Below are 56401 nucleotides of genomic sequence, written 5' to 3' on the forward strand. Positions count from 1 at the left end.
TGCATTTCGGGCCCGACATTTTCGGTCTCGAATCGGAAGTGTCGGCCAATGGTCGCCTGTCGCTTGCCGATGGCTCGCTGGATTCCAGTTTCGATATCAAGCGCCTCGACGGTCCGGGCGGCACTTTCGCTCTTCGCGCCGCCTATGCCAATGCCGACCAGAAGGTCGATCTCGACCTGAAAGTCTCGGAACCGGCCAATGGCATCGTCGCCAACCTGCTGAACATCGATGGCCGTCCCCCGGTCGATCTCACCTTGACGGGCGCCGGTCCGCTCGACGGGTTGAAGGTCGATCTGGCGCTCGATACCAATGGCAGCCGCACGCTGACGGGCCAGTTCACGCTCGACCGGCAAGGTCAGGCGCCCGATGGCGGTCGTGTTTTCTCCGCCCGTTTCAACGGTCCGATCGCGGTTCTGGTGCCGCCGGTATTCCGCGATTTCTTCGGTGCTGAAACGGTGCTCTCCGCCGATGGCTTCCTCAAGGATGCAGGCGGTTTCCGTCTCGACGATCTGGCGCTGAACAGCGCGGCCCTGAAACTCAAGGCTTCCGCCGAAACCGGCAATGACCGCTTCCTGAACAAGCTGCACATCGATGCTTCCATTGCCGATGAAGGCAAGGGCCGCGTTCTCCTGCCGGTCAAGGGCGCTGAAACCTATATCGACAATGCGAAATTCCAGGTCGCCTTTGGTGATCGCCCGACCAATGACTGGACGGGAACGCTTGCCATTGCCGGTCTCAGGAACGCCACGATTTCCGCTGAAAGCATCGCGCTCGACATGGGCGGTGTTGCCGAAAACCTGAATGACCCCACCAATCGCCATATCACCTTCAAGGTCAATGGCGGGGTGGACGGCATTTCGGCGGAACGCGCCGAAATCGCCGAGGCGCTCGGCAACCGGATCGCGCTCGCCGTCGACGGCGCATGGCGTGCCGGTTCGCCGGTCGAGCTGGCCCAGGCCAACATCTCCGGCAACGGTCTCAGCCTTGATCTCAAGGGCAATATCGACGACTTCGCCTTCAATGGCGATATCGCCGCCAAGGTGGCAAGCCTTGCGCCTTTCGGCGCTCTGGCTGATCGTGACCTGGCGGGCAGCATCGATGTCAACGCCAGGGGCATCGTCCGCCCGATCAGCGGCGCTTTCCAGCTCGACCTCAACGGCACGGCGCAGAACATGCGCACCGGCACGCAAGCCGTCGACCGCATTCTCGATGGCGCGGTTACGCTGGGCGGCGCTCTTGGCCGCAGCGCGGAAGGTTTTTCGGCGCGCGATTTCCGCATCGGCAACGAGTTGAGCGAAATTACCGCCAACGGCTCCTTTGCCTCCGACAAGGCCAATTTCGATTTCGGCGTCATGCTGTCCGATCTCAAGCTTCTTTCCGATCAGGCGTCGGGCCGGATGACGGTCAAGGGCAGCGCGCGCGGCGACGACAAGCTGATCGCGCTCGCGTTGCGCGCCGATGCGCCGCAAGGCACTCTGGCCGGGCGCAAGCTTTCCGAAGGCGGCCTCGATTTCAACGCCATGCTCGACGGCAACGCCACGACGGGTGCCGCCTTGTCCGGCAAGCTTGCGGGCAGCGCCTTCCTCAACGGCCAGCGCGTCGATCTGGGGACGCTGATCGATATCGTCAATGACGAAAAGCGCCTGACCGATCTCGTCTTCAACGCGGGCGGCGCGCATCTTTCCGGCAATGTGACCCAGAACGCGAAAGGCCTCCTGACCGGCGCGCTGAAGCTCGACGCCCCGGATATTTCCACGGCCGCAGCCCTGGCGCTTGCCGAAGCGACCGGCGCCGCCAATGCCGACATTACGCTTGACGCCAGTGACGGTCGCCAGAATGCATCCGTCACCGCAAACGCCAAGGGCATCAAGGTCAATGGCAACCGCATCACCTCGGCTGATATTGCGCTGACGGCGCGGGACCTGTTCGGTGTGCCGGTGGTCGATGGCAATGCCGCGGCGCGCGACATCATGGTCGGCACCTTCGGCATCGACAGCTTTGACGCCAAGGCCAATGCGACCGGGTCGAAAACCGATTTCACTGCCAATACCAGACTGAAGATCGGCACGGTTGCCAGCGCCGCCGGTTCGCTTGAGCCGAAGGATGGCGGTTTCGAACTGGGGCTCGCCTCGGCCAATGTGAAGCAGGGCACGCTCAGCGCCAATCTGGCCGCGCCCGCCACCATTTCCATGAAGGGCGAGGAAATCTCCTTCGGGGATATCATCATCAATACGGGCGCGGATGCTAGCGCCGGTCAGGTCAAGGTCAACGGCGTCGTCGATGGCCGTCTCGATCTTTCGGTGGCGCTTTCCAATCTTCCGCTGGCGCTCGCCAATACGTTCAAGCCGGAACTGGGGCTTGGCGGCACGGTCAACGGCACGGCCCGCATCACCGGCACCAAGGAAGCGCCAAATGTCGCCTTCGACATGGCGGCGCGCGGCGTGACGGCAGCCGAACTCAAAAAGCAGGGCATCGCCGCTCTCAATGCCGACGCCAAGGGCACCTCCGCCAATAACCGGCTCAATGTCGATGCGCATGTCACCGGAGGCGGCGGCATCGATGTGCGCGCCACTGGCGGCGTGCCGCTTGGAAAAGGCGATCTCGCTCTCGACGTCAATCTCGCCAATCTTCCGCTGACGGCGCTGAACGGTGCGGTCAAGGGACAGGATCTCGCGGGCAATGTCACCGGCACGGCGCGGGTCACCGGCCCGCTCACCAACCCTGCGGCGACCTTCAACCTGCGCGGCACCGGCCTTGCGGCCCGGCCGCTGCGCGAAAACGGACTTGCGCCCCTCACCTTGCAGGCTGCGGGCAGCTATGCGGCCATGGCCATCGACTTTTCGTCGGTCACCGTCGACGGTCCGCGCGGCCTCAACGTCACCGCCAGCGGCAAGGTGCCGTTCTCGGGGCAGGGGCTTGGCGTCAATGTCAATGGCAGCGTTCCGCTGGCGCTCGCCAACCGCTTCCTCGCAGATCGCGGCGCACAGGCAAACGGCACGCTAACGCTGACGGCCAGCGTTTCGGGCGGCTTCAACCGTCCGCAATTGCGCGGTATGTTCTCCACCAATGGCGCGACGTTCATCGATCCCGATACCAATGTCCGCCTCAACAATATCAATGTCATGGGCAGCATGGATGGCGAAACCATCACGCTGCGCCAGGTCAATGCCGCGCTTGGCAGCGGCGGATCGGTTTCCGCAAGCGGCACGATCTCGACCAACGCCGAAGCAAACTTCCCGGCCAATATCGAGATCAAGCTCGATCGCGCCCGCTATGCCGACGGCAAGCTGGTCGTGGCGACCGTCAATGGCGGGATTACGATCAATGGGCCGCTGATGCGCGATCCGCTGATTTCAGGCCGCATCGACGTCGACCGGGCTGAAATCTCCGTGCCGGAAAATCTCGGCGGCGGCGCGGCCTATGTCCCGGTCCGCCACAAGAACACGCCGAAGAATGTTCAGGTGACGCTCGACCGCGCCCGGGTTGAAACACGCCGCAGCCGGGTGCCGACCCCGACAGCACGCCCGACCGTGCCGCGCCTCGACGTTCTCATCAATGCGCCGAACCAGATTTTCGTGCGCGGTCGCGGTCTCGATACGGAACTGGGCGGACGCCTTCGCCTGACCGGGCCGGTGACCGATATCAAGCCGGTCGGCTCTTTCGACATGATCCGCGGGCGCATCGGCATTCTCGGCCAGCGCATCACCTTCGACGAAGGCCATGTCACGCTGGTGGGCGATCTCAATCCGCAGCTCAACTTCGTGGCCCGCTCGGAAGGCAATGAAATCACGGCAATCGTGACGGTGACGGGTACGGTCGACAATCTCGACATCAAGTTCTCATCCACGCCGGAACTGCCGCAGGACGAAGTGCTGGCGCAGCTGATCTTCAAGCGCTCCATCGGCGAATTGTCGGCGTTCCAGATCGCACAGCTTGCCGCTGCCGCAGCCGAACTTGCAGGCGGTTCCAACAACTCGCTGATGAACAAGCTGCGCGCCGGGACAGGTCTCGACGATCTCGACGTGGTGACGGATGAGAAGGGCCAGACGGCGGTTCGCGCCGGACGTTATATCCGCGACAACATCTATCTCGGCGTCGAAGCAGGCTCGGGCGGCTCGACCAAGGGCACGATCAATCTCGACATCACCCGCAACCTCAAGGCCAAGGGCGCACTGGGTGCGGAAGGCGATTCCAGCGGCGGCATCTTCTACGAAAAAGATTATTGATCGCCGCACACAATGGTTTCATGGGCCGGGTTTTGCGACCCGGCTTTTTGCCATCCGGACACAACTCGAAATAGCGAAAAGGCGCGAAAGCCATAATTTCGCCATCAAAAAACCATTTCCAACACACCTTCGCCGTATTTGCCTTGATATTTAAATCGATTGAATAGCGGTGATCGCTGCAATTTAAGCTTTAAACTGCAATTTTCAGACACGTTTGCGCGAGTTGTTTAACCGTTCTTCAACCATAAGAACGCAAATTGCTGTTCAGTATGGCGGTCGCGTTGCGGCTGTTTTTCAACCGTCGTTTCATCCCTTGTTTCAGGGTCAGTTGCATGTCGAAGTCGCGTGATGATCTAAGCCGCCGCCATTTCCTTTTCGGCACCGGAGCCATCCTCCTCACCGGTGCTGCCGGCTGTTCGCAGACGATGGATATGTCGGCCTTCCAGATGAATGTCGACCCGATGTCGACGGGCGGGATCACGCCGATGCGCCCGCAGATCAGCGTCGACAGGGCCATCACCACGCCGGACGTCATGTATGCGTCGGTGAAGGAAGGGCCCTACGATCTCCCGGCCATTCCTTATGACAAGGTGCCGAAGCAGTTCCGCCGCCAGATCGTGCCGGACCCGACCGGGCAGGCGCCGGGCACCATTGTTGTCAGCCTCAAGGACCACTATCTCTACTACGTCCTGCCGGGCGGCGAGGCGCTGCGCTATGGCGTCGGCATCGGCAAGGCCGGTTTCGAGTGGCAGGGCACCGCCAATGTCCAGTACAAGAAGCAATGGCCGCGCTGGACGCCGCCGCCGGAAATGATCCAGCGCAAGCCGGAACTGGAAAAGTACCGCAATGGACAGGAACCCGGCCCGCAAAACCCGCTCGGCGCCCGCGCGCTCTATATCTATCAGAACGGCCGCGACACCGGCTATCGCATCCACGGCTCGCCGGAATGGTGGTCGATCGGCCAGTCCATGTCCTCGGGCTGTATCCGCCTGATGAATCAGGACATCATCGATCTCTATAATCGCGTGCAGGGCAAGGCGCCGATCATCGTCGGCTAGAGTGGCTCCTGTTCCAACGCATCGAAGCGGGATAAGAGATCAGTCCAGTGAACTGATTTCCCCGCATAGACGTTTCACACTTTTACTGGAAATGCTCCAGGGCCGGACGTCGCTGGAGTGAAACCGACCGTTTCGGGTCAAACAAAAAGGCCGCGCCATCTCAGGCGCGGCCTTTTTCATTTCAGTTTGAAAAGCTTATTCGAAGCGCACCGACTTCGGCATGGCTTCGCCAAGCCTGACGAAATGGCGCAGTTCGGCGCGCAGGTTTTCCGCCGAAGCCATATGGATATGGCTCTGCGGCGCGACCTGGTTCTGCACGACCTGGGTGGATACGCCGGGCATGACAAACGCTCCTGCGGTCAGGACGAGGGCGGCGGCAATGCCGAGGCGTCGTTCGGTTCTGGCCTGCATTTCTATCTCCTTGCGCCGATGGACGGCGGCTTAAAATATCGAATCACGTTCATTCGCAGACGCTGGGACTTTTCAGTCGGGAGCCCGTCAGGGGCCGTTCAGTGAAAAGTCGCGCGCGGCGTAAAATTCAAGGCGCTGTCGATGGCATGGATCGGTATTGGCAACAAAGTCTGGCCGAAATCAGCCAGCGTGTCGGCAAAATTGCGCGCAGCCCCTGCCACATCGTCGCAGCGGCGATGACAGGCAATGGCTTCAAGGCAGGTATCGAGCAACAGCGCGTCCTGGTTCTGGATGCCGGAAATCAGCCCCAGCGTCAGGCATTCCTCGCGGCAGACATGGTGCGAATCGAAGGGGAAGGCCCGCAACGGACAGCTGGCGCAATGACGCAGAACGCGGATGAAATGCGACAGCTCGCCCACCGCGCGCCTGGCCTCGCTCGCCCCAAGCACTTCCGAATAGAGGCCCCAGGTCATTTCCCACGGGATGATCGAGCCCGTCTCGAAACCCGCGGTCCAGCGGCGATAGCCTTCCAGCACCAGCTTTTCCGGCAGGCGGTCGAAATAGCCTGTGGTGTTGGCGCCGTTCAGTTGGGATATGCGCATATTCATGTCCGCCTCCCGAAGAAGGAGCGGAACGAACACGAGGCTGCGGCTGCGGAGCCATGCCCGCCCGTCCGGAAACGTTCCGTTTCCCCTCGCACATTGCAATATCCGGTCGGCAGGAGACGAAGCTGCCAGGGCAGGCCGTCGACATTTGCGGACCGGCATTCGCCGAGACCAATCATAGGGTCCTCCAATCGAAAGGGTTCAAGGCCCAGACATCAAAGGTTGTGAATTTGCACCATCCATAAAAGCCCGAAATTCCATCTGGAGTCAATTACTCAAGTTTAAAATCTTGTTGGATTTCAATTGTTTGGAATTATTCTAGACTCTAATAGTCATGTTTACAGCATTCAGGAAGGAACGCAACCGCTGCGGGGGTTCAGCGGTTGCGGCAAACGGGCGCATAATGCGCGAGGGAGAGACGACGCGGATCATCCGCCCCTTTGCTCACCACAGTCGCATGCTCCGGGACGCCGGGCTGCGAAGAGCAATCGGTCTGCGCATCCTGCTCGCGTCGCTTCCTCCGCCGCATGATCCTTTGCGAAAAGCCTGCGGCCTTTCGGGATCATGTCCGGAAATACGCTCCGCGCGGTACGCGAAAATCACTCTTCCGCCACGGCCTGACGATTATGCGACCGCAGTGCCGGGGGCATCCCGAACCTTGAAACGGTTTCGGGATGCGCATCAGAGCTTTTCGACCTGTATGGATCAGCCCAGCGCTCTGACTTCTTCAAGCATGATCTTGATCGATCCTCGTTTCACTCCGGCCGGATTGCGCTCTGGAGACGCGCCGGCCGGGTTTCACTCGGGTCGAACCATGCTCTAGTGACCCGAATGGTCTTCGTCCTTCTGGCCGCTTTTCGCGGTGACGGGGAAATCGATCGTCACCTTGCCGGCCTTTTCGAATTCCAGCGTGACGGAAACGGTCTCGCCTTCCTTGTAGGGCTTCTCCGGCTGGATGAACATGAGGTGGTAACCGCCGGATTTCAGCTCGACCTTCCCGCCTGCCGGAATCTCCAGGCCGCCTTCAAGCTGGCGCATCTTCATCACGTCGTTCTGCATCGACATTTCGTGGATTTCGACGCGCTTGACGTCTTTGGTGGTCACCGAAACCAGCTTGTCGGCCTCCTTGCCGTCATTGGCGATGGTGAGAAAACCGCCAGCAACCTTGGCGCCGGGAACCATGGCCCGCACCGAAGGAGCCGTGATTTCCAGTTCGCCGAGCCTGGTCGGGGCCGCCGCCTGCATGGAGGCATGGTCCATCTTGCTCATTTGACCATGATCGCCGTGACCGCCGCCATGTTCGCCGTGTCCGTCATCGGCACCGGCGACCTTCACCAGAAGCTGCGGCGCGGGATGTTCGAGATCGTGCGGGTTTTGGCCGTCCTTGGGAATTTCCGTCCAGGCAACCGACGCGGCGCTTCCGCAAAGCTGCGTCACGGGGAAGGAGAGGGTGGTGTCCTTGTCGAACTTGGCAAGCTGGCCGACGACGGTGAATTCGTCATAGAAATCGCCCGGCAGGCTGCCATCGGTGAAACGCACTTCGCGAACGCCGGAGGTCACGTCCTTGCCGTGCACCTTGTAGCTCCGGGCATAGTCGCCCTTGGCGGTCTCGATCTTCCAGCCGGCCTTGGCCTGCGGCTGGGCGGAAACGAAGCCCTCGGGAAGCTCGATCTTCACTTCGGTCGTAGCCATGCCGTCGCAGCCATGCGGCACGCGGAAGGTCGCCTTGTAGAAGCTGCCCGCCTTGGCTTCGCCCTGGTCGAGCGAGGAATGGGCCTGTGCCAGACCTGCGGAAGCGCACAGCGCGGCAAGCGAGATTGCGGAGGCGAAAAGACGATGGTTCTTCATTGTTTCAAACCTGAATAATCATTGGTAGGCACGCCGAACCAGGGTTCGGGCGCGTTCAATTCCGAATGCGGGGGCATTCGTTCAAAAGATCATATTCAGGCGAGAGGCGGCGCTTGCGGCGGTGCCGATGGCGGGTAGGTGCTGTGCCGCAGGATGGGCTGCGGCGGCACGATGCCGTCGGCCATGGCGATGTGCGGGGCGGCGCCGGTGGAACCGGCTGGCGCGGGGCACAGGAAGGCGGAGGAAATCCGGCAGGCTTCGCAACCATTGTTGCTGAAGTGCTTGTCATGGCCCTTCTGGTCCGGATCGGAGCCATGATCGCCGATGCAGAGCACCGGATAGCTGCCATCCGGCAACTGGTATTGGGCCAGCAGGTAGCTGTCGGGCGCATTGAGGTCGACGGGCTTGTGCGCAAAGGCGACGAACATCAGGGCGAATACGCTGAGGATGCGTATCGCCAGAGACATCCGATATTGGCCGATGCTCATCTTCAACTCAAAGCTTCTCCATGCAAGCCGAGATTACGTATCCCATGCAGGCCGTCTTTGCCAAGCATCAAACAGAAACGGCGCGAATTGGTCGCGCCGTTTCTGCCTTGCAGCGGTCGGGGGGGAGGATAGGCCGGGCGTCAGGGGCGGATGCGCCCGGTTCGCGCTTCCGCCCTTTTTCAGGCTTTTGCCGGAAATGCTCTAGATCGCCCGCTTCTTCATCTGTTCGGCAATGTAATCCGCCTGACGGATTGCGAGCGCCACGATGGTCAGGGTCGGATTTTCCGCCCCGCCGGTGGTGAACTGGCTGCCGTCGGAAACGAACAGGTTCTTGATGTCATGCGTCTGACCGTGCTTGTTCACCACGCCATCCTGCGGCTTTTCGCTCATCCGGTTGGTGCCCAGATTATGCGTTGACGGATAGGGCGGCGTCGGGAAGGTGCGGATCGCGCCGACGGCCTCGTAAAGCGCCTTGCCCTGCGCATAGGCATGGTTGCGCATGGCAATGTCGTTCGGATGGTCGTCATAATAGACATCGGGAACCGGCAGGCCGTGTTCGTCCTTCACATCCTTGCTGAGCGTGATGCGGTTTTTCTCCTGCGGCATGTCTTCGCCGACGATCCACAGGCCCGCCATGTTGACATAATCGTCAAGCGCCGAGGTGAAGCCGCGTCCCCAGCCGCCCGGATTGAGGAAGGCCGCCATGAAGGGCAGGCCGAGCGAGATGGTTTCCATCTCATAGCCGCCGACGAAACCGCGTTTCGGATTATGCGCAGCCTCGTCGCGGATGATGCCCGCCATGGTCGTGCCGCGATACATGTGCACCGGCTTTTCGAATGAGGCATAGACCGAGCCGGTGGTATGCCGCATATAGTTGCGCCCCACCTGTCCCGAGGAATTGGCAAGGCCGTCCGGGAATTTCGATGAGGCCGAGTTCAGCAGGAGGCGGGGGCTTTCGATCGAATTGCCGGCCACGCAGACGACGCGCGCTTTCTGGAAATGCTGCTTGCCGTCCTTGTCGGCATAGAGCACGCCCGTCACTTTGCCTGCCGCATTGTGCTCGATCTTGAGCGCCGTGCATTCCGGGCGAACTTCCAGCCTGCCGGTTTCCTCGCCCTTCGGGATTTCCGTATAGAGCGTCGACCATTTCGCGCCCCATTTGCAGCCCTGGAAGCAGAAGCCGGTCTGCTGGCAGCCCATGCGGTCGTCGCGCGGCGCGGAGTTGATCGCCATGCGGCCCGTATGGCATTCCTTGTAGCCGAGCTTGTCGGCGCCCGCCTTCAAAACCTTGAAATTATTGTTGCCCGGCAGGCCCTCGATCCCGTTGGTGCGGGTGACGCCCATCTTGTCCTCTGCCTTGACGTAATAGGGCTCCAGTTCGGCGAGCGTTATCGGCCAGTCGAGCAGGTTCGCCCCTTCGACCTTGCCGTAATGGGTAAGCGTCTGGAACTCGTAATCCTGAAAGCGCAGCGATGCGCCCGCCCAGTGCGTGGTGGTGCCGCCGACGGCCTTCACGATCCATGCGGGCAGGTTCGGGAAATCGTGCGACACGCGCCAGCTGCCCGATGTGGTGCGCTTGTCGAGCCAGGCGAGCTGGTCGAAACTGTCCCATTCGTCATTGATGAAGTCTTCGAATTCGTGGCGTTTTCCCGCTTCCAGAATGACGACGTCGATGCCTTTCTGGGCCAGTTCGTTACCGAGCGTGCCGCCGCCTGCGCCCGAGCCGATGATGACGACGACCTTGTCGTTCTTGAGATCATATGGAGCAGCCATTGTTTCCTCCCAATGCTCTCCCGTTTCCGCAGGCAAGGCGCTTGCAGGACGGGGATGCCGCTTTGAAATTGGTGTGTTCCGGCGCCGGAGCGCTTACAGCCATTCGATATCGTCGAAGCCGCGCTGGATATAGCCGCCCTTGGAATAGGCCTCGCCCTCGTAGCCGAAGAGCGGCCAGATTTCCTTCTGGTTGTAGAGGCCGGTCACAAGCCCGCTGCGCACCTTCTGGAAGAAAGGGCTTTTCTCGATATCGCGCAGGATCGCGACGCGCTCTTCCTCCCAGCCCACACCGAGATAGCCTCCGGCTCCGGCCCGCTTGTCCAGATCGGCGACACCGTCCTCGATCAGCTTCTTCAGCGTCTCGTCCTTGGCGGAATCCGCGTCATAGGGCTTGACGGCGATGGCGTAGAAACGGTCAGGCAGCTTGTCGTGCGGGTAGATGTCGCGTGCGAGCTGGATCAGGGTCGCCATGGTCTCGGGCTTGAGCGTGGCGGTCTCGAGCGCCCATGCGAATTGCGGGCAGATAACGGCGTTGCCGCTGACGACCAGCATGGCCCCGAGGCTGAGGCCCGCGCCGCGCTTGAGAATGTCGCGGCGCGACAGGGTCCTTTTCTCCCGGGTGGAAAGACCGTCGAAAACGGTTGTCATTCGGTTCTCCTCCATTGCTTGCCCGTCCGGGATGGGCGGGCTGGCTGTGCGTTCCCGGAGATTTCCACCACCGGGAGCGCTGGCATTCGCATCCTTCAGGGCCGCTCCTCCCGGCCGTGAGGGACGATGGGCGGGCCTACTGGTAACGGCCCCCGCGTTGCAGAACTTCGATCTTGTAGCCGTCCGGGTCTTCCGCGAAGAAGAAGTGGGCAAGCTGCACGCCATTGTTCTTGAAATCGACGAGCTTGCCGACCTTGAAGCCAAGTTCGCTGAAGCGGGCATGTTCGGCATCGACATCATCGACCACGACGGCGAGATGGCCGTAGCCGTCGCCCAGGTTGTAAGGCTCGGTGCGGCCCTTGTTGACCGTCAGTTCGACTTCGAAATCGGCTTCGGCATTGCGCAGATAGATCAGCGTGAAGGTTTCGAAATCGATGCGCTCGGCAATATCGAGGCCAAAAGCCTGTTTGTAGAAGGAAACGGATTTTTCCTCGTCGAGAACACGGATCATCGAATGAATGGCTTTGGCCACATGCTACTCCTGTTTCTTTCGCCGCTTCGTCAAATGCGGCTTGCGATTGTCTTGCTGGTTGTCGATTATGGAAGAAAAAACCACGGCGTGGTGGCAATCGGCTACCACAGCCAGTTTCGTGCTCTTAATGAATGGAGGAACCCATGTGCAAGGTTTTCGCCGAGCAGGACCCGGAAGGCTACCGGCAGATCAACCGCTCCGTGCGCATAGGCGGCCATTCCACCAGCATTCAGCTGGAGGCCACCTTCTGGCGCCTGCTGGACGAGATCGCGGCCAGCCAGAACCTGACCACGCCCCGCTTCATATCGACGCTTTACGATGAAGCGCTGGAGGCCAATGGCGCGATCCCCAACTTCGCCTCCATGCTGCGCACGACCTGCGCGCTTTATCTCATGGGCCACCGCCCCGAGGCTGCCGTTTGTGAGGAAGCGGCCTGAATGAATATTGGCCTCTTGGTGAAATGGGAATAGGGGAGTAGGGGAGTATGGGAACAGGCAATAAGGCAATATGTTCTCAAACATACTCCCTTACTCCCCTATTCCCTTACTGCCTTCGTTAAAGGAATCGAAATGGCAAGCGTAACACGCGAACAGGTTCAGGAGCGGCTGCGGGCCGTGACGGGACCGGATTTCGAAAGCGATGTCGTGTCGCTCGGTCTGGTGTCGGATATCTTTATTGCCGACGGCAAGGTCTTCTTCTCCATCACGGTTCCTGCCGAGCGCGCCGACGCGCTGGAACCGATGCGGCTTGCCGCCGAGAAGGCGGTGAAGGAAATTCCGGGCGTCACCGGCGCGCTGGTCACGCTCACCGCCGAAAAGAAGGGCGGACGCACCAGCGACGACGCACCGCCGCCGCCAAAACCCCAAGCTAGACCAGCAGCCGCCCCGGCGCAGCACCGCCATCCCGCGCCGCCGCAGCGCGCGGCGACGAAGCCGGGCATTCCAGGCGTCGGCGCGATCATCGCGGTTGCATCGGGCAAGGGCGGCGTCGGCAAATCCACCACGGCGGTCAATCTGGCGCTCGGCCTTGCCGCCAACGGGCTGAAGGTCGGCATTCTCGACGCCGATATTTACGGGCCGTCCATGCCGCGCCTGCTCGGCCTTTCCGGTCGCCCGGAAACGGTCGAGGGCCGCATTCTGAAGCCGATGGAAAATTACGGCATCAAGGTCATGTCCATGGGCTTCATGGTCGATGAGGAAACGCCGATGATCTGGCGCGGGCCCATGGTCATGTCGGCGCTGACGCAGATGCTGCGCGAAGTGGCCTGGGGCGAGCTCGATGTGCTGGTGGTCGACATGCCGCCCGGCACCGGCGACGCGCAGCTCACCATGGCGCAGCAGGTGCCGCTTGCGGGTGCCGTGGTCGTTTCGACACCGCAGGACCTGGCGCTGATCGATGCGCGCAAGGGCTTGAACATGTTCCGCAAGGTGGATGTCCCGCTTCTCGGCATCGTGGAGAACATGAGCTACTTCATCGCGCCCGACACCGGCGCGCGCTACGATATTTTCGGCAATGGCGGCGCACGCAGGGAGGCCGAACGCCTCGACGTGCCGTTCCTCGGCGAAGTGCCGCTGCATATGGACGTGCGGGCCTATTCGGACGCCGGAACCCCGATCACGGTCAAGGAGCCGGAGAGCGAACACGCGAAAATCTATCGCGATATCGCGGCCAAGGTCTGGGACAACATGAAGGGCGGCAAGGGGGCTGGAAAGCCAGCGCCGGCGATTGTGTTCGATTAAGGGGTTAAGGCAGTAGGGCAGTAAGGCAGTATGTTAAGGGAATAGGGGAGTAAGGGAGTAGGGGAATATGTTTGGTTGCGGACGACCGCAACGCACATATCCTTCTCTGCCCTACTGCCCTACTGCCCTACTGCCCTACTGCCCTACTGCCCTACTGCCCTACTGCCCTACTGCCCTACTGCCCTACTGCCCTACTGCCCTAATCATGTAACCACCGACGGCTCCGCCCGTCCGCTGCGCTTCTTCACTTCCGCGATCTGTTCTGCCGCTTCGATGTAGGGAGCCAGCGTTTCCTGCGTGTCGAGATTGTGCCGGGCGGTATCGGCCTCATAGCGCTCGACATAGATGCGGATGGTGGCGCCCGACGTGCCGGTGCCGGACAGGCGCAGCACCACGCGGCCACCCTCCGGGAAATAGATGCGGATGCCCTGATGTTCGCTGATCGAGCCATCGACCGGATCGCGATAGGCGAAGTCGTCGGCCTTCTCGATCGTGAGGCCGTTGACCGTCGTGCCGGGCAGGGAGGCAAGCTTGCCGCGCAGGTCGGCCACCAACTGTCTGGCGATGTCGGAATCGACCGCTTCATAGTCGTGGCGGGTGTAATAATTGCGTCCGAAACGCGCCCAGTGTTCCTCGACGATTTCCTTCACGCTCTGCTTGCGCACCGCCAGAATATTGAGCCACAGCAGCACCGCCCACAGGCCATCCTTCTCGCGCACATGGTCGGAGCCGGTGCCGGAGCTTTCCTCGCCGCAAATCGTCACCTTGCCGTTGTCGAGCAGATTGCCGAAGAACTTCCAGCCGGTCGGCGTTTCAAACATGCCGAGCCCGAGCTTTTCCGCCACGCGGTCGGCGGCGGCGCTGGTCGGCATGGACCGCGCAATGCCCTTGATGCCGTCCTTGTAGCCGGGCGCCAGATGCGCATTGGCGGCAAGCATGGCAAGCGAATCGGACGGGGTGACGAAGATGCCGCGCCCGATAATGAGATTGCGGTCGCCGTCGCCATCGGAAGCCGCGCCGAAATCCGGCGCGTGATCGGACATCAGAAGATCGTAGAGATCTTTTGCGTAGACGAGGTTCGGGTCCGGATGATGGCCGCCGAAATCCGGCAGCGGCACGAAATTGACGACGCTGCCCTTTGGTGCGCCAAGGCGCTTCTCGAAGATTTCCGTGGCGTAGGGGCCGGTCACCGCGTGCATTGCGTCGAACTTCATGCGGAATCCGCCCTTGATCATGGCGCGGATGGCGTCGAAGTCGAACAGGCTCTCCATCAGTTCGGCATAATCGGCAACGGGATCGAAGATGACGACCTCGGTGTCGCCGATCCGTGTGGTGCCGATCGTGTCGATATCGACATCGGCCACATCGGCTATCCTGTACTGGTCGATCACCTTGGAGCGGGCGAAGATCGCCTCGGTGATCTTTTCCGGCGCCGGTCCGCCATTGCCGATATTGTACTTGATGCCGAAATCTTCATTCGGCCCGCCGGGATTGTGGCTGGCCGAAAGCACCATGCCGCCGAAAGCCTTGTATTTGCGGATCATGTTGGAGGCGGCAGGCGTCGAAAGAATGCCGCCCTGACCCACCATGATGCGGCCAAAACCGTTGGCGGCGGCAATCTTGATCAGCTTCTGGATCACTTCGCGATTGTAATAGCGACCGTCGCCGCCGACCACGAGCGTCTTGCCGGCAAAACCTTCCAGCACATCGAAGACCGACTGGATGAAGTTTTCAGCGTAGTTCTGCTGCTGGAACACCGGAACCTTCTTGCGCAGGCCCGAAGTGCCCGGCTGCTGGTCCTGGTAGGGGGTGGTCGCGATTGTCGTTACGGTCATGTTTTTCCCGGTTGATTCAATCAGTTGGTACGATACACCTTGTCGGCATTTGCGGTCATTGCAAGACAACATAGATCAAACTTATTGATTGAAAATAACAAAGCGTGTGTTTGTCGCTGGCCATGCTACAAATTCCGTCATGACGGACAATGCTCGCCCCATCGCTGGCCCGCGCGATCAGATGCGCCTGAAACGCGACGATGCCACCGGCCTCGAAGCCGTGGCGGCGCGCTTTCACAGCCACGCCTATGACATGCATTTTCACGACGAATGGCTTGTCGGGGTGACACATGCGGGCGTTCAGGATTTTTTCTGCCGGGGCAGGCGGCGGCAAAGCACGCCGGGGCGGGTGATTCTCATCGAGCCCGGCGAACGCCACGACGGGCAGGCGGTGGCGGCGGACGGCTTTGCCTATAATATGCTCTATATGCCGCAGGCGCTGATCCGCGATGCCATGGGCGGCAATGATGCGCATATCGGCTTTCGCCAGACGCTGGCCGATGACAAGGAACTCTTCCATGCGGTCGCCCGCGCCTGCGAGGCAATCTTTTTGGAAGCGCCGCGCCTGATGATCGAGGATTGCCGCGACCGGGTGACGAACCATCTTTTCCGGCATCTTTCCCCGCATATGGGCCACGACGCGGCTGAAAAAGCGGCGGCTCCGCATCCGGTCGCAGCCCGCACGATGGATTATCTGCGCGCGCGTTTCGATGAGGAATTCGGCCTCGATGAACTGGCGGAAGCGGTGGGAGCCGCCGACCGTTTCCAGCTTTCACGCGGGTTCCGGCGCGCCTACGGCACCTCGCCGCATGCCTGTCTGGTGCAGTTGCGCCTTGCCGAAGCCCGCCGCCTGCTGCGCGAAAAAGTGCCGCCGGCGGAGGCCGCGGCACTCAGCGGCTTTGCCGACCAGAGCCATATGGGGCGCTGGTTCCGCCGCGCCTATGGCATGACGCCTGCCGCCTATCGCCGGGGGCGCACAAACGTTCCAGAAATTGCAGCCGCAAAGGGCTAGTTCTTTCCTCGAACAGAGGAAGACCCGATGATTTTTGAAACCAAAGTAGCCATTCTTGTCCTGCACGATCTGCCCGTCTGGCAGAAGTTGAACGTGACCGCCTTCATCGCGACCGGCATATCCGGCGCGGTTCCGCAGGCGATGGGCGACCCTTATGAGGATGCGGCAGGCCGCAGGCATACGCCTCTGCTCGGCCAGCCGATGCTGATCTTCTCGGCAACGCCGGATGTGCTGCAACGGGCATGGCAGCAATCGATCCAGCGCGATCTCATCCGTGCGCCCTATGTGCGCGCCATGTTCGAGACCGGGCATGATGTCGCCAACCGTGCTGCATTCAAGGCCGAAAATGCCGATGCCCCCGATCTGGTCGGCCTTGCGCTTTATGGTCCAAAGAAGGATATCGACAAGGCCATAAAGGGAGCTAGCTTGCATCCTTGAACAGGACGCTCTGGTCGAACAAATAGCGGTTGGAAAGCGGCAGGCTTGCCGCGCCCATCGCCTTGGCATGGACGCCAACCTTGCCCTCGATGATCTCCGGCGCCCGCAGGCCCTGCAAATCGAGACATGAAAGCTCGACGCGGGTCGCTTCCACGATGCGGTGGCGCACATTGCCCGGCAGCCAGCCATCGATGACGGCGGCGGGAAAGTCGATGACGGAGGCGGCGGCCACCGCCGCATGCGCCAGCCCGCGTGCGGCAAGCGCCACCCATTCGTCGAGCGGCGTACCGAAATTGCGCCAGTTTTCCGGCGAAAGCCACAGATCGTCGGAGGGCAGGTGCCGCTCCTGCAACATGCGTTCGAGGACGAACAGCGAGGCCGTGTCGATAAGCTGCAAGGTTTCGCCGCGTTCCCACGTGCCGCGCATGCGCATCGGCATGGAGCCGAGCGCGCCCGCATTGCCGGTGCGCCCGGGATAGAGCGTGTTGTTCAGCACCACGCCGCCGCCGATGAACGACCCGATGAAGAAATAGACGAAATCGGTGAATTCTGGTCCGCGGCCAAAAGTCAGTTCCGCGCCGCAGGCCGCCGTTCCGTCATTCTGGATGAAGACTGGAAACGAGAAAGCATGGGCGAAATCGCTGACCAGATCGGCGCCAAGCCATGCATCAAGATCTTCGGCTGGCGCACCCACTTCCTCGACCCAGTTCCAGAGTTCAAAGGGGAGGGCAATGCCAAGCCCGGCGATGCGGTCGCGCCTGGCCGGTTCGAGCGCGGCTGTGAAGGCGTTGACGCTGTCGATGGTGAAGCTGCGGATTTCGTCCGGCACCGGCCAGCGATAGGTGATGTGCCGCCGCTCGCGAATCGCGCCCAGAAAATCCATCAGGATGATTTCCGCGCTGCGCCGCCCGATCTTGAGGCCGAAGGAGAAAACCCCGTCGGCGGCAAGGCGCATCGGCATGGAAGGCTGGCCGACACGGCCGCGCACCCGTTCGCCCTGCGTGATGAGGCCGTCTTTTTCCAGCGCGCGGATGATGACGGAAACCGTCTGCGCCGAAAGCCCGGTCAGGCGGGCGATGTCGGCGCGGGCAAGCGCGCCGTGCCTGCGCACCAGCGCCAGAACCAGCCGCTCATTATAGGCGCGCACGCCGATCTGGTTTGAACCGCGATTGACGTTCGCGCCGGGCCCGGCGAATTGCTGCATGGCGGGACCCGGAGTTCCTGAAAGCGTTCGCGAAATTATGCCGGAAGGCGTTGCGGGAACGCTTTCGGCTGATCCGCTGTCCGGCTCGCGTTCAACTTTATGCCTGACCATAGCCTCTCCCAGATTCCGGCCCATGGGATGCAATCGGAATGCGGCCATGGCGTGCGGGAATTCCTAAACCAAACATCGAAGGAGAAAAACCCCTGACGTGCGGGACATCAAATAAAACAATGGCTTAAGATAGGCGCGGGTGAAGCTGGCAGCCTGTCGCCCGCTCGTTTCGCGCTTTCTCCTCCGTCAGTCAGAGTGACACAGCACATTAATAAATCAAGTGGATTTATTAATTGACTCTGTTTTAAAGCCGTGTTTTGCTTCTCCGGTGCCGGGAAGAGGAACCGGCTTCAATCTGGGAGGAGTCCATGAAGAAGACAGTTCTGTCGGCAGCCTTTGCTGCCTTCGCGCTTGGCGCTGCCGCCATTCCATTGAGTTCGGCCAACGCCGCCGATGCCGGCGCGTGCCTCATCACCAAGACCGACACCAATCCGTTCTTCGTCAAGATGAAGGAGGGCGCTGTCGCCAAGGCCAAGGAGCTTGGCGTCAATCTCAAGACCTATGCGGGCAAGATCGACGGCGATTCCGAAAGCCAAGTCGCGGCCATCGAGACCTGCATCGCCGATGGCGCCAAGGGCATTCTGATCACCGCTTCCGACACCAAGGGCATCGTGCCGTCGCTGCAGAAGGCGCGCGAGGCGGGCATGCTCATCATCGCGCTCGATACGCCGCTTGAGCCCGCCGACGCGGCGGATGCAACCTTCGCCACCGACAATTTCCTCGCCGGTGAACTGGTCGGCAAATGGGCGGCGGCGACGCTTGGCGACAAGGCCAAGGACGCGCATGTGGCGTTCCTCAACCTCACCGCATCGCAGCCAAGCGTCGACGTGCTGCGCGATCAGGGTTTTGCCACCGGTTTCGGCATCGATCCGAAGGACAAGACCAAGCTCGGCGACGAGGACGATCCGCGCATTGCCGGTCGCGACCTGACCGACGGCAACGAGGAAGGCGGACGCCGCGCGATGGAGAATCTTCTCCAGAAGGACCCGAACATCAATGTCGTCCACACCATCAACGAACCTGCCGCCGCCGGTGCCTATGAGGCGCTGAAGGCCGTCGGACGCGAAAAGGATGTGCTGATCGTTTCAATCGATGGCGGCTGCCCCGGTGTGAAGAATGTCGAGGCTGGCGTGATCGGCGCGACCTCGCAGCAATATCCGCTGCAGATGGCGGCGCTCGGCATCGAGGCGATCAAGAAGTTTGCCGATACGGGCGAAAAGCCGAAGCCGACCGAAGGCAAGGATTTTGTCGATACGGGCGTGTCGCTCGTCACCGACAAGCCGGTCGAAGGCGTTCTGTCGATCGATACCAAGACCGCGCTCGGCAAGTGCTGGGGCTGACAGGCTCTTTGGGTTCTGGTTCGGCGGATCGGAAGGTCTGCCGGGCCAGGGTGAAGGCAGGAGACAGAGATGAGTGAGCCACAGGCGGCTTCCGCTGCACAAAAACCGTCCATGCAGGACTATGAAAAGACGCTTTCGCAGAGCGCGGCCGAAGTCGCCTCCTTCGATGCGGGCGACCGGTCGCTGCTTTATCGGATGCGGAGTTTCCTGCATCACAATCCCGCTGCCGTGCCGTTGATCGTGCTCGTTCTGTCGTTGCTGATCTTCGGCGTCACGCTCGGCGGCAAGTTCTTCTCCGCCTTCTCGCTGACGCTTATCCTGCAGCAGGTCGCCATCACCGGCATTGTCGCGGCGGCGCAGACGCTCGTGATCCTCACCGCCGGCATCGACCTTTCGGTCGGCGCCATCATGGTGCTGTCCTCGGTGGTGATGGGCCAGTTCACCTTCCGCTACGGTCTGCCCGCCGAGCTTGCCGTTCTCTGCGGCTTTGCCACGGGCGCGCTCTGCGGCTTCATCAACGGCTTTCTGGTCGCCTATGTGCGCCTGCCGCCCTTCATCGTGACGCTCGGCATGTGGCAGGTGACCCTCGCCACCAACTTCCTTTATTCGGCCAACGAGACCATCCGCGCGCAGGAAATCACGGCGGAAGCGCCGATCCTGCAATTCTTCGGCGAGAGCGTGCGCATCGGCGGCGCGGTCTTCACCTATGGCGTCATCGCCATGGTGCTGCTGGTGCTGCTGCTCTGGTATGTGCTGAACCACACCGCATGGGGACGGCACGTCTATGCCATCGGCGACGATCCCGAGGCGGCGCAGCTTTCCGGCGTCTCGGTCAAGCCCATCCTCATGTCGGTCTATGTGCTGGCCGGTATCATCTGCGCGCTGGCAGGCTGGGCGATGATCGGCCGTCTCGGCTCCGTTTCACCCACAGCGGGCCAGTTCGCCAATATCGAATCCATCACCGCCGTGGTGATCGGCGGCATATCGCTCTTCGGCGGGCGCGGCTCCATCCTCGGCACCATGTTCGGCGCTTTGATCGTCGGCGTGTTCTCGCTGGGCCTGCGCCTGTGGGGCACCGATCCGCAATGGACCTATCTCCTGATCGGCGTTCTCATCATTGCCGCCGTCGCCATCGACCAGTGGATCAGAAAGGCTGCCGCATGAAAACGAACACCACGCCTGTTCTTTCCCGCCCGGGGGCTGGTCAAGCGCTATGGTCGCGTCACGGCGCTCGACCATGCCGATTTCGACCTCTATCCCGGCGAAATCCTCGCGGTCATCGGCGATAATGGCGCGGGCAAGTCCTCGCTCATCAAGGCACTGTCCGGCGCGATCAAGCCGGACGAGGGCGAAATCCTGCTCGACGGCAGGCCGGTCAGCTTTCATTCGCCGATGGAGGCGCGGCAGGCGGGCATCGAGACGGTTTATCAGAACCTTGCCTTGTCGCCCGCGCTTTCCATCGCCGATAACCTGTTTCTCGGCCGCGAAATCCGTCGCAAGGGGCCGCTCGGCTCGCTATTCCGCATGCTGGATCGCGGGGCGATGGAAAAGATCGCCCGCGAAAAACTCTCCGAACTGGGCCTGATGACCATCCAGAACATCGGCCAGGCGGTGGAAACCCTTTCGGGCGGCCAGCGTCAGGGCGTTGCGGTGGCGCGTGCTGCCGCCTTCGGCTCCAAGGTGGTCATCATGGACGAGCCGACTGCGGCGCTCGGCGTCAAGGAGTCGCGCCGCGTGCTGGAACTCATTCAGGACGTGAAGCGGCGCGGCATGCCCATCGTGCTCATCTCGCACAACATGCCGCATGTGTTCGAGGTCGCCGACCGCATCCACATTCACCGGCTGGGACGCCGCCTGACGGTCATCGACCCCAAGGAATATTCCATGTCGGATGCGGTAGCGCTGATGACCGGCGCGATGAGGCCGAAGGAAGCGGCTTGAGCTTCTGATATGCTGGCAGGACGAATCACGGAAACCGGACATGACGCCTATCGAGCGCGAAGCCCTGCCTTCGGAAATTCTTGCGCGGCTGGCGGAAACTGACGGACGCCTGATCGTGGCCGTTGCAGGCCCGCCGGGAGCCGGAAAATCCACCATGTCCGATTATCTGCTCCATGCCATCAACAAGGGCGGCGATGCGCCGTCCATCGTCGTGCCCATGGACGGATTTCACCTCGATGACGCCATTCTCGACAGGCGCGGATTGTTGAGCCGCAAGGGTTCGCCGCCAACCTTCGACTGCGCCGGGTTTGCGGTGCTGCTGCAACGGCTGAAACAGGCGGACGGCGAAGTCTTCATCCCGGTATTCGACCGCTCGCTGGAGCTTTCCCGCGCCGCCGCATCCGTGGTCGGGCCGGAGCATCGCGTGCTTCTGGTGGAAGGCAATTACCTGCTGCTCGATCAGCAGCCATGGGCGCAGCTTGCGCCCTTCTTCGATCTGACGGTCTATCTGGACGTGCCTTTCGACGAACTGGAGCGCCGCCTGACCGATCGCTGGCTCGGCTTCGGCTTCGATGCCGAAACCGCCCGGAACCGCGCCCTTTCCAACGATATTCCCAATGCCGAACTCGTGGTCGCGCAATCGCGCAAGGCGGATTTTGTCGTGGTCTCGGACGGGCGATAACAGGGAATTGCGTCTTTCAAGGGTTGCGGCGACGCGCTTGCGTCTGCATGATGGCAGAAATCGCTTCATCAGTTTCCGACCGGAATAGTTCCCCATGACGACATATGTTTTTGCGCCGCCCCCGCAGCCGTTTCTGCCGGTGAAGGGAACGGACGCGCTCTTTCCCGTGCATCGCATCTATTGCGTCGGCCAGAACTATGCCGATCACGCCATCGAAATGGGCGGCGATCCGACCCGCAACCCGCCGTTTTTCTTCCAGAAGAACCCGGACAGCCTGGTGATCGGGGGCGGCGACTTCCCCTATCCGCCGAAGACCGAGGACGTGCATCACGAGATCGAACTCGTGGTGGCGCTGAAGACCGGCGGCACCGACATTTCCGTCGAAAAGGCGCTGGACCATGTTTATGGCTATGCCGTCGGCATCGACATGACGCGCCGCGACCTGCAGGCCGTGGCCAAGAAGGCGGGCCGCCCGTGGGAAGTGGCGAAGGCTTTCGAGCACTCCGCGCCCTGTTCTGCCCTCGTGCCGGTGTCGGAAATCGGCCACCCGGAAAAGGCGGCGATTTCCCTTTCCATCAATGGCGAGACGCGCCAGTCGGGCGACCTCAACCAGATGATCTGGAAGGTGGCGGAAACCATTTCCTACCTGTCGTCGCTCTTTGAGCTGCGCCCCGGCGATCTTATCTTTACGGGTACGCCTGCGGGCGTTGGCCCGGTCAAGCGCGGCGACCGTCTGGAAGGCAAGGTGGATGGTGTGGGGGAACTGTCCGTAACCGTAGTGTGAAGATATGCGGAGGAGCATGAATGAGCACCTATCTTCCCGATGACGTGCACGACGCTCTGGAGCGCTTCATCGCCGAAAGGCATCCCGGTCTCAACCAGACCGAGGCGATGACGCTTATCCTGCGCAAATGGCTGGTGCGCGAGGGCTATCTGTCGGCGGAGCCCGAACACGGCACCCCGCCGGAGGAACTGAACGCGACCAATGACGATTGAACAAGGCAGCAAGTGACTATGGCCAAACAGCCGCCGGAAGGAGCGGGCCGCAAGGCCGCGCTCGGGCGACGCCTTTTGATTCTGACAATTCTGGCAATTCTGCTCGTGATCGCGCTCGTCTGGACGAGCATTTATCTGTTCGATCCCCATGGCGGTCTGGACTTTGATGATCTTGCTATTTTTGCGTTTAATTTCAATGCGGTAGATATGGTGCTGCACCGCCTTGCGTGAGCGCGTTAATATTTTTGTTACCATTTGAAATATTCATTTTGGCCGCGCCCTGACGTTTAGCGCTTCCGTTTGCCGCCTTTTGCATGGTACACGACTGTCATCGACCGAAAGAATATTGACTGAAACGGGTGTCCCGCGATGCCCGCAAAGCCAAGAGGATCTGGATGGCATTCGAGGACATCAAGGCGGAAATTGCGCTGCTTTTCGAGCAAATGGTGAATCAGCCGCAAGACGCTCATGAAATCCGCGAAACGGTTCGCGAGAAGCTCAATGCGCTGCGCGCAAGCGGCTTGCCTCTGCCGGCCGATCTGGTCGAGCTTGAAAAACGCATCGAACAAGATTTCGATTCCTGAGAACGGGTCCGGTCATGCGTCTCCAGCTTTCTTCTTCTTCCGCTGATATGGTCCGCAAGGGCATTCTGCTTCTGGGTTGCGCCGTGGCGCTCAGCGCCTGCAACACCACCGATGGCGGCAAGCCGGTGAAAACCGCGCTGATCACGCAGACCGATACATCCGGCACGACCGTTGCCGCCGCAGGCAGCGCCGCCGGTGCCACGGCAGATGCCGCAGGCACGGCGACAGCCGATGCGGGCGCTGCTGCCGCTGCTGCTGGAACGCAGACCGTCGCGGCGGTGACCGATCCTTCCGATCCCGTCCTGCCCGCCGTCGTTCCCATTCCCGGCATTCGCGGCCAGTCCGAACCGATGATGGCCTATGCCGGTGCGCAGGCCGCCGCTTCCCCGGCATCCGTTGCCGCCAACATGGCTTTCGAGACGCCGGATCATGCACCGGAAGAACTCGATGCGCTGATTACCAAATATTCCGTCGCCTATGACGTACCGGAACGCCTTGTGCGCCGGGTCGTGCATCGCGAAAGCCGGTTCAATCCGGGTGCGCGCAACGGACCTTATTGGGGCCTGATGCAGATCAGCCATCCGACCGCGCGCGGCATGGGATATACGGGCGCGGCCAAGGGCCTGCTCGATGCGGAAACCAATCTGAAATATGCGGTCCGCTATCTGTCCGGCGCCTACAAGGTTGCGGGCGGCGACGAAAGCCAGGCGGTCCGCTATTATGCGCGCGGCTATTATTACGATGCCAAGCGCAAGGGGCTGTTGCAGGAAACGGGCCTTGACGGCAGCTGGAAGCGCAGCGGCCCGACCCGTGAGGCAGCGGCTTCCATCCAGCCCGCATCATTGCCGGAAGGTGCCGCCGCACCGCTTCCGGGCGTGGCTCCCATCCAGGCTTCCTACACACCGGCGGCTCAATAGAGCGCACCCGAAAAGTGGAATCCGGTTTTCGGGATAAGGTGCGCGTCAAAAGAAATGCTCGTTGAGCTAACTGTCATCTTGACGCTGCAATCTAATGGCAGTTTCCTGTTGAGAGCGCATTTCGATCTGATCTGATCGGACCGGCGCTCTATCTCCATGTTTCAAGCGCGTCTTTTCCGAAAACCGTTCCACACTTTCGCGATGCGCTCTGGAACCGACGACAGGAAGACCGCATGAATGTGAGATTGCCGCACCCCATCAAGTGGAAATATGACCGGGCCGAATTGTGGGCCGATGGCGTCATCCATGTTCTGGGTGTGGGGCTGGCGCTTGTCGGCGCGGTTGCCATGCTGGTCCATTTCCTGCCGAACATGCCGGCAGTGACCTCGATCTCGTCGGGTGTCTACCTGCTGAGCCTTCTGGCGGCGCTCGGAATTTCGGCTGTCTACAATATCTGGCCGGTTTCCCCGACCAAATGGTTCCTGCGCCGTTTCGACCATTCGGCGATCTACCTGCTGATTGCCGGAACCTACACGCCCTTTGCCATGCATATGGGCGACCGCGCGTTGCCGCTGCTGCTCTTCGTCTGGAGCGTAGCTTCGGTCGGCATCACGCTGAAACTGTTCATGCCGGGGCGTTTCGACCGGCTGTCGATCCTGCTTTATCTGGCGCTCGGCTGGAGCGGTGTCATGGTCTATGACACCATGGTGCAGTCGCTGCCGCCAGCGGTCTTCTGGCTGATTGCAGCCGGCGGCATGGTCTATTCGCTGGGCGTGATCTTCCATGTCTGGGAGCGGCTGCGGTTTCAGAATGCCATCTGGCATGGCTTTGTCGTGGTGGGCGCGGCGCTGCATTATTGTGCGGTGTTCGTTGTCGGTATATGGAACTGAAGCCCGGTCTATTTCGGCTCTGACGGCCTGCAAATGGCACACTTCTGCGCTTCCGGTGCTCATGTGCTTTTCGTTGGCGCGTGGAACTAGAGCATTTCCAGCAAAAGTGTGAAACGGTTTTGCGTTGGATAATGCGATAAAACAAATAGTTAGAGCGGTTCCGGCGATTCTGTTAGAACGGAACCGCTCTAAAGTACACTCCGCTCCGGTTCTCGAATTGCACCATTTTCGTCGCGTCATAGCCAAAATAGCCAACGGGCTTCGAGCGCGTGATTGCTCAATGAAAGTCGCGTGAGTTCGGCATGATCCGCACATTTCGCGGATGATGCGCCATCTGGGATGGGGCGACGAGACGCTGCGCTTCGCGTCCGCTCATCTCGATCAGCGCTGCCGAACGGTCCTGCAATTTCGCCGCCACCAGATGCACCACCCCTTCGGGGCTGCGCTGGATGCGGCCTTCGATATGGATCAGCCGCGCCCCCATCACTTCGCGGCGAAACGCCTTCATGATCTTCGGCCAGACGACGATATTGGCGATGCCGGTTTCATCCTCGATGGTGAGGAATACCACGCCCTTGGCGCTGCCGGGGCGCTGGCGCACGGTGACGACGCCCGCCACTTTCATGCGGCGTCCGTCGGCGCCTTCCTGCACGGCGCGGCAGGTGGAAACGCCTTCCGCCGCAAGCCCCTCGCGCAGATATTGCAGCGGATGCCCTTTCAGCGAAAGCCGCGTTGTCTCGTAATCGGCAATCACATGCTCGGATGCCGCCATTTCGGGAAGTTTTGTGCGTGGTTCCTCCGCCAGTTCGCTGGTCGCGGCGGCGCGGAATAGCGGCAGCGTTTCGTCATTGGGCAGGCGGCGCACGGCCCACAATGCGGCGCGGCGGTCGATATCGAGCGAGCCGAAGGCGTCGGCATCGGCCAGAAGCGTGAAGGCGCGCCGGTCGAGCCGCAGCCGCCGGTGCATGTCCTCGATAGTGCGGTAGGGCTCCTGCCGGTCGGCAATCAGGAGTTCGGTGTCCCGTTTGGAAAACCCGTCGATCTGGCGGAAGCCGAGCCGCAGCGCCAGGCGAATATCGGGCGTTTCCTCCAGAATATTATCCCATTGGCTGAAATTCACGTCGACGGGCAGCACCGTCACGCCATGCTCGCGGGCATCGCGCACGATCTGGGCGGGCGCGTAAAAACCCATGGGCTGGGAATTGAGAAGGGCGGCGGCGAACACTTCCGGATGGTGGCATTTGAGCCATGCGGAAATATAGACCAGATGCGCAAAGCTCGCCGCATGGCTTTCAGGAAAGCCATATTCGCCGAAGCCCTTGATCTGGTTGAAGCAGTTTTCGGCAAAGGTCCGGTCGTAGCCGCGCCTGACCATGCCTTCGATCATCTTTTGCTCCATCGTATGGATGGTGCCCATCTTGCGGAAGGTGGCCATGGCGCGGCGCAGCTGGTTGGCCTCATCGGGGGTGAATTTTGCAGCCTCCATGGCAATGCGCATCGCCTGTTCCTGAAAAAGCGGGACGCCCTTCGTCTTGCCGAGAATCTGCCGCAATTCGTCCGGCGGGCCGTGCTCCGGCGCGGGCGATGGCAAGGTGGAGGGCTCCTCTTTGTTTCGCCGGCGCAGGTAAGGATGCACCATGTCGCCCTGAATGGGGCCGGGGCGCACAATGGCGACCTCGATGACGAGATCGTAGAACTCACGCGGTTTCAGGCGCGGCAGCATGTTCATCTGGGCGCGGCTTTCCACCTGAAACACGCCGAGCGAATCGCCCGTGCACAGCATGTCGTAGACGCGCTTGTCTTCGCGCGGCAGATTGGCCAGCGTCAGCTTTTCGCCGCCATAAAGCTGCGGCTTGTGCTGGTGAATGAGGTCCAATGCCTTGCGGATGCAGGTGAGCATGCCGAGCGACAGCACATCGACCTTCATCAGCCCCACCTCGTCGATATCGTCCTTGTCCCATTCGATGAAGGAGCGGTCCTTCATTGCCGCCGGGCCGATGGGCACGGTCTCGTCCAACCGGTCGCGGGTGAGCACGAAACCGCCGACATGCTGCGACAGATGACGCGGAAAGCCGATCAGCGTGATGGCGAGTTCCACCGCGCGCCGGATGATGGGGTTCTCGGGGTCAAGGCCCGCCTGCCTTATATGCTGCTTGTCGATGCCGCCGCCCGATATGCCCCACACCGTATTGGCGAGCGCCGCCGTCACGTCTTCGGTCAGGCCCAGCGCCTTGCCGACATCGCGGATGGCGCTGCGGGACCGATAGCTGATGACGGTCGCAACAATGGCGGCGCGGTCCCTTGAGTAGCGGTCATAGACATATTGCATCACCTCTTCGCGGCGCTCATGCTCGAAATCGACATCGATATCCGGCGGTTCCTGCCGCTCGGCGGAGATGAAGCGCTCGAAGAGGAGGTCCACTTCCGTCGGGTTCACGCCGGTAATGCCGAGGCAGAAACAGACCACGGAATTGGCCGCCGAGCCGCGCCCCTGGCAGAGAATGCCTTCTCCGCGGGCATAGTTCACAATGTCATAGACGGTGAGGAAATAGGGCTCGTATTGAAGCTGGGCGATCAGCGCCAGCTCCTTGTTGATCAGCGCCTGCACCTTGGGCGGGATCGTGTCCGCGCCGTAATGGCGGGCAGCGCCTTCCCAGGTGAGATCGTGGAGATGCTGCCGTGCCGTCTTGCCGGGCGGAATGGGTTCATCGGGATAGGCATATTTCAGCTCGTCAAGCCGGAAGGTGATGGGCGCCGCGAAATCGGCACTCGCCGCGACGGCTTCCGGATAATCGCGGAACAGCCGCAGCATTTCCCTGGGCGGTTTCAGATGACGTTCGGCATTCTTTTCCAGAAGCTGCCCGGCAGCGAAGACTGTCGTGTAGTGGCGGGTTGCCGTCAGCACGTCCTGAAGCGCGCGGCGGTCGGGATGATGATAGAGCACGTCATTGGTGGCGATCAGCGGCACATTGGCTTCGGCGGCGAAACGGGCGATGCGTTCCGCGCGGCGTCCGTCCTGCCCCTGATGCGGCATGGCGAGCGCCAGCCAGACGGAGCCGGGGGCGGCCTTGGCGATATCCGCAAGGCGGTCGGCAAAGTCCGGCCTGTCGTCCTCGGGCGGAAAGACCGCGATCTGGAATTGCCGGGCGCGAAACAGCAGGTCGCTCCATTCGAGATGGCATTCGCCCTTGGTGGCGGCGCGGGTCTTGCCTTCGGTCAGCAGGCGGCACAATTGCCCATAGGCTGCGCGATCACGCGGATAGACGACCATGTCCGGCGTTCCGTCGGTGAAGGACAGGCGGCAGCCGATGAACAGCCGGAAATCGCTCTTGTCGCGAAATTCCTTCCATGCCGCATGGGCGCGCACCACACCGGCCAGCGTGTTGCGGTCGGCGATGCCTATGCCGGACAGGCCAAGCGCATGGGCCTGCAAAACCAGTTCCTGCGGATGCGATGCGCCGCAAAGGAAGGAAAAATTGCTGGCAGCAGCCATTTCAAAAAATCGTGCCATCACGCAAACAACCCATGCAGAAACCAGCGCGGATGATTGAGGCCGTCATAAAGCCCCTCGCGAAAAATCCAGAAACGCTGGCCGTTTTCGTCCTCCACCCGGTAATAATCGCGCAGTTCCGGCACGTTCTGGCCGATTGCACGCCACCATTCCGGCTCGATCCGTTCCGGCCCTTCGGCAAGGCGCACCTGATGGCGCACCCGCCGCCACAGGAAGAAGGAAGGCGGACTGTCAGGCACTTCCGCCACGCTTTCGATCAATTGCGGCGGGCGAAACAGTTTTATGGGGCGCGCGGGCGGATCGCCGGGAAGCCCTGGGGGAGGCCCTGGGGGAAGCGCCGGGGGAAGCCCTGAGGGAAGCATTGGAGCGCTTTCATGACCGGCTTCGCCCTTGCCGTCCGCATGGAGGGCGGGACGCAGGCCGAAGGCGCGTTCGGGAATATGGGTGTTGCGCGAAAAGGAAACGAGAACGCGGTCCTGTCCAAGCCGCGCCGAAAGCCGATCGACAAGCTGGCTGAAACCCGCTTCATCCTCCTCATGCTGGTCGAGCCCCGTCTGGCGCTGGGCGACGGGTGCGCAGCGCAACGCCGCCAGCCGGATCATGTCGAAGCCGAAACCGGCGTCGAGGGGAGAGGTCAAGGCGTTGAGCCTTTCGCGGGCAAGGCGCAGGAAAACCCTGTCGTCGCGCAAGGGCTGGCCGGTTTCGATATGGATATGGCGCACGTCGCCATCGACACGGAAGAAGGAGGCCTCGATCAGCAGCCCGCCCTTGCCCTCCGGTTCAAGCTGCGCAAAAAGCGCCTGCGCCAGTTCCTGCAATATGTGTTCGACCAGCTCCATCCCCGTGACAGGTTCCGACAGGCGGCGTTCGGCGGTGCGGAGCGGCAGGATGCGCAAGGGGGAAATCGGCGCGCGCTCGCGCCGCGCCAGCCGGTCGAGCCGGGTCGCAAGATCGGTGCCGAAGCGGGCGGTGAGCGCGGCGCGCGGAAGCCCCATCACATCGCCGATGCGTTTCAGCCCGGCGCGCTTGAGCCCGGTTTCGGCAGCTTGCGTCAGTTCCAGCGCGGAAAGCGGCAGGCGGGGAAGCTGCCGGTCGGCCTCCGCCCTGCTGAAGACGTCGCCCTTTGTTCCGCGTGCCAGAAGGCGTGCGGCAAAACTGTTGTCGGCAATCGCTGCCTGCACCTTCAGCCCGGCGCGTTCGATGCGGCCGATGGCGTCGGCGCGCATGGCGGCGAGCCCGCCGAACAGATGTGCGCAGCCGGTTATGTCGAGCATCAGCCCATGCGGCTCATCGTAGGCGACGAGCGGCGTGTAGCGCTCGCACCAATGAGCAAGGCGCTTGAGCAAGGCCGCATCCTGTTCTGGTGCTGCGGCCGCCACTTCCAGTCTTTCCACGCGGGCGCGGGCATCCGTCAGCGCCATGCCGGGGAAAAGATCGAGCCTTGCCGCCGCCGCATCCACCGCCGTCAGGCGCAGCGCATTGGCCGTGCGCTCGGTCACCACCAGGGGCGGGCGCTCCCTGCCGTCATGCGGAACGGCGCGGCGAAGCCGGTCGGTCGGCAGAAACGGAAACCACAGGGCGAGAAACAAGCGTTCTGCCGTCCCGTTCTCGTGCACCAAATTCAAGGGTTTCATTGTTCCATTCCATGATCCATTGTCCGCATGTGCCGTGGCGGTTGCGCTCCAGCACGGCGGAAAAGGCGGGCTTTCCCGGCGCACTCGCTCCGCTTGAACGCGATGGCGCGGGCGCCACCCGCCAGCGGCTGACGGCAGCGCTTTGCACCGCCGTCCGGTGGCTCCTTAGCAGGATGACGGGCAGCTGCGCGGTTTCTGTTGCCAGAAGCAGGCGGCGCGAGGCGGTGAGGTCGAGACATTTCGGCTGGCCTGTCACCGAGGCGACGACACCGGAAACAAGATGCGAGGCCTTGCCGCCGCTGCCCGCTTCCAGCGCATCGTTTGCCGCTTTCAGCACATCCTGCGCCGTGGGGCAGCGCACGATCAGAAGCCGCGACGGATCGATCCCGAAGGCATGGAGCCCCGGCGGATAAAGCCCCCCATATTCGCTGGCAGCCTTTTCCTCCTCGATCCAGATGATGGGGCGCCGATATTGTGTGGAGCGCTCTGCCGCGCGGGCGGCAAAGGCGAGCGCAAAGCCGGTCGCCGCCATATGCGCGCCCGGATTTTCGGCAAAGACCTCGTGCAGCGCATCGCCCGCCAGACCATGCGGAAAGGCGGCATCGGCCCCGGCAAGGCCAAGCGTGAAACTGCGGGCGCGCGCAAAACCGCACCTGTCCTCGCTTCCTGTCCTGCTGGCAAAACTGCCTTGCGGATCATTGCCTGCAATGGCCGTAACCATGCGCCGCAACGCCGCGATGTCGATGCCGCTCACGTTCGATTCCTGTCAAATTGTTCTCTATTTGTTCTAGTATTGAATCGAGCGAGGCAAGAGTCAAGCGGGATCCGTCGGCGGGATCAGTCGGCGGGATCAGCCGGCAGCATGTGTGGATAAGAAAAATCCTTCCCTGGAGCGCCCTGCGTTCATTGGGACGCATAAAGGTCGCTCTGAGAGGGAAGCATTTATCGTCATGGGCGATCAGCTGGCACCACAGTTGCAAATTCCTCAGGCCGTGGCGAAAAGAGTGATTTTCGAGTACCGGAGCGGAGCGTATTTGAAGGTAGGCGGGCAGCAGAACGCAGACAAGGCGCTCTTTCCGCCCCGGCCTCACGAAGAATGCAACTGTAGTATCAGGCGGCTTCCCGGAAAGGCACGCCTGCCAGTTGCGCCAGATGGCCGGGAAGGTCGGTGCCAGCGCCAGCCGCATTGATCGTGTCGAAATAATCATGCCAGCCGGTGGCAGTGATTCCGGCAATCAGCATGTCGAGGGCTGCTTCGTCCGGGAAACGCCAGATGGCGAAGAAATTCTGACCGGGTGCAAAAGGCTTTGTCGCGTCGACAGGCCCCAATGCCAAAGCCTCGATACCGAGCGCCGCAAGTCCGCCCATCCCCGCGCCGACTTTCTCGAAGAAGGCCTGCCGGCCTTCAGCATCGAGTGCGTGCCAGCTCGATTTCGGGGAATAAAGCTCGGCGAGGTAATAGGTCATGACATATCCCTTAGGGTTTCATTGATCTTGAAGGAGCGACCGGCGTCGGTGCGGCTCCAGATGCGGCGCAGCAAGGTGCTGAGAAGCTGCTGTTCGCCTGACGAGAGATCGCTCATCAGGCTTGCAATCCATGCGGTATGTTGTTCGAAAAGCTGTTGCGCCAGCAGCGAGCCTTCGGATGTCAGCCGGACAGTCAGCTTGCGGCGGTCCTCGCTATCCGCGTGACGCTTGAGGAAACCGTCGCGCTCCAGCCCGTCCAGCAGGCCGGTGATGGTGGCGCGCGTGACGCCTGCGCGTTCCGAAAGCGCGTGCGGCGAGAGGCCCTCGGGCGCATCGTGCAGCAGAAACAGCAGGACGAACTTGCCCTCCGAAAGCTTGTGCGGCGCCAGCCGGCTGGCGCAATCCCGGTCAATGGCCGCAGCAAGCGACAAGACTTCAAAACAGGCTTTCAGCGCGTCGGTGGACGGGCTGTGCCGGCGTTCCATTTCGCCCAGAAGGGCACGATGCTTTTGCTCGATAATTTCCATACGGCACCTTATAGTAAGGTGCCGTATTAAATGCAAATGATTTGATTGCGTGACAAGGAAGAGTAGAAAGCTTGAATGAACAGAATATACGGTTTATATATGGTTCGTATATCAAATGCTTATTCCGGACACTGTTATGGGTATCGTAAAGATCGGTGACGAACTGCACGAGGAACTGCGCAAGGCGAGCGACGTCATGTGCCGTTCGATCAATGCGCAGGCTGAATACTGGATGAAGATCGGCATGCTGGCGCAGGCCCATCCCGACCTGTCGTTCAACGAGATCGTGCAGATGCAGTTGCGCGCAGCGCAGGTCGAGCTGCCGGTTCTGCCGGTGCTGGAAGTGCAGCCGTCATGACCAAGACGCCGGCCGAAGTGGAAAAGATGGCGGCATCCGGCGCGCTGCTCGCCTCGGTTTTTGCCCTTCTCGACCGCACGCCGCTGGCGGGCATGACCACGATGCAGGTCAACGATCTGGTCGAGGACTACATCACCCGCGAATTGCAGGCGCGGCCTGCCAGCAAGGGGCAATATGACTATCCTTACGTGCTGAACAGCTCCAGGAACGAGGTCGTCTGCCATGGCATGCCGTCGGATAACGAGATCATTCAACACGGCGAGATCATCAATTTCGACATCACGCTGGAAAAGGACGGCTATATCGCCGATTCCAGCAAGACCTACATGGTGGGCGAAGTTGCGCCCTTTGCCTCGCGGCTGGTCCGCGTGACCTATGAGGCGCTGTGGAAGGGAATTGCCGCCGTGCGTCCCGGCGCGACGCTTGGCGATATCGGCCATGCGATCGAACGTCACGCCAAGCGGCATGATTACAGCATCGTGCGGGAATATTGCGGCCATGGCATCGGTCGCGAGATGCACGAGGAACCGCAGGTCCTGCATTTCGGCAAGCCCGGCACCGGGGTTCGCCTGCGCGAAGGCATGGTGTTCACCATCGAGCCGATGCTCAATCAGGGTACGGCCAAGGTGAAGCAGGAAAAGGATGGCTGGACGGTGGTGACGCGGGACGGAAAACTGTCAGCGCAGTTCGAGCATACGGTCGCCGTCACGGCCAATGGCGTGCGGGTGCTGACCTTGCGTCCCGGCGAGGAAAAGATGCTGGCGGCAATCAAGAACGCAGTCTGACTTTATCAAATGTTGCCGGTCATCCAGAGCACAAAGACGATCGTCCCGCCCACGCTCATTCCAGCGGCAAGAATGGTCCCCGCGATGACGGGCGCGAGTTTCAGGACCGAAACATGGAGCGTTATTTCCAGCCGGAAATTCGCCCTGATCTTTTCAGGGGTCAGGCAGGTGATTTCGTAATCCCGGCTGTCATGCAGTCGAAATATCCCAAGGCATGGGAAGCATTGCCGCGCATATCCGCCCGCCGGACGCTCAACAGGAAGCGGCTTGTGGAATGATAGGCAATCGGCGCGCCGGTTGCGCGCGCCTTGATGGCAAACTGCGTTGAGAAATAGGCCGTGCCGGGGAGAATGGTAAACGGCGGAAACACGATGCTGATCGCGTATCGCCCGGCGTTCGGCAAATGAAAGACGTGTGGCCGGGCGTTGCCCGCAAATTGGTGGCGGACCTCAGGCGCAATGATTTTCCATAGAATGGAAATGCAGCGCACCAGCAGATAAATGCCAAGCAGAATGCAGGCGGGCAGGGCCAGATAAACAGACAAGATTCAGGTCCTGCTCTAAAAACAAAAAGCCCGCCGGGAAGGCGGGCTTTTGTCCGGGTTGGATATGCTTATTTGCGATCACGCGCAGCAAGCGTGCGCAGACGTAGCGCATTGAGCTTGATGAAGCCTGCGGCGTCCTTCTGGTCGTAAGCGCCCTGGTCGTCTTCGAAGGTGACGAGCTTGTCGGAATAGAGCGACTTTTCCGATTCACGACCGATCACCATCACATTGCCCTTGTAGAGCTTGAGCGTGACTTCGCCTTCGACATGGCGCTGGCTGTGATCGATTGCCGCCTGCAGCATTTCGCGTTCCGGCGAGAACCAGAAGCCGTAATAGATGAGTTCCGCATAGCGCGGCATCAGCTCGTCTTTCAGGTGCGCCGCACCACGGTCGAGCGTGATCGATTCGATGGCGCGGTGTGCAGCAAGCAGGATCGTGCCGCCCGGCGTTTCGTAGACGCCGCGCGACTTCATGCCGACGAAGCGGTTTTCCACGAGGTCGAGACGGCCGATGCCGTTGTCGCGGCCATAGTCGTTGAGCTTGGCAAGCAGTGTCGCAGGCGACAGGCGCTCGCCATTGATCGAAACGGCGTCGCCCTTTTCAAAGCCAATCTTGATGATCGTTGCCTTGTCGGGCGCGGTTTCCGGCGAAATGGTGCGCATATGCACATATTCCGGAGCCTCGACAGCCGGATCTTCCAGAACCTTCCCCTCGGACGAGGAGTGCAGCAGGTTGGCGTCGACGGAGAACGGCGCTTCGCCCTTCTTGTCCTTGGCGACGGGGATCTGGTGCTGTTCGGCGAATTCCAGCAGATGGGTGCGGCTCTTGAACGACCAGTCGCGCCATGGGGCGATGATCTTGATGTCCGGGTTCAGCGCGTAAGCGGAAAGCTCGAAACGAACCTGGTCGTTGCCCTTGCCGGTCGCGCCATGCGCGATGGCGTCGGCGCCGGTCTTCCTGGCGATGTCGATCAGGTGCTTGGAGATCAGCGGGCGGGCGATCGAGGTGCCGAGCAGGTAGACGCCTTCATAGACGGCATTGGCGCGGAACATCGGGAAGACGAAATCGCGCACGAATTCTTCGCGCACGTCCTCGATGAAGATTTCCTTGATGCCCAGCATTTCCGCCTTCTTGCGGGCCGGTTCAAGTTCTTCGCCCTGGCCGAGATCGGCGGTAAAGGTCACGACTTCCGCGCCCAGTTCCGTCTGAAGCCACTTCAGGATGATCGAGGTGTCGAGGCCGCCCGAATAGGCGAGAACGACTTTCTTAACGTCTTTCCACTTGCTCATAATTCACTTCCGTCTGATGCGGTGGCGGTTGGAGCGGAACTCCAACAGATATATCCGCAAGTCTTTTACCAGTTGCCAAGCCGCGTGCAAGCCGACGAACTGCGACTTATCGCGAAAACTCATGCGTATTACGTGATCTGTGGTTCGCCAACTTCATAAATGACGAGATTGCGGTCGCCGATGCCAAGTTCGGGCCATGTCCCGCGCCATGCGGCGATATGGGGGGAGGCGAAATGCCGGTCGAGCGAGGCGCGATCGCGCCAGAATTCCTTGACGTGGATCAGGCCGGGCTCCAGCACGTCCTCGGCATAGCCATAGTCCACGCAGCCATCCTCCGCGCGGCTGGCCGCGATCATGGCCCGCATGGCTTCGCGCGCCAGCTCGAGGTTTTCCGGCGGCAGGCGGACGGTCCCCACGATCAGCAGCATTCCGGTCTCCATTCCACTGTTCCCTTTGCCGGGAAATTATTCTAGCGTGCGCCATCTCTTGGAGCACATTTCGATGTCTTTTCTGACGAACCTGACCTTCATCCCCGAATGGACGATCTTTGTCCAGTTCGCGATAGCAACCGCGATCCTTTCCATCACGCCCGGCCCCGACATGACGCTGTTCGTCGGGCGCGCGCTTTCCGAGGGCAAGGCCGCGGGCTTTGCCTGCATGGCTGGCGCCAGCACCGGCATCGTCATTCACACCACCATGGTGGCGCTCGGCCTTTCGGCGCTGATCATCGCCTCTCCGGCTGCCTTCACGGCGCTGAAAATCGTAGGCGCGGGCTATCTGGTCTTTCTGGCCGTGCAGGCGATCCGCAAGGGATCGGCCTTCTCGCCGGAAAAGAATGGTGGCAAGAAGCATACGCTGTTCCAGAACTGGCTGACCGGGCTTGGCATCAACCTGCTCAATCCGAAGATCATCCTGTTCAACATGACCTTCCTGCCGCAGTTCGTCTCGGCCCATGACCCGCATGCCATGGGCAAATTGTTCTTCCTCGGCCTGTCGTTCATTCCGATGGCGCTGCCCTTCACCATTCCGATGGTGGTGGCGGCAGATCGCTTTGCCGGGCTCCTGAAAAAGAACCCGACCGTGACGCGCATCGTGGACTGGATGTTTGCAGGCGTATTCTCGGCCTTCGCGCTGAAGATCATCACCGCACAGGCGAAGTAAAAAATCAGTTGGTCGGGCGGGATAGAAGCCGTCCGGCATTGCGGCCCGCGAGCAGCCAGTAGACGAAGCTGCCGACGACGCCGGCGCCTGCTATTGCGGCAATCCAGAGCGAGCTTTCCTGTACGCTCCGGTTATCGCTGAACGGAAGCGATGCGCTTGCTGCCGCAAGCCCGATCAGGGCGCCCGCAACGCAGTAGAACAGCGACGACTTGTAACCGCGCGCTTCCGCCAGGATGATCAGGATGAGGGCGGGCAGGAAGCTGAACCCGCCGGCCAGTACCGCAAGCGCGAAACCGCTGACGAACACGGCGCTCCAGAAGCTGGTGGCCGCGAAGAACGAACCGGCATCCGTATCGCTTGCCATCATGACGAAATCGTTCATGAAGGAATCGATGCCGAGGGTACGGAACAGGATGGCGGCCAGAAACCAGCCTGCCGCCAGTACAGCGCAGCAATAGCCGAACACGATGACGACGAAGCGCATGATATAGTCCAGAGTATCGTTCAAGCGCGCTCCCCCATCGGACTCTTATTCACCATGCCCGGCGATCATCATGGCTTCGAGCGCAAGGCGCTCGCTCTTGCGCATGCGCTCGGATTCCGACTTGAGCTGGCCGCAGGCGGCGAGAATGTCGCGGCCGCGCGGCGTGCGGATCGGCGATGCGTAGCCAGCCGCATTCACATAATCGGCAAATTTCTCGATCTGCTCCCAGTCCGAGCACTGGTAATTCGTGCCAGGCCACGGATTGAACGGGATCAGGTTGATCTTGGCCGGAATGCCCTGCAACAGCTTTACCAGAAGTTTGGCGTCCTCCAGGCTGTCATTGATGTCCTTGAGCATCACATATTCGAAGGTGATGCGCTTGGCATTGGACAGGCCCGGATATTCGCGGCAGGCCTTGATGAGCTGTTCCAGCGGATACTTCTTGTTGATCGGCACCAGAATGTCGCGCAATTCGTCGCGCACGGCGTGCAGCGAAATGGCGAGCATGACGCCGATCTCGTCGCCGGTGCGATAGATTTCCGGCACGACGCCGGAGGTCGAAAGCGTGATGCGGCGCTTGGAAAGGGACAGGCCGTCGCCATCGGAGGCGATCAGCAGGGCCTTCTTCACTTCCTCGAAATTATAGAGCGGCTCGCCCATGCCCATCATCACGATATTGGTGATCTTGCGGCCTTCGGCAGGCACCATTGCGCCGTCCGGCGTATCCTTGTCAGGAAAATCGCCAAGCCGGTCGCGGGCGGTCAAAAGCTGCGCCAGAATTTCTTCCGAGGTGAGGTTGCGCACCAGCTTCTGCGTGCCGGTATGGCAGAACGAGCAGGTGAGCGTGCAGCCGACCTGGCTGGAAATGCACAGCGTGCCGCGGCCTTCCTCAGGGATGTAGACGCTTTCGATTTCGACGGGGCGACCAGCACCGCGCGGCGGAAAGCGGAACAGCCACTTGCGGGTGCCGTCCTGCGAAATCTGTTCCTCGACCACTTCTGGGCGCGCAATGGTGAAATGCTGCGCCAGCAGGGCGCGCAAATCCTTGGAAATATTGCGCATATCGGCAAAATCAGAAACGCCGCGCACATAGAGCCAATGCCAGAGCTGACTGATGCGCATTTTCGTCTGGCGTTCCGGCACGCCGACCTTGATCAGCGCTTGCGCCATTTCCTCGCGTGACATGCCGATAAGCGAAGGCTTCGCCTCCAGGCTGGCGCGCGCATGGCGGGCAAGCTGGTCGCGCGTATCATCAATGGTAAGGTCGAACGAAATGGACATCTGTTTTCAACTGTTGGAGACGACCGCCGGAAGCGCGCCGATAAGCTTCGCCAGACAATCTGGCCCGAATTCATGGATAAATAGGGTCCGGCACCTGGCTTTTCGACCCTTGTTGCGCGCGCTCTTAGCACACAATATCGCATTCGTCATCCTACATGGAGTCTTGTCTGCCATGCACGGGTGCAGGAATGGCCCCGCCAAACAAAAAGCCGGGCACATGGCCCGGCTCTTGAACTCTATCCGATCGTCTGGATCATTTGCACTTCTGGATGGCTTTCAGCGCATCCGAAATGCCCTTCAGCGAATAGGTGTAGTTGGTCTTGGTGCCGCGCTTCGACTGCGCCTGTACCTTCATCTCCGAACCGCCGCGCATGGCTGCGATGAGCTGCGGCTCTTCGGCTGCATTTTCCATCCAGCCCGACTTGCCGTTGACGAACATGTTGAAACTGCGGTTGCCGATGGAGACGACGACCTTGGCATTGGTGTTGAGGTCGTAACCGGCCATGAATTGCGGTTCGAACGAGATGTTCTGGCCGGGCTTCTGGCTCACGAGGAAGAAGTTGTCACCGTGATCGACACTGGCCGGAGCCTTCTGGGTCGGTACGGAGAGGACATAGCAGACCTTGCCGTTGCCCGACTGATAGCTGTAGGCGCCCCAGGCATTGAACTGGCTGATCTGGCTCGGGGTCTGGGCGAGTGCCGAGCCCGCCATCCCAATCATGAACACAGAAGCCGCGACGATCGATTTTCCAAGCATTGGTTTTTACCGGTTCTCTTTCGTTTGCTTCAAACTTGAATATCGGGATGCCGCCGTTCATCACGCCGTCCCGCTCAGTTGCCGATTAAATTGCCTTAATCTGGGTTACCAAACGGTGAAGTTTCGAAAGAAAACTTTTGAATGAGCAGCCAAGTCGCCCCGCCATCCCTTGATTCAGTTGAATGAAAAGAAAGCGGCGTGAGTAAGGCAGTCGGGAGGAGGGAATAGGGGAATAGGGGAATAGGGGAATAGGGGAATAGGGGAATAGGGGAATAGGGGAATAGGGGAATAGGGTGCGAAGCGCATGGGGATAAGGCAAGCGAATATTTGCCATGTTCCAAAATAATGTTCGCCTCCCTTACTCCCTTACTCCCTTACTCCCTTACTCCCTTACTCCCTTACTCCCTTACTCCCTTACTCCCTTACTCCCTTACTCCCTTACTCCCCTCATCTTCCAACGCCTGCTTCGCAGCCAGCCGGTGCGCGGGCGTGATATGGGCGCGAACGGCGGTCAGCGCCGCCATCAGCACGGCAACGTCGTCCGTGAAGCCGATACCGGCCAGAAGATCGGGAATGGCGTCGAAGGGCAGGACGAAATAGGCGAGCGCCGCCATCAGCGTCATGCGCACGCGGGTCGGCGTCTTCTGGTCGAGCGCGCAGTAATAGGCTGCAACCACCTCGTCCATGAACGGCACCATGCGACCGGCGCGGCGCGCGGCCTTCCAGAATCCGTTCTTCACCCGGTCGCTGCGCTTCTTGAATTCGCTCTCGCTGCCCGGTTCGAGGATTTCACCGATTCTGACGTCATCCATTCTCGTTCAACTCCTGTCGTCCCGATTGCGTCGACACGGGCCATCACCGGTTAACGCTGCAGTTGAAAACTCGTCAGGCCGTGGCGAAAAGAGTGATTTTCGAGCACCGGAGCGCAAAAACTGCTCTTTGCAGCCCGGCATCACGAGGAATGCAACTGCAGCGCTAAAAATGGGGAGTTCGTGCCTTCCTTGCAAGTCCGGGCGATTTCGCCCCGGTCCGATCCTGCCAGAACCATCAGCTACAACAGCCCCGTCAAATCCCCAAAATGCAGATTCGACCGGATCGCTTCGGAAGCGTTTTGGACGCGCGACGAAGCAGGTGCGGAATGAATGGAGGGTTTGATGCATTTGACCGGCTATGGGGAAAACTTCATCCGCAGCGACCGTTCAACACGGCTGTTTCGCGGCAACCAGCTGCTGGCCGCCGGAAGCGAGGACGATTACATCACCATCGATCTGTTCGATGCCGGATGCTACGATGCCGCCGTCTATCTGCGGTTCCTCTTCGGCGCCGGAATCTCGCTCAACACCCTGCGCGGCACGTCGAGCCAGAACTGGATACCCATCCTGAATTTCAGGGCGGGCGAGCAATGGAACGGCTATTCGGCACTGCCCTTTGGCAAGGCCATCGGCTTTTATGACGTTCAGGCGGGACATATTTTCCACGCCGCCATCTCGCTCGGCGATGTCTATATCCGCGGCGTCCATGGCGGCAAGCTCGGGCAGAACTGGCAGGACCGCACCAACCTGACCCGCGTCCTTCCCTATTCCAGCCGCAACGCCGATGGCAGCTTCAATTATGAGCGCCGGAAGATTTATGTCTATATTTCAAAGCTCTAAATTCAGGCTATAGCATTCATTTTGCCCGCAAGCTTGATATCGAGTTCGGTAATGCCGTTCTCGCTATGGGTCGAAAGCGTGACATCGACGCGGTTATAGACATTGAACCATTCGGGATGATGGTCGAGCTTTTCCGCGTGAAGCGCCGCGCGTGTCATGAAGCCGAAGGCGGCATTGAAATCCTTGAACCTGAAGCTTTTGGAGATGGCCTCGCGTCCATCGGTTTTCTGCCAGCCCTCCAGCTCGTTGAGCGCTTCGTTCAATTCGTTTTCCGTCAGCCGGTTGCGTGCCATCGTCTTTCGCCTATGTTGCGTTTCCTGAACAAACTTATCATGAGTGCGAGAGTTCCGTGACCGTATCCGTAGCCGCAAAAGCCCCGGCCAGCATTTTATTTATTTGCGCTGGCAATATCTGCCGTTCCCCGCTTGCCGAAGGCGTTATGGGGCATGTGCTGGAAAAGCGCGGCATCCGCCATGTGCTGGTCGATTCCGCCGGAACCAATGGCTACCATACCGGCGAGGAGCCGGATGAGCGCTCCATCAGCGTTGCGGCGCGGCATGGCCTCGATATTTCCGGGCAGCGTTGCCGCCAGTTGATCGCAGGTGATTTCAGCCGTTTCGACCTGATCCTCGGGATGGACCGCTACAATATGCGGATGATCGCCGGGCGTCAGCCTGCGAATGCAAGCGCGCATATCGGGCTTTTCACCGAGATTGCCGAAGGGCGGGCGGTTGAAATCCCCGATCCCTATTATGGCGGGACCGGGGACTTCGAAAAGGTTTACCGGATGGTTCTGGCAGCTTCCATCGCGCTTGCCGACCAGTTCTGGCCCGTGAAGGACGTGGCGACCAGGGGCCAGGCTTCTTCCACGATGTAAGGTCCGCCGCCGACCGAATCGCGGGACGACATCAGCACGAACCGTCCCACCTTGAAGGGCAGCGTCGCGAAGTTGCCGCGTGAGGAAAGATAGCGCACCACATCGTCGATGCGGGCGTTTCTCAGCCGCGCCAGCGTTACATGCGGCGTGAACTTGCGCGGGTCGGCGGGAATGTGAAGCCGCTGGCAGATCCTTTCGATTTCCGCCTGCAAGGCGTTGAGCTCAGGCGAGGGGGATACACCCGCATAGATGCTGTGCGGCTTCTTGGAGCCGAACGCATTGACACCCGACAGGTTGAGCATGAATTCGGGCCGCCGCACGCGATCGAGCGCATTGGCAACCTCGTCGGCCACGTGGCCTTCCACATCTCCGATAAAACGTAGCGTTATGTGGTAGTTTTCGACATCAATCCAGCGTGCGCCGGGGAGACCGCCTCGCAGCAGCGAGAGCGAAAGCGCGGCGTCGCGCGGGATTTCGAGGGCAGTGAAAAGACGCGGCATAAGGCATCCTCCTCGAAGCGTTCCATGTCAGAGCGCCGGGCATCCAAAGGATGCATAAAGGACACTCTAACCTAGAGAGTCAGTGCATCGTTCCATCGAAATTGATTCGATATTCGCCGATACACCTGAAGCGAATCAAAGTTTCATAGCGGGGGCAAGCTGTTTATGCTCCCGGCGGGCTTCAGCCTCCCGATGTCCCCTTGTTTTGCATGTTCGTCAGGCTCTTTTCGATAGTGGGCATAAAATTGGAGACCATCGTTTCGACGCCTTTCTCATTGGGGTGCATTCCGTCCTCGAGCAAAAGGTCCTTTTTGGTTGCTACGCCGTCGAGGAAAAACGGGTAGAGCGGCACGCCATATTTCTGTGCCAGCTTGGGATAGATCGGGTTGAACCGGGCGGCATAGTCCTTGCCCATGTTGGGCGGGGCCATCATGCCGGCAAGAATGACCGAAATGCCGCGCTGCTTGAGGCGCGCCAGCATTTCATCAAGGTTCTTTTCGGTAATGTCGGGCTCGATGCCGCGCAGCGCGTCATTGGCGCCCAGTTCGAGGATGACGAGATCGGTGCCATCGGGCACCGACCAGTCGATGCGCGAAAGCCCGCCGGTGGTGGTATCGCCCGACACGCCCGCATTCTCGATCGAAACCTCGACGCCCTTGTCATTAAGCGCCTTTTCAAGCTGCTGCGGAAAGGCGGCATTGGACGGCAGCAGATAGCCGGCCATCAGGCTGTCGCCGAAGCCGACGATTCTGATCTGCGACAGCTGCTCGGTCGGCAGTGCGTCTTCAAGGCCGGTCGGTTCTTCCTGCGCCTGCGCCGTCGCGATGGGGCCTGCCGCCATGAAAGACGCCATTACCGCAAAAATAGGGAGCCATGCCGGAATTGATAGTTTGAAACGCATCGTCGAAAACCCATATTTGAGGGGCTGTGGGCAAATGGCCCGCCGGACTTCTCTTCAATAACTGGCGCAACATAAGTTCAAATTTGTGACGCGCTGTTTGGTTCCAAAGACTCATATAGGATAAAAACCGCGTGACGGAACAGGTTGTTGGCCCGATTATCGAACTTGAGAACGTTCACCTGACCCTTGGTCACGCCGCCTCGCTGGTGCATGTGCTGAAGGGCGTCTCCCTTCATATATCGCAAGGACAGTCGGTCGGAATCGTCGGTCCGTCCGGTTCCGGCAAGTCCACGCTGCTGATGGTTCTGGCCGGTCTGGAGCATGTCGATAACGGAACTGTGAAGATCGCGGGCGAGACGATCAGCCGGATGAGCGAAGATCAGGCGGCCGCTTTCCGTGGCGCCAATATCGGCATCGTGTTCCAGTCCTTCCACCTCATTCCCAACATGACCGCGCTCGAAAATGTCGCCGTGCCGCTGGAGCTCGCCGGTCGCCGCGATGCGTTCGAGGTGGCGGAGCGCGAATTGCGCGCCGTGGGCCTCGGCGAGCGCCTTACCCATTATCCGTCCGAGCTTTCCGGCGGCGAACAGCAGCGCGTCGCGATCGCGCGCGCCCTTGCGCCAAGCCCGAAGATCCTGATCGCGGATGAGCCCACCGGCAATCTCGACACCACGACAGGGCGTCAGATTGCCGACCTCCTGTTCGCCAAGCAGCGCGAGAACGGCCTGACCATGGTGCTGGTCACGCATGACCCGGCGCTTGCCGCGCGCTGCGACATCGAAATTCCGGTGCGCTCGGGCCGGATCGAGGAACCCGCGCAAGGCGGCACTGTTCCCGAAACGCTGGCGGCTGGCGCATGAGTGCGGCACAGTCATTCCTGCTCGCCCTCCGCTTCGCGCTGCGCGAAATGCGCGGCGGGCTTGCCGGTTTCTATATTTTCCTCGCCTGTATCGCGCTTGGCGTTGCCGCCATCGGCGGGGTCAATTCGGTGGCGCGTTCGGTCAGCACCGGCATTGCCGCGCAAGGCCAGAGCATTCTCGGCGGCGATGTCAGCTTCGCGCTCAATCAGCGCGAAACGACGGCGGAAGAACGCGCCTTCATCGAAAGGCAGGGCAGGCTTGCCGAAAGCGCCACCATGCGCTCCATGGCGCGCATGGTGGATGGCTCCGACCAGTCGCTGGTCGAAGTAAAGGCGGTCGACGCCGCCTATCCGCTTTACGGCGAACTGAAGGTCGAGCCGCAGCAATCTTTGGCCGATATGACCGGCGAGAAGGACGGCACCTATGGTGCTGCCGTCAGCCAGGACTTTCTCAATCGCATGGACCTGTCGCTGGGCGCGAAAGTGCTGCTCGGTTCGCAGACCTTCGAACTGCGCGGCCTGATCGAGAGCGAACCGGACCTGCTTTCTTCCGGCTTCAATTTCGCGCCGCGCTTTCTGGTCTCGCTGGAGGGCTTGCGCGCTTCCGGCCTCATCCAGCCGGGCAGCCTCGTGGATCATATCTACAAGGTGGCGTTGCCGGATGGCGCGCCCGACGCCGCCATCGCCGAAGTCAGGCGGCAGGCTGCCGCCGATTTTCCCGATGCAGGCTGGAACATCCGCTCCCGCGCCAATGCCGCTCCGGCGCTCAGCGCCAATATCGAGCGCTTCTCGCAATTCCTGACGCTGGTGGGGCTGACGGCCCTGATCGTCGGCGGTGTGGGGGTCGCCAATGCGGTGCGCGCCTATCTCGACGGCAAGCGCGGCGTGATCGCCACCTTCAAGTCGCTGGGCGCGCCTGCGCGCTTCGCCGTGCTGGTCTATCTCGTGCAGATCATGGTGATCGGCCTGATCGGCATCGCCATCGGCCTGGTGCTGGCGGCGATCATCCCCTATGCGGCGGCGCTGGCGCTTGCCAATTACCTGCCGGTCGCCGGTGGCGGCGGTTTCTTCCCCGGCGCGCTGGCGCTTGCCGCCATCTTCGGCCTCATCACCACGCTTGCCTTCGCGATCATTCCGCTTGGCCGCGCGCGCGATATTCCGGCGACGGCGCTTTTCCGCGAACAGGGGTTTGAGCAGCGCGGCTGGCCGCCGCTTCTTTATCTCGCCCTTGCGGTTCTGCTGATTGCAGCGCTTGCGGGGCTCGCGCTCTACGTCGCCTATGACCGGCGCATCGCGGCGATCTTCATCGTCTCGGCCATTGCTGCCTTCGGCGTTCTCCGGCTTGTCGCGGACGGCATTCGCTGGCTTGCCCGCCGGGTCCCGCGCGTGCGCTCGACGGCGCTGCGGCTCGCAGTGGGCAACATCCATCGTCCGGGCGCACTCACGCCCTCCGTGGTGCTTTCGCTGGGCCTTGGCCTGACGCTGATGGTGGCAATCGCGCTGATCGACGGCAATCTGCGCCGCCAGGTGACGGAAAACATTCCCGCGCAGGCGCCCGATTTCTTTTTCGTCGATATCCAGAACCGCGACATCGGCGATTTCACCAAACTGGTGAGCGGCATCGTGCCGGATGGCAAGCTCACTTCCGGGCCGATGCTGCGCGGCCGCATCGTCGCCTTCAACGGCACCAATGTGCGCGACATGACCATCCCGCCGGAAGCGGCCTGGGTGCTGCGCGGCGACCGCGGCATAACCTTTTCCGATAGCGTTCCCGAAAACTCGACGCTGACGGAAGGCGAATGGTGGGCCACTGGCTATGGCGGCGAGCCGCTGGTGTCCTTCGCGGAGCGTGAGGGCAAGGAACTCGGCCTGAAGCTCGGCGACACGGTGACGGTCAATGTGCTTGGCCGCAACATAACTGCAAGGATCGCAAGCTTCCGTCAGGTTCAGTGGGAAACGCTGGCGATGAACTTCGTCATGGTGTTTTCGCCCAACACCTTTGCTGGCGCGCCGGCGACATGGCTGGCGACGCTCACCATTCCCGACAGCCAGAAGAATCTTGCGCCTGACGTGCTGCGTCAGGTCACAAGGACATGGCCCGCCATCACGACGGTGAGCGTGACCGATGCGCTCGATGTCGCCAATGATCTGATCGGCCAGCTTGCAACCGCCATCCGCGCTGCCGCTTCCATCGCGCTTGCCGCGTCCGTTCTGGTGCTGGGCGGGGCGCTTGCCGCCGGTAACCGTGCCCGTGTCCACGATGCGGTGGTGCTGAAGACGCTCGGCGCGACGCGGGGAACGCTGATCACGGCCTATGTGCTTGAATATATGCTGCTTGGGCTGGCGACGGCGCTCTTCGCACTGGTCGCTGGCAGCGTGGCGGGATGGTATGTCGTGGTGGAAATCATGAAGCTCAAGGCGAGTTTCCTGCCCGATGTCGCGCTGATGACCGTGGCCATCGCGCTGGTGCTGACCGTCGGTTTCGGCCTCGCAGGCACGTGGCGCGTCCTCGGGCAGAAGCCCGCACAGGTGCTGAGGACGATATGAAGCTTTTGTAATCCTGAAGCTTCCAATGAGGTAACCCCTTGGATCGCATGGATAATGCGGTCGGCGTTTCAAGTCGCCCCATCACGTTTTTTTACAGGTGGTACTTGTACGCGAAGGCCGAAATCCCCATAATGTCAGGCAGGCATGCTGGGGTCCCGCCAGCGGCGCCTGGCGGCGGCTCGGCCTTCATGAGCGCCCCGACACCGGACGGGACATGGCAAGAGGATTTAAGTCATGGCTGACTTTCGCAATATTCAGGCGCAGCAGAGGCCGGTAGGCGGCGTTCGCACCGATGCAGGCATCGACCAGGGCCTGCGCAGCTACATGCTCGGCGTCTATAACATGATGGCTATCGGCCTGGCCGTTACCGGCCTTGCCGCATTTGCCGTTGCAGCGCTCGCAACGACCACGGACCCGTCCGCAGCCGTCGCCCAGCTCGCCAACGGCAAGATGCTCACCAGCCTTGGTGTGGCGCTCTACACGTCCCCGCTTCGCTGGGTGGTGATGCTTGCGCCGCTCGCGGCAGTGTTCTTCCTGAGCTTCCGCATCGAACGCATGTCGGTCGGCACGGCTAACGCCGTCTTCTGGGGCTATGCAGCTCTCGTCGGCCTGTCGCTGTCATCGATCTTCCTGGTCTTCACCGGCCAGAGCATCGTTCGCACCTTCTTCGTGACGGCTGCTTCCTTCGGCGCGCTGTCGCTCTATGGTTACACGACCAAGCGCGACCTGTCCGCCATGGGCTCGTTCCTGGTCATGGGCCTGTTCGGCCTGATCCTGGCTTCGGTCGTCAACATCTTCCTCGGCTCCACCGCGCTGCAGTTCGCGATCTCGGTGATCGGCGTCCTGATCTTCGCAGGCCTCACCGCCTACGACACGCAGTCGATCAAGGAAATGTACTACGAAGGCGATTCTTCGGATGCGCATGGCCGCAAGGTCGTGATGGGCGCGCTGCGCCTCTATCTCGACTTCATCAACATGTTCACCTTCCTGCTGCAGTTCATGGGCAACCGTGAATAATCAGCCGAAGAGTGCTTGAACAAAAGGGCAGCGGAAACGCTGCCCTTTTTGCTTTTTTCCGGGCGGTTTCTGATGCATGTTAGGGACCCGTCTCCCACGCTGCTGCGGTTTCAACATGCCTGTCATTCGTGATTTCCAGCCTGCCGATATCGAAACAATCACCGCGATCTATTCGGAAGCCGTCCTGACCGGCGCCGGTTCCTACGAGATCGAACCGCCGACCGCCGATGAAATGGCAAGGCGTTTCGCAGCATTGGTGGCGCAGGGCTTTCCGATCCTCGTGGCCGAGCATGATGGCCGGGTGCTGGGCTATGCCTATGCCAGCCATTTTCGCGTCAGGCCTGCCTATCGCTGGCTTGCGGAGGATTCGATCTATATCGCCCCGGATGCCAAGGGAAAGGGCATCGGCAAGCTGCTGCTGCGCGCGCTTATCGAGCGCATTTCAGCTTTGGGCTTCCGTCAGTTGCTGGCGGTGATCGGTGACGGCGAACGCAATATCGGTTCGGTCCGGCTGCATGAAAGCCTCGGCTTTGCCCATTGCGGGCGCATCGAGGGTTCGGGCTTCAAACTTGGGCGCTGGCTCGACACGGTGCTGATGCAACTGCCGCTCAATGGCGGTCGCTCAACGGAACCGGGAACCCCGCCGCTTACGCCTCCCTCATCCTGAGAGCCGGTTGGAAACGGCGTCTCGAAGCATCAGCTTTCGACGAGCTTGAGGCTCTTGTCGAAAACCCGCAGCACGCGCTCCAGTTCGTGGCCGCGCTTCATGATCAGCCCGCTTGCGGCGATGACCGAATAGGCGCCCTGCTTCTGCGCCAGCTTGGGGTTCTTCTCGATGCGGAAAAGCGGCATCTCGCTTGCACGGCGAAAGATGGAAAACACGGCGCGGTCGCTCAGATGGTCGATGGCATAGTCGCGCCACGTGCCGGAGGCGACCATGCGGCCATAGATGTTCAGGATTTTGCCGAGTTCATGCCGGTTGAAACTGACGGGAGCAGATCGCGCACGGCCGAGAGGAACGACCTTTGGCGAAGCAGACGAGGGGGAAGGGGACGACGAATCCTCATTCGCTGCGCTTGACGTATCCATTTCCTTCCTTTCAGCCTTTTGCGGAGCGCCGCCCGAAAGCCGGACAGGCTCAGGAACAAACTGCGTGCAACCGGGATCGGTGTTCAGCAAGGGTGGTGAAGCGAACCGGCCCCGGCGCATGACAACAGGGTGATGCTTTTGTGAAGCAATTTCAAGGGGCCGCGTCCGCGAGCCTGTTTTTGCTGCCGCTCATGGGCCGAAAGAAGCCCCAATAAATAGGGAATAGCGGCGGGAAGCCGTCATTCACGAAAAGAGAATGTGTGTTTGCAATGGTGATTGTTGGCCACATTTTCGCCTTGTCAGCTTCGCATTGCAGCCCGATTATGGCTTCAGCATCTACACGTTGCCTGAGACGGTTCGGTTCGGGCAAGTCCGACCCCAAGCCCCCCGCCCAAAGGACTGCTCGGACCGAACCAACCTTTTCCCGGCCTGGCTGCCAGACCGGTTTCCCCTCCAGTTCGATGACCGCTCCGCGTAGCCCGGACAGACGCTTTCCCGCTGAACTTTCTGGAAGAAAACGCCGCCAAAAGCGCGCATTGCTGCGTGCGCGAACCGGCTGCCTGGAGCATTTCCATCAAAAGTGTGAAACCTCTACGCGGGGATCAGTTCACTGGACTGATTTCTTATCCCGCTTCGATGCGTTGGATAATGCGATAAAACAAGTAAGAGCGGTTCCGGCGATACTGTTAGAACAGGAACCGCTCTAAAGGCCCACGGGCCTCGACTGCTTGAACATGGCTGCGCCATGTATGGCGCCGAGCGAATTGTCGTTGCGGGTCTCCTGCAACACCACGGCGCAACCCGAAACATCCTTGCGTTTCAGTTCTGACGCCGGAATCTCGATCTTCAACGGCTTGCCGTCCCACATGCCGATCGTATCGGTATCGCTGACCGTATTGCGATAGGTGATGGATTCCCCGGCATTTTCGCCCTCCGTGATCGGGATCGTCACCGAATCGCGGAAATAGAACAGGACCACGTGCACAGGCGCGTCGGGCTTTTTGCCTGCGCCGATATCGATGGACAGGCGCCCGTCATCGAGCTGCTTGATCGAAACCGGCACATCCAGCTTGTTTGCCGCGATCTGCGTCTTGATAGCTTCGCTGTCGCGGCCATTCACTTCGGCAGTACCGTTGATGACGGCTTGCGGTGTATAGATCATGCGCGCATTGAAGGAATTGCGATAGGCATTCTGCCGGTCGGTGTTTTCCTGATTGGCAAGCGTGTCGCGCCAGCCCATGTAATCCCAGTAATTGACGTGAAACGACAGCGCCAGAACATTGGGATCATCGGCATATCTGGCGAGGTTGCGGTCGGCCTGCGGGCAGGATTTGCAGCCCTGGCTGGTGTAAAGCTCCAGAACGGTCGTCTTCTTGTCGCTGTCCTGCGCCCGCGCCGGGCCCTGCATGGAGATGCAGCCGGTAACCGCCAGCCCCAGAACGGCACAGATGCTACGCCAGCCGGGCAAATGCTCGCCTGTAAGCCATGGACCTGTCCCGTAGAAGGGGGCGTGGAGTATCACTTCGTTTCATCCTGCAATAATTGTCGCTGACATCTATTATGTAAGAAGCCTTGCGATCAATAGGAATTCACGTTGCGGTGAGATTCGAAAGGGTTGCGAATCTCCTCTCAAAATTGGCTCACAACAGATTGTGCGGGGACGGGTTCAGTCCAAATAAAGAAGCCGCCGGATTTCTCCGGCGGCTCTGAATTTCAGGTGCGTGTGGATCAGGCAGCCAGGTCACGCAGAACGGTCTGCAGGATGCCGCCGTTCTTCATGTAGTCCAGCTCGTCCAGCGTATCGATGCGGCAGATGAGCGGAACCTTCTTCACCGTGCCGTCGGCATAGGTGATGGAGGCTTCGACCTTCTGGCGCGGGCGCACATCGGCCAGACCTTCGATGGTGACGATTTCATCACCCTTGAGGCCAAGCGTCTGCCAGCTGGTGCCTTCCTCGAAGACGAAAGGCACAATGCCCATGCCGACGAGGTTGGAGCGGTGGATACGCTCGAAGGACTGCGCGATCACGGCCTTGACGCCGAGCAGGTTGGTGCCCTTGGCAGCCCAGTCACGCGAGGAGCCGTTGCCGTATTCGACGCCTGCGAAGACGACGAGCGGAACGCCCTCAGCCTTGTACTGCATGGCAGCATCATAGATCGAGGTTTCTTCCTTCGACGGATAATGGATGGTGTAGCCGCCTTCGCGTCCGTTTTCGCCCAGCATGTGGTTGCGGATACGGATGTTTGCGAAGGTGCCGCGCATCATCACTTCATGGTTGCCGCGACGCGTACCGTACTGGTTGAAGTCGGCAACGCCGACGCCATGGTCCAGCAGATACTTGCCGGCAGGCGACTGCGCCTTGATGGAACCGGCAGGCGAAATGTGGTCGGTCGTGATCTTGTCGCCGAAGAGGCCCAGAATGCGGGCGCCCTTGACGTCGCCGATCGTGCCGGCCGACTTGCCCATGCCGACGAAGTAAGGCGGGTTCTGCACATAGGTCGAGTTGTCGTCCCATGCATAGGTCTGGCCCGCAGGGACCTGAACGGCCTGCCAGTTTTCGTCGCCCTTGAACACGTCCGCGTACTTTTCCGAGAAAATCTTGCGGGTTACGTTCTTGGCGATGAATTCCTGGATTTCCTGCGAGGAAGGCCAGATGTCGCGGAGATATACCGGGTTGCCGTTCTGGTCTTCACCGAGCGGCTCCTTGGTCAGGTCCTTGGTGACCGTACCGGCGAGAGCGTGGGCGACGACGAGCGGCGGCGAAGCCAGATAGTTCGCCTGCACGTCCGGCGAGACGCGGCCCTCGAAGTTACGGTTGCCGGACAGGACGGCAGCCGCGATCAGGCCCTTTTCGTTGATCGTCTTGGAGATCGGAGCAGGCAGCGGACCGGAATTGCCGATGCAGGTCGTGCAGCCGAAGCCGACGAGGTTGAAGCCGAGCGCATCGAGATCCTTCTGGAGACCAGCGGATTCGAGATAGGCGGCGACAACCTGCGAACCGGGCGCAAGCGAGGTCTTGACCCATGGCTTGGTCTTCAGGCCCTTGGCGACCGCATTGCGGGCCAGAAGGCCGGCGGCGATCAGCACGCTCGGGTTCGAGGTGTTGGTGCAGGACGTGATGGCGGCAATCACGACATCGCCATGGCCGAGGTCGTAGTCTTCGCCTTCAACGGCATAGCGCGTGGTCTGGCCAGTGGTCTTCTTGTACTCGTTTTCGAGCGAGGTCGCGAAACCGGAACCGATGTTTTCCAGCGGGATGCGGCCTTCCGGACGCTTCGGGCCGGCCATCGACGGAACGACGTCGCCCATGTCGAGTTCGAGAATGTCGGTGAAGACCGGATCGGCTGCACCCTTTTCACGCCACATGCCCTGCGCGCGGCAGTAGGCTTCGACCAGTTCGATGCGATGCTCGTCGCGGCCGGTCGTGTTCATGTAGTTCAGCGTTTCGCGGTCAACCGGGAAGAAGCCGCAGGTCGCGCCATATTCCGGACCCATATTGGCGATTGTTGCGCGGTCGGCCAGCGTCATGTTTTCGAGGCCTTCGCCGAAGAATTCGACGAACTTGCCGACGACGCCCTTCTTGCGCAGCATCTGCGTGACGGTGAGCACGAGGTCGGTCGCGGTCACGCCTTCCTTGATCTTGCCGGTCAGGCGGAAGCCGACGACTTCCGGCAGGAGCATGGAAACCGGCTGTCCGAGCATGGCCGCCTCAGCTTCGATGCCGCCAACACCCCAGCCCAGAACGCCAAGGCCGTTGACCATGGTGGTGTGGCTGTCGGTGCCGACGCAGGTGTCGGGGTAAGCGACGGTCTCGCCGTCTTCTTCCTTGGTCCAGACGGCCTGGGCCAGATATTCGAGGTTTACCTGATGGCAGATGCCGGTGCCCGGAGGAACGACGCGGAAGTTCTGGAATGCCTGCTGGCCCCACTTGAGGAAGCGGTAGCGTTCGCCATTGCGCTGGTATTCGAGGTCCACATTGGCCTTGAACGCGCTTGGATTGCCGAATTCGTCAACGATGACCGAGTGGTCGATGACGAGATCGACGGGAACGAGCGGATTGATCTTTTCCGGATCGCCGCCGAGCGCCTTGATGCCGTCGCGCATCGCTGCAAGGTCGACGACGGCAGGAACGCCGGTGAAGTCCTGCATGAGAACGCGCGCAGGACGATAGGCGATTTCCGCGCCCGCGGAACCGCGGTCGTTCAGCCACTTGGCAACAGCTTCGATGTCCGACTTCTTGACGGAGCGGTCGTCCTCGAAGCGGAGCAGGTTCTCAAGCAGAACCTTCATGGAGAATGGAAGCTTGGAAACACCTTCGAGGCCGTTCTTTTCGGCTTCGGTCAGGCTGTAATAAACATAATCCTTACCGCCGACGGTAAGGGTTTTGCGGCATTTAAAGCTGTCGATGTGCGACACTGCGTTCGTCCTTATGCTGCTGGCCGGAAAACCAGGACGAACGCCTAGGCTAGCGTTTCAAGGACGCGCCAAGGTGCGGGTGCAGTCATTTCCGCTGTCCGTCCCGAAGCCTGCATCCTCACGGGCAACAGGTTGAGATCGGCCAAAAATGGTTTCCACGCCGACCGCTGGCGTGGTAGCCCTCATATAGAGAGTTTTCTAAAACGATTCCAGACAGAATATCGTGAATTCGGCCCCTTGCGGCGAAATGTTGCGATGCCTTTCCATGGATCTTCCGGGGTTCCGGTTCTAATGGTCTGGCAATTATCCATCGGGGCTTAGAGGGTATAAAATGCGGCTGGAAGCCGACAATCTGGCGGGCGAAAGGGGCGGCGAAACGATTTTCGCTGGCCTGTCTTTTGCGCTCGGTGACGGCGAGGCGCTGGTGGTGACCGGCCCGAACGGCTCCGGCAAGTCCACGCTTTTGCGAATCATCTGCGGCCTGCTCGCGCCGCAAGCGGGCAAGGTTGAGCTTCGCGAGGATGGCACAGTTTTGCCGGTGCGCGCCGCCTGCCACTATCTTGGCCACCAGAATGCGATGAAACCGGCGCTCAGCGTGCGCGAGAACCTGTCCTTCTGGCAGAAGTTCAACGGCTCCCCGCAATCTGAGATCGATGAGGCGCTGGAGGCGGTCGACCTGCCCGGCGTCGAGCATCTGCCGTTCGGCTATCTGTCGACGGGGCAGAAGCGCCGTGTTTCCATCGCCAAGCTGCTTGTCAGCCACCGTCCGCTCTGGATCGTCGACGAGCCGACCGCCGGTCTCGACAAGGCGTCGGAAGCCCGCTTTGCGGAAATCATGCGCGGGCATATGCGGGAGGGCGGCATGATCGTCGCCGCAACGCATATTCCCCTTGGTCTCGAAGGTGTCCGCACGCTCGACATGGCCGCCTGTTCGCTCGAGGCTGCCTGATGCTGGCGCTTTTCCTGAGAGACCTGCGCCTCAGTTTCCGCGCCGGTGGCGGCGCGCTGATTGGCATATTGTTCTTCCTCGCGGTCATCGCCGTCATGCCTTTCGGCGTCGGGCCCGACCTCAACCTTCTGGCGCGCATCGGCCCGGCCATGCTGTGGATCGGCGCGCTGCTGGCAACGCTTCTGGGCCTCGACCGGCTGTTTCAGGCCGACCGGGAGGACGGTTCGCTCGACCTGCTGCTGATTGGCGCGGACAGCCACATGCTACCCTTCACGGTTTTCGTGAAATGCGTGGCGCATTGGGTGGCAAGCGTACTGCCGCTGGTGATCGCATCGCCGATGCTGGGCCTGTTCATGAACATGGATGCATCGGCAATCGGCGCGACATCGCTGACGCTTCTGGTGGGCACTCCCGCCATCGCCTTCATCGGTGCGGTTGGCGCGGCCCTCGCCGTGGCGCTGCCGCGCGGCGGGCTGCTGGTGTCGGTGATCGTTCTGCCGCTCACCATTCCGGTGCTCATTTTCGGTGTATCAGCTTCGCACGGGGCGACGGTAGACAATGCGCCCTTTCTGGCGCCATTCCTCATTCTTGCTGCACTTACCCTGTTCTTTGCCGTCCTAGGGCCTCTGGCCGCGAGCGCGGCCCTGAAAAGTTCGGCGGATTGAACATGATCCCGAAAAGTGGGCGCCCGTTTTCGGAAACGATCATGTTCGACCGATTGACGCAGTTGATTTCGGTCAATTGAACGGCATGGGGGCGGAAGGTAAACATAGGCCATGGAAAAAGACATGACCAAAGACGCCGTTAAAACCACGAGCTGGCTCGATCTGGCCAATCCCACGCGGTTCCTTGCCTTTGCAGGCAAGGTATTGCCATGGCTGGCCGGGCTGTCGGCGCTGCTTCTGGCGGCTGGCCTCTACATGGTCTTCTTCCTGTCGCCTGAGGATTACCAGCAGGGCATGACGGTCCGCATCATGTATATCCATGTGCCTTTCGCATGGCTTTCCATGATGTGCTACTCGATCATGGCGGTCTCGGCGCTGGGCACGCTGGTCTGGCGGCATCCGCTGGCCGATGTATCGATCCGCGCCGCCGCGCCGCTCGGCGCCGTCTTCACCGCGCTTGCGCTTGCCACCGGCTCGCTCTGGGGCAAGCCGATGTGGGGCACATGGTGGGTGTGGGATGCGCGGCTGACTTCGGTCTTCGTGCTGTTCCTGATGTATCTTGGCATCATCGCGCTGTCGCGCGCCATGGACGATCCGGCGAAGAGCGCCAAGCCGGTGGCCGTGCTCACGCTGGTCGGCTTCATCAACATCCCGATCATCAAATTCTCGGTCGACTGGTGGAACACGCTGCACCAGCCAGCCTCGGTGTTCCGCATGGACGGCCCGACCATCGACGCATCCATGTTGCGCCCGCTTTTCGTGATGGCGATCGGCTTTTCGCTTCTGTTTTTCACGCTGCACATGATGGCCATGCGCAATGAAATCTGGCGCCGCCGTGTCGCGTCGATGAAGAAGCTTGCCGCACGCAATGCCGACCGAGGGGCCGACCGAGGGGCCAACCGGGGAACCGACCGCAACCGCAAGGCACAGGAGGACGCGGTATGAATCACCTCGGCTTTGTTCTCGCCTCATATGGCATCACGGTCGCGGCACTTGTCGTCACCATCGGCTGGATATTGATCGACCAGCGTATCCAGAAAAACGAGTTGAAGCGGCTGGAAGTGCAGGGCGTGCGCCGCCGTTCCGCGAAAGTCCCCGGTAAGGCACAATGACCGAAACGACCGAAAAGCCCGCCGCGCCGAAAAAGCGCTCCACCTGGGTTGCCCTGCTGCCGCTGGCGATTTTCGTCGCTCTGGCGGCGGTGTTCGCGGTCCAGCTTCTGTCGGGCAAGGACAATACGACGATACCTTCGGCGCTCATCGGCAAACAGGCCCCGCAGACGAACCTGCCGCCCGTCGAAGGTCTGGTGCGCGATGGCGCGCCTGTTCCGGGCCTCGACAGCGAAGATTTCAAAACGGGTCCGGGCGGCAAGCTGACGCTGGTGAATGTCTGGGGATCGTGGTGCGTTCCCTGCCGTCAGGAACACCCCTTGTTGATGGAAATCGCCAAGGACGAGCGCATCCGCGTGGTTGGCCTCAATTACAAGGACCAGCCGGAAAATGCGCGCCGTTTCCTCGGCGATCTCGGCAATCCGTTTGCCGCCGTCGGCGCCGACCGCGCCGGACGCTCAGCCATCGAATGGGGCGTCTACGGCGTGCCGGAAACCTTCCTCGTCGATGAGACAGGTAAGATCGTCTACAAGCATGTCGGGCCGTTTACGCCGGAGTCGGTGAAGAACGATCTGATGCCCGCTGTGGAGAAGACGCTTCGGAAATAAAGCCGCCTCTAAAATGTGATGACTTTTGGGCGGAATACGGATGTTGATACGCCGCTATTTTCCCTCATCCTGAGGAGCTATTGAAAACAGCGCATCACCCTGAGCTTGTCGAAGGATCGAAGGGTTGAGGGAAAAT

General features: G+C 60.9%; 58 protein-coding genes (1 of these 58 running past the window's edge). 31 read left to right on the forward strand and 27 right to left on the reverse strand.

What is annotated here, in order from left to right:
- Positions 1-4226, forward strand: partial view of a translocation/assembly module TamB domain-containing protein gene (locus tag OINT_RS00270; RefSeq protein WP_006465770.1) — the 3' portion only. 511 nt of this gene lie to the left of the window's left edge; the window shows 4226 of its 4737 coding nt (coding positions 512-4737); its start codon lies off the left edge, out of view; the stop codon is at positions 4224-4226.
- Positions 4227-4558: 332 nt separating this feature from the next.
- Entirely contained in the window at positions 4559-5284 is a 726-nt protein-coding gene (locus OINT_RS00275; RefSeq protein ID WP_006471206.1) for a L,D-transpeptidase, read from the forward strand.
- A 195-nt stretch (positions 5285-5479) separates the two neighbouring features.
- Here the strand turns inward: OINT_RS00275 and OINT_RS00280 are convergent, their stop codons facing one another.
- The 7 genes from OINT_RS00280 to OINT_RS00315 form a co-directional block, all read right to left on the reverse strand.
- Complete coding sequence (locus tag OINT_RS00280) at positions 5480-5695, reverse strand: hypothetical protein (protein ID WP_006465772.1); 216 nt, start codon at positions 5693-5695, stop codon at positions 5480-5482.
- A 98-nt stretch (positions 5696-5793) separates the two neighbouring features.
- Positions 5794-6303: a hypothetical protein gene (locus OINT_RS00285; protein ID WP_172491091.1), complete on the reverse strand. Its 510-nt coding sequence runs from the start codon at positions 6301-6303 to the stop codon at positions 5794-5796.
- Positions 6304-7119: 816 nt separating this feature from the next.
- Positions 7120-8148, reverse strand: coding sequence for a DUF1775 domain-containing protein (locus OINT_RS00295; protein ID WP_006465774.1), 1029 nt, complete (start codon positions 8146-8148; stop codon positions 7120-7122).
- A gap of 95 nt (positions 8149-8243) precedes the next feature.
- Positions 8244-8642: a hypothetical protein gene (locus tag OINT_RS00300; RefSeq protein ID WP_006465775.1), complete on the reverse strand. Its 399-nt coding sequence runs from the start codon at positions 8640-8642 to the stop codon at positions 8244-8246.
- A 195-nt stretch (positions 8643-8837) separates the two neighbouring features.
- On the reverse strand, positions 8838-10409 hold the full coding sequence (locus OINT_RS00305; protein WP_006471204.1) for a GMC family oxidoreductase: 1572 nt from the start codon (positions 10407-10409) through the stop codon (positions 8838-8840).
- 93 nt (positions 10410-10502) lie between these two features.
- The gene (locus OINT_RS00310) at positions 10503-11057 is read right to left on the reverse strand and encodes a hypothetical protein (protein WP_006471203.1); all 555 of its coding nucleotides are present in this window, start codon (positions 11055-11057) and stop codon (positions 10503-10505) included.
- A gap of 136 nt (positions 11058-11193) precedes the next feature.
- Entirely contained in the window at positions 11194-11589 is a 396-nt protein-coding gene (locus OINT_RS00315; protein ID WP_006465778.1) for a VOC family protein, read from the reverse strand.
- A gap of 143 nt (positions 11590-11732) precedes the next feature.
- Here OINT_RS00315 and OINT_RS00320 point away from each other — a divergent pair, with 143 nt between their 5' ends.
- Positions 11733-12026 (forward strand): ribbon-helix-helix domain-containing protein, encoded by a 294-nt coding sequence (locus OINT_RS00320; RefSeq protein WP_006471202.1) that lies wholly within the window; start codon positions 11733-11735, stop codon positions 12024-12026.
- Between the two features lie 132 nt (positions 12027-12158).
- Complete coding sequence (apbC, locus tag OINT_RS00325) at positions 12159-13328, forward strand: iron-sulfur cluster carrier protein ApbC (protein ID WP_006465780.1); 1170 nt, start codon at positions 12159-12161, stop codon at positions 13326-13328.
- A 203-nt stretch (positions 13329-13531) separates the two neighbouring features.
- Here the strand turns inward: apbC and OINT_RS00330 are convergent, their stop codons facing one another.
- Positions 13532-15163, reverse strand: coding sequence for an alpha-D-glucose phosphate-specific phosphoglucomutase (locus OINT_RS00330; protein ID WP_006472958.1), 1632 nt, complete (start codon positions 15161-15163; stop codon positions 13532-13534).
- 139 nt (positions 15164-15302) lie between these two features.
- On the opposite strand from OINT_RS00330, the gene OINT_RS00335 reads away from it, so the two are divergent.
- Both OINT_RS00335 and OINT_RS00340 read left to right on the forward strand, forming a co-directional pair.
- Entirely contained in the window at positions 15303-16175 is an 873-nt protein-coding gene (locus OINT_RS00335) for an AraC family transcriptional regulator (RefSeq protein ID WP_050791006.1), read from the forward strand.
- Positions 16176-16202: 27 nt separating this feature from the next.
- On the forward strand, positions 16203-16613 hold the full coding sequence (locus OINT_RS00340; RefSeq protein ID WP_006465783.1) for a DUF2000 domain-containing protein: 411 nt from the start codon (positions 16203-16205) through the stop codon (positions 16611-16613).
- On the opposite strand, the gene OINT_RS00345 is transcribed toward OINT_RS00340, so the two are convergent.
- Complete coding sequence (locus tag OINT_RS00345) at positions 16597-17928, reverse strand: ROK family transcriptional regulator (RefSeq protein WP_006472956.1); 1332 nt, start codon at positions 17926-17928, stop codon at positions 16597-16599. The two genes, OINT_RS00340 and OINT_RS00345, sit on opposite strands and share 17 nt — an antisense overlap.
- 308 nt (positions 17929-18236) lie before the next feature.
- On the opposite strand from OINT_RS00345, the gene OINT_RS00350 reads away from it, so the two are divergent.
- The 10 genes from OINT_RS00350 to trhA all read left to right on the forward strand — a co-directional run bounded on the left by OINT_RS00350 (position 18237) and on the right by trhA (position 25278).
- Entirely contained in the window at positions 18237-19268 is a 1032-nt protein-coding gene (locus tag OINT_RS00350; protein WP_006472955.1) for a sugar ABC transporter substrate-binding protein, read from the forward strand.
- Between the two features lie 69 nt (positions 19269-19337).
- Complete coding sequence (locus OINT_RS00355; protein ID WP_006465786.1) at positions 19338-20432, forward strand: ABC transporter permease; 1095 nt, start codon at positions 19338-19340, stop codon at positions 20430-20432.
- A 15-nt stretch (positions 20433-20447) separates the two neighbouring features.
- Positions 20448-21209, forward strand: a complete 762-nt coding sequence (locus OINT_RS00360) for an ATP-binding cassette domain-containing protein (RefSeq protein WP_039852229.1) — start codon at positions 20448-20450, stop codon at positions 21207-21209.
- Positions 21210-21249: 40 nt separating this feature from the next.
- Positions 21250-21891, forward strand: a complete 642-nt coding sequence (locus OINT_RS00365) for a nucleoside/nucleotide kinase family protein (RefSeq protein ID WP_006465788.1) — start codon at positions 21250-21252, stop codon at positions 21889-21891.
- A gap of 94 nt (positions 21892-21985) precedes the next feature.
- On the forward strand, positions 21986-22675 hold the full coding sequence (locus OINT_RS00370) for a fumarylacetoacetate hydrolase family protein (protein ID WP_006465789.1): 690 nt from the start codon (positions 21986-21988) through the stop codon (positions 22673-22675).
- A gap of 20 nt (positions 22676-22695) precedes the next feature.
- On the forward strand, positions 22696-22887 hold the full coding sequence (locus OINT_RS00375; protein WP_006465790.1) for a hypothetical protein: 192 nt from the start codon (positions 22696-22698) through the stop codon (positions 22885-22887).
- 18 nt (positions 22888-22905) lie between these two features.
- Positions 22906-23118: a hypothetical protein gene (locus OINT_RS00380; protein ID WP_006472953.1), complete on the forward strand. Its 213-nt coding sequence runs from the start codon at positions 22906-22908 to the stop codon at positions 23116-23118.
- Between the two features lie 164 nt (positions 23119-23282).
- Complete coding sequence (locus OINT_RS00385; protein ID WP_006472952.1) at positions 23283-23471, forward strand: hypothetical protein; 189 nt, start codon at positions 23283-23285, stop codon at positions 23469-23471.
- A 14-nt stretch (positions 23472-23485) separates the two neighbouring features.
- A complete protein-coding gene (locus OINT_RS00390; protein ID WP_006465793.1) occupies positions 23486-24388 on the forward strand; it encodes a lytic transglycosylase domain-containing protein in 903 nt (300 codons plus the stop codon).
- A gap of 233 nt (positions 24389-24621) precedes the next feature.
- Entirely contained in the window at positions 24622-25278 is a 657-nt protein-coding gene (gene trhA, locus OINT_RS00395) for a PAQR family membrane homeostasis protein TrhA (RefSeq protein WP_006465794.1), read from the forward strand.
- A 277-nt stretch (positions 25279-25555) separates the two neighbouring features.
- Here the strand turns inward: trhA and OINT_RS00400 are convergent, their stop codons facing one another.
- The 5 genes from OINT_RS00400 to OINT_RS00420 all read right to left on the reverse strand — a co-directional run bounded on the left by OINT_RS00400 (position 25556) and on the right by OINT_RS00420 (position 32417).
- The gene (locus tag OINT_RS00400) at positions 25556-28789 is read right to left on the reverse strand and encodes an error-prone DNA polymerase (RefSeq protein ID WP_006472951.1); all 3234 of its coding nucleotides are present in this window, start codon (positions 28787-28789) and stop codon (positions 25556-25558) included.
- On the reverse strand, positions 28789-30378 hold the full coding sequence (locus OINT_RS00405; RefSeq protein ID WP_006465796.1) for a Y-family DNA polymerase: 1590 nt from the start codon (positions 30376-30378) through the stop codon (positions 28789-28791). The genes OINT_RS00400 and OINT_RS00405 overlap by 1 nt, the downstream gene beginning before the upstream one ends.
- On the reverse strand, positions 30314-31177 hold the full coding sequence (locus OINT_RS00410; RefSeq protein WP_006465797.1) for an ImuA family protein: 864 nt from the start codon (positions 31175-31177) through the stop codon (positions 30314-30316). The genes OINT_RS00405 and OINT_RS00410 overlap by 65 nt, the downstream gene beginning before the upstream one ends.
- 356 nt (positions 31178-31533) lie before the next feature.
- Positions 31534-31890, reverse strand: a complete 357-nt coding sequence (locus OINT_RS00415) for a DUF6616 family protein (protein WP_006465798.1) — start codon at positions 31888-31890, stop codon at positions 31534-31536.
- Complete coding sequence (locus OINT_RS00420) at positions 31887-32417, reverse strand: MarR family winged helix-turn-helix transcriptional regulator (protein ID WP_006472949.1); 531 nt, start codon at positions 32415-32417, stop codon at positions 31887-31889. Before OINT_RS00420 ends, OINT_RS00415 begins: the two co-directional genes overlap by 4 nt.
- A 136-nt stretch (positions 32418-32553) precedes the next feature.
- Here OINT_RS00420 and OINT_RS00425 point away from each other — a divergent pair, with 136 nt between their 5' ends.
- Positions 32554-32775, forward strand: coding sequence for a ParD-like family protein (locus tag OINT_RS00425; RefSeq protein ID WP_006472948.1), 222 nt, complete (start codon positions 32554-32556; stop codon positions 32773-32775).
- Positions 32772-33560, forward strand: coding sequence for a type I methionyl aminopeptidase (gene map / locus OINT_RS00430; protein WP_006465801.1), 789 nt, complete (start codon positions 32772-32774; stop codon positions 33558-33560). The genes OINT_RS00425 and map overlap by 4 nt, the downstream gene beginning before the upstream one ends.
- A gap of 160 nt (positions 33561-33720) precedes the next feature.
- On the opposite strand, the gene OINT_RS00435 is transcribed toward map, so the two are convergent.
- The 3 genes from OINT_RS00435 to OINT_RS00445 form a co-directional block, all read right to left on the reverse strand.
- A complete protein-coding gene (locus OINT_RS00435) occupies positions 33721-34104 on the reverse strand; it encodes a hypothetical protein (RefSeq protein ID WP_006465802.1) in 384 nt (127 codons plus the stop codon).
- Between the two features lie 68 nt (positions 34105-34172).
- Positions 34173-35393, reverse strand: coding sequence for an argininosuccinate synthase (locus OINT_RS00440; RefSeq protein WP_006465803.1), 1221 nt, complete (start codon positions 35391-35393; stop codon positions 34173-34175).
- A 128-nt stretch (positions 35394-35521) separates the two neighbouring features.
- Positions 35522-35821, reverse strand: coding sequence for a putative quinol monooxygenase (locus OINT_RS00445; RefSeq protein ID WP_006472947.1), 300 nt, complete (start codon positions 35819-35821; stop codon positions 35522-35524).
- Between the two features lie 73 nt (positions 35822-35894).
- On the opposite strand from OINT_RS00445, the gene OINT_RS00450 reads away from it, so the two are divergent.
- Positions 35895-36554, forward strand: a complete 660-nt coding sequence (locus tag OINT_RS00450) for a LysE family translocator (RefSeq protein WP_006472946.1) — start codon at positions 35895-35897, stop codon at positions 36552-36554.
- A 4-nt stretch (positions 36555-36558) separates the two neighbouring features.
- Here the strand turns inward: OINT_RS00450 and OINT_RS00455 are convergent, their stop codons facing one another.
- The 4 genes from OINT_RS00455 to OINT_RS00470 all read right to left on the reverse strand — a co-directional run bounded on the left by OINT_RS00455 (position 36559) and on the right by OINT_RS00470 (position 39888).
- Positions 36559-37062 carry a hypothetical protein gene (locus OINT_RS00455; RefSeq protein ID WP_006465806.1) on the reverse strand — a complete coding sequence of 168 codons (504 nt, stop codon included), beginning with the start codon at positions 37060-37062 and terminating at the stop codon, positions 36559-36561.
- A gap of 21 nt (positions 37063-37083) precedes the next feature.
- Positions 37084-38319 carry a dual-specificity RNA methyltransferase RlmN gene (rlmN, locus tag OINT_RS00460; protein ID WP_006465807.1) on the reverse strand — a complete coding sequence of 412 codons (1236 nt, stop codon included), beginning with the start codon at positions 38317-38319 and terminating at the stop codon, positions 37084-37086.
- A 253-nt stretch (positions 38320-38572) separates the two neighbouring features.
- Positions 38573-39076 carry an invasion associated locus B family protein gene (locus tag OINT_RS00465; RefSeq protein ID WP_006465808.1) on the reverse strand — a complete coding sequence of 168 codons (504 nt, stop codon included), beginning with the start codon at positions 39074-39076 and terminating at the stop codon, positions 38573-38575.
- A gap of 422 nt (positions 39077-39498) precedes the next feature.
- Positions 39499-39888 (reverse strand): YkvA family protein, encoded by a 390-nt coding sequence (locus OINT_RS00470; protein WP_006465809.1) that lies wholly within the window; start codon positions 39886-39888, stop codon positions 39499-39501.
- Positions 39889-40230: 342 nt separating this feature from the next.
- On the opposite strand from OINT_RS00470, the gene OINT_RS00475 reads away from it, so the two are divergent.
- Positions 40231-40728 carry a hypothetical protein gene (locus OINT_RS00475; RefSeq protein ID WP_006472945.1) on the forward strand — a complete coding sequence of 166 codons (498 nt, stop codon included), beginning with the start codon at positions 40231-40233 and terminating at the stop codon, positions 40726-40728.
- Positions 40729-40730: 2 nt separating this feature from the next.
- Here OINT_RS00475 and OINT_RS00480 read toward each other — a convergent pair whose 3' ends face one another.
- Positions 40731-41021 (reverse strand): 4a-hydroxytetrahydrobiopterin dehydratase, encoded by a 291-nt coding sequence (locus OINT_RS00480; protein ID WP_006465811.1) that lies wholly within the window; start codon positions 41019-41021, stop codon positions 40731-40733.
- 56 nt (positions 41022-41077) lie between these two features.
- Between OINT_RS00480 and OINT_RS22650 the strand changes: the two genes are divergently transcribed.
- A complete protein-coding gene (locus OINT_RS22650) occupies positions 41078-41605 on the forward strand; it encodes a low molecular weight protein-tyrosine-phosphatase (RefSeq protein ID WP_100229517.1) in 528 nt (175 codons plus the stop codon).
- Here OINT_RS22650 and thpR read toward each other — a convergent pair.
- Both thpR and OINT_RS00495 read right to left on the reverse strand, forming a co-directional pair.
- Entirely contained in the window at positions 41509-42105 is a 597-nt protein-coding gene (gene thpR, locus OINT_RS00490; RefSeq protein WP_006465812.1) for an RNA 2',3'-cyclic phosphodiesterase, read from the reverse strand. The genes OINT_RS22650 and thpR overlap by 97 nt on opposite strands.
- Before the next feature lie 181 nt (positions 42106-42286).
- Positions 42287-43006 (reverse strand): arylesterase, encoded by a 720-nt coding sequence (locus OINT_RS00495; protein WP_006465813.1) that lies wholly within the window; start codon positions 43004-43006, stop codon positions 42287-42289.
- Positions 43007-43137: 131 nt separating this feature from the next.
- On the opposite strand from OINT_RS00495, the gene OINT_RS00500 reads away from it, so the two are divergent.
- The 4 genes from OINT_RS00500 to OINT_RS00515 all read left to right on the forward strand — a co-directional run bounded on the left by OINT_RS00500 (position 43138) and on the right by OINT_RS00515 (position 48096).
- Positions 43138-43866 (forward strand): ABC transporter ATP-binding protein, encoded by a 729-nt coding sequence (locus OINT_RS00500; protein ID WP_006465814.1) that lies wholly within the window; start codon positions 43138-43140, stop codon positions 43864-43866.
- Positions 43863-46412 (forward strand): ABC transporter permease, encoded by a 2550-nt coding sequence (locus OINT_RS00505; protein WP_006465815.1) that lies wholly within the window; start codon positions 43863-43865, stop codon positions 46410-46412. The genes OINT_RS00500 and OINT_RS00505 overlap by 4 nt, the downstream gene beginning before the upstream one ends.
- A 234-nt stretch (positions 46413-46646) precedes the next feature.
- Positions 46647-47429, forward strand: coding sequence for a Bax inhibitor-1/YccA family protein (locus OINT_RS00510; protein ID WP_006465817.1), 783 nt, complete (start codon positions 46647-46649; stop codon positions 47427-47429).
- 115 nt (positions 47430-47544) lie between these two features.
- Positions 47545-48096, forward strand: a complete 552-nt coding sequence (locus OINT_RS00515; protein ID WP_006472941.1) for a GNAT family N-acetyltransferase — start codon at positions 47545-47547, stop codon at positions 48094-48096.
- A gap of 29 nt (positions 48097-48125) precedes the next feature.
- Here OINT_RS00515 and OINT_RS00520 read toward each other — a convergent pair whose 3' ends face one another.
- On the reverse strand, positions 48126-48518 hold the full coding sequence (locus tag OINT_RS00520; protein ID WP_006472940.1) for a DUF2794 domain-containing protein: 393 nt from the start codon (positions 48516-48518) through the stop codon (positions 48126-48128).
- A gap of 703 nt (positions 48519-49221) precedes the next feature.
- Positions 49222-49956, reverse strand: a complete 735-nt coding sequence (locus OINT_RS00525; protein ID WP_025089819.1) for a DUF1223 domain-containing protein — start codon at positions 49954-49956, stop codon at positions 49222-49224.
- Positions 49957-50133: 177 nt separating this feature from the next.
- Between OINT_RS00525 and OINT_RS24420 the strand changes: the two genes are divergently transcribed.
- On the forward strand, positions 50134-50301 hold the full coding sequence (locus tag OINT_RS24420; RefSeq protein WP_219732758.1) for a hypothetical protein: 168 nt from the start codon (positions 50134-50136) through the stop codon (positions 50299-50301).
- Here the strand turns inward: OINT_RS24420 and acnA are convergent.
- Complete coding sequence (acnA, locus tag OINT_RS00530; protein ID WP_006465822.1) at positions 50247-52934, reverse strand: aconitate hydratase AcnA; 2688 nt, start codon at positions 52932-52934, stop codon at positions 50247-50249. The two genes, OINT_RS24420 and acnA, sit on opposite strands and share 55 nt — an antisense overlap.
- A gap of 331 nt (positions 52935-53265) precedes the next feature.
- On the opposite strand from acnA, the gene ccmA reads away from it, so the two are divergent.
- The 5 genes from ccmA to OINT_RS00555 all read left to right on the forward strand — a co-directional run bounded on the left by ccmA (position 53266) and on the right by OINT_RS00555 (position 56265).
- Entirely contained in the window at positions 53266-53883 is a 618-nt protein-coding gene (gene ccmA / locus OINT_RS00535; RefSeq protein ID WP_006465823.1) for a heme ABC exporter ATP-binding protein CcmA, read from the forward strand.
- Positions 53883-54548 (forward strand): heme exporter protein CcmB, encoded by a 666-nt coding sequence (gene ccmB / locus OINT_RS00540; RefSeq protein ID WP_006465824.1) that lies wholly within the window; start codon positions 53883-53885, stop codon positions 54546-54548. The genes ccmA and ccmB overlap by 1 nt, the downstream gene beginning before the upstream one ends.
- A gap of 123 nt (positions 54549-54671) precedes the next feature.
- Positions 54672-55493 (forward strand): heme ABC transporter permease, encoded by an 822-nt coding sequence (locus OINT_RS00545; protein ID WP_050790991.1) that lies wholly within the window; start codon positions 54672-54674, stop codon positions 55491-55493.
- Entirely contained in the window at positions 55490-55660 is a 171-nt protein-coding gene (gene ccmD, locus OINT_RS00550; RefSeq protein WP_006465826.1) for a heme exporter protein CcmD, read from the forward strand. Before OINT_RS00545 ends, ccmD begins: the two co-directional genes overlap by 4 nt.
- On the forward strand, positions 55657-56265 hold the full coding sequence (locus OINT_RS00555) for a DsbE family thiol:disulfide interchange protein (RefSeq protein WP_006465827.1): 609 nt from the start codon (positions 55657-55659) through the stop codon (positions 56263-56265). The genes ccmD and OINT_RS00555 overlap by 4 nt, the downstream gene beginning before the upstream one ends.
- The last annotated feature ends 136 nt before the right edge of the window (positions 56266-56401 follow it).

This window comes from Brucella intermedia LMG 3301, from assembly GCF_000182645.1.
Taxonomy (GTDB): domain Bacteria; phylum Pseudomonadota; class Alphaproteobacteria; order Rhizobiales; family Rhizobiaceae; genus Brucella; species Brucella intermedia.

Coding starts and splice junctions, on each gene's coding strand:
- OINT_RS00465 (WP_006465808.1), bottom strand. CDS start 39,076: ATGCTTGGAAAATCGATCGTCGCGGCTTCTGTGTTCATGATTGGGATG.
- OINT_RS00310 (WP_006471203.1), bottom strand. CDS start 11,057: ATGACAACCGTTTTCGACGGTCTTTCCACCCGGGAGAAAAGGACCCTG.
- OINT_RS00365 (WP_006465788.1), top strand. CDS start 21,250: ATGACGCCTATCGAGCGCGAAGCCCTGCCTTCGGAAATTCTTGCGCGG.
- trhA (WP_006465794.1), top strand. CDS start 24,622: ATGAATGTGAGATTGCCGCACCCCATCAAGTGGAAATATGACCGGGCC.
- OINT_RS00355 (WP_006465786.1), top strand. CDS start 19,338: ATGAGTGAGCCACAGGCGGCTTCCGCTGCACAAAAACCGTCCATGCAG.
- apbC (WP_006465780.1), top strand. CDS start 12,159: ATGGCAAGCGTAACACGCGAACAGGTTCAGGAGCGGCTGCGGGCCGTG.
- OINT_RS00375 (WP_006465790.1), top strand. CDS start 22,696: ATGAGCACCTATCTTCCCGATGACGTGCACGACGCTCTGGAGCGCTTC.
- OINT_RS00370 (WP_006465789.1), top strand. CDS start 21,986: ATGACGACATATGTTTTTGCGCCGCCCCCGCAGCCGTTTCTGCCGGTG.
- OINT_RS00480 (WP_006465811.1), bottom strand. CDS start 41,021: ATGGCACGCAACCGGCTGACGGAAAACGAATTGAACGAAGCGCTCAAC.
- OINT_RS00415 (WP_006465798.1), bottom strand. CDS start 31,890: ATGACCTATTACCTCGCCGAGCTTTATTCCCCGAAATCGAGCTGGCAC.
- OINT_RS00345 (WP_006472956.1), bottom strand. CDS start 17,928: ATGGTCAGGCATAAAGTTGAACGCGAGCCGGACAGCGGATCAGCCGAA.
- OINT_RS00275 (WP_006471206.1), top strand. CDS start 4,559: ATGTCGAAGTCGCGTGATGATCTAAGCCGCCGCCATTTCCTTTTCGGC.
- OINT_RS00380 (WP_006472953.1), top strand. CDS start 22,906: ATGGCCAAACAGCCGCCGGAAGGAGCGGGCCGCAAGGCCGCGCTCGGG.
- OINT_RS00440 (WP_006465803.1), bottom strand. CDS start 35,393: ATGAGCAAGTGGAAAGACGTTAAGAAAGTCGTTCTCGCCTATTCGGGC.
- OINT_RS00510 (WP_006465817.1), top strand. CDS start 46,647: ATGGCTGACTTTCGCAATATTCAGGCGCAGCAGAGGCCGGTAGGCGGC.
- OINT_RS00450 (WP_006472946.1), top strand. CDS start 35,895: ATGTCTTTTCTGACGAACCTGACCTTCATCCCCGAATGGACGATCTTT.
- OINT_RS00335 (WP_050791006.1), top strand. CDS start 15,303: ATGACGGACAATGCTCGCCCCATCGCTGGCCCGCGCGATCAGATGCGC.
- ccmB (WP_006465824.1), top strand. CDS start 53,883: ATGCTGGCGCTTTTCCTGAGAGACCTGCGCCTCAGTTTCCGCGCCGGT.
- OINT_RS00445 (WP_006472947.1), bottom strand. CDS start 35,821: ATGCTGCTGATCGTGGGGACCGTCCGCCTGCCGCCGGAAAACCTCGAG.
- ccmA (WP_006465823.1), top strand. CDS start 53,266: ATGCGGCTGGAAGCCGACAATCTGGCGGGCGAAAGGGGCGGCGAAACG.
- OINT_RS00285 (WP_172491091.1), bottom strand. CDS start 6,303: ATGAATATGCGCATATCCCAACTGAACGGCGCCAACACCACAGGCTAT.
- OINT_RS00475 (WP_006472945.1), top strand. CDS start 40,231: ATGCATTTGACCGGCTATGGGGAAAACTTCATCCGCAGCGACCGTTCA.
- OINT_RS00420 (WP_006472949.1), bottom strand. CDS start 32,417: ATGGAAATTATCGAGCAAAAGCATCGTGCCCTTCTGGGCGAAATGGAA.
- OINT_RS00425 (WP_006472948.1), top strand. CDS start 32,554: ATGGGTATCGTAAAGATCGGTGACGAACTGCACGAGGAACTGCGCAAG.
- OINT_RS00295 (WP_006465774.1), bottom strand. CDS start 8,148: ATGAAGAACCATCGTCTTTTCGCCTCCGCAATCTCGCTTGCCGCGCTG.
- OINT_RS00330 (WP_006472958.1), bottom strand. CDS start 15,163: ATGACCGTAACGACAATCGCGACCACCCCCTACCAGGACCAGCAGCCG.
- OINT_RS00470 (WP_006465809.1), bottom strand. CDS start 39,888: ATGGATGACGTCAGAATCGGTGAAATCCTCGAACCGGGCAGCGAGAGC.
- OINT_RS00520 (WP_006472940.1), bottom strand. CDS start 48,518: ATGGATACGTCAAGCGCAGCGAATGAGGATTCGTCGTCCCCTTCCCCC.
- ccmD (WP_006465826.1), top strand. CDS start 55,490: ATGAATCACCTCGGCTTTGTTCTCGCCTCATATGGCATCACGGTCGCG.
- OINT_RS00505 (WP_006465815.1), top strand. CDS start 43,863: ATGAGTGCGGCACAGTCATTCCTGCTCGCCCTCCGCTTCGCGCTGCGC.
- OINT_RS00390 (WP_006465793.1), top strand. CDS start 23,486: ATGCGTCTCCAGCTTTCTTCTTCTTCCGCTGATATGGTCCGCAAGGGC.
- rlmN (WP_006465807.1), bottom strand. CDS start 38,319: ATGTCCATTTCGTTCGACCTTACCATTGATGATACGCGCGACCAGCTT.
- OINT_RS00515 (WP_006472941.1), top strand. CDS start 47,545: ATGCCTGTCATTCGTGATTTCCAGCCTGCCGATATCGAAACAATCACC.
- map (WP_006465801.1), top strand. CDS start 32,772: ATGACCAAGACGCCGGCCGAAGTGGAAAAGATGGCGGCATCCGGCGCG.
- OINT_RS00495 (WP_006465813.1), bottom strand. CDS start 43,006: ATGCGTTTCAAACTATCAATTCCGGCATGGCTCCCTATTTTTGCGGTA.
- thpR (WP_006465812.1), bottom strand. CDS start 42,105: ATGCCGCGTCTTTTCACTGCCCTCGAAATCCCGCGCGACGCCGCGCTT.
- OINT_RS00280 (WP_006465772.1), bottom strand. CDS start 5,695: ATGCAGGCCAGAACCGAACGACGCCTCGGCATTGCCGCCGCCCTCGTC.
- OINT_RS00400 (WP_006472951.1), bottom strand. CDS start 28,789: ATGGCACGATTTTTTGAAATGGCTGCTGCCAGCAATTTTTCCTTCCTT.
- OINT_RS00555 (WP_006465827.1), top strand. CDS start 55,657: ATGACCGAAACGACCGAAAAGCCCGCCGCGCCGAAAAAGCGCTCCACC.
- OINT_RS00340 (WP_006465783.1), top strand. CDS start 16,203: ATGATTTTTGAAACCAAAGTAGCCATTCTTGTCCTGCACGATCTGCCC.
- OINT_RS00305 (WP_006471204.1), bottom strand. CDS start 10,409: ATGGCTGCTCCATATGATCTCAAGAACGACAAGGTCGTCGTCATCATC.
- OINT_RS00385 (WP_006472952.1), top strand. CDS start 23,283: ATGGCATTCGAGGACATCAAGGCGGAAATTGCGCTGCTTTTCGAGCAA.
- OINT_RS00350 (WP_006472955.1), top strand. CDS start 18,237: ATGAAGAAGACAGTTCTGTCGGCAGCCTTTGCTGCCTTCGCGCTTGGC.
- OINT_RS00545 (WP_050790991.1), top strand. CDS start 54,672: ATGACCAAAGACGCCGTTAAAACCACGAGCTGGCTCGATCTGGCCAAT.
- OINT_RS00320 (WP_006471202.1), top strand. CDS start 11,733: ATGTGCAAGGTTTTCGCCGAGCAGGACCCGGAAGGCTACCGGCAGATC.